This window comes from Micromonospora sp. WMMD956 (assembly GCF_029626125.1).
Classification (GTDB): Bacteria; Actinomycetota; Actinomycetes; order Mycobacteriales; family Micromonosporaceae; genus Micromonospora; species Micromonospora carbonacea.
In genome coordinates this window covers 2,532,850-2,589,482 of sequence record NZ_JARUBI010000005.1, presented here as the reverse complement: position 1 = coordinate 2,589,482, position 56,633 = coordinate 2,532,850, and the positions used below count along the sequence as shown (strand labels likewise).

General features: G+C 74.5%; 53 protein-coding genes (2 of these 53 only partly in view). 25 read left to right on the top strand and 28 right to left on the bottom strand.

Annotated elements, in window-relative coordinates; all coding sequences use genetic code 11:
- The 3 genes from O7628_RS11945 to O7628_RS11935 form a co-directional block, all read left to right on the top strand.
- Positions 1-572: the final stretch of a hypothetical protein gene (locus tag O7628_RS11945; protein WP_278130370.1), read on the top strand. 619 nt of this gene lie to the left of the window's left edge; 572 of the gene's 1,191 nt are visible here — the last part of the coding sequence; the start codon falls outside the window, past its left edge; the stop codon is at positions 570-572.
- A gap of 73 nt (positions 573-645) precedes the next feature.
- On the top strand, positions 646-2,757 hold the full coding sequence (locus O7628_RS11940) for a tetratricopeptide repeat protein (RefSeq protein ID WP_278130368.1): 2,112 nt from the start codon (positions 646-648) through the stop codon (positions 2,755-2,757).
- A complete protein-coding gene (locus O7628_RS11935; protein WP_278130367.1) occupies positions 2,754-3,344 on the top strand; it encodes a flavin reductase family protein in 591 nt (196 codons plus the stop codon). Before O7628_RS11940 ends, O7628_RS11935 begins: the two co-directional genes overlap by 4 nt.
- Here the strand turns inward: O7628_RS11935 and O7628_RS11930 are convergent.
- On the bottom strand, positions 3,331-6,243 hold the full coding sequence (locus O7628_RS11930; RefSeq protein ID WP_278130365.1) for an AAA family ATPase: 2,913 nt from the start codon (positions 6,241-6,243) through the stop codon (positions 3,331-3,333). The two genes, O7628_RS11935 and O7628_RS11930, sit on opposite strands and share 14 nt — an antisense overlap.
- A 223-nt stretch (positions 6,244-6,466) precedes the next feature.
- Between O7628_RS11930 and O7628_RS11925 the strand changes: the two genes are divergently transcribed.
- From O7628_RS11925 to O7628_RS11915, 3 genes are all read left to right on the top strand, one after another.
- Positions 6,467-7,066 (top strand): NTP transferase domain-containing protein, encoded by a 600-nt coding sequence (locus tag O7628_RS11925; protein WP_178066943.1) that lies wholly within the window; start codon positions 6,467-6,469, stop codon positions 7,064-7,066.
- On the top strand, positions 7,063-7,317 hold the full coding sequence (locus O7628_RS11920; RefSeq protein WP_074478143.1) for a DUF6457 domain-containing protein: 255 nt from the start codon (positions 7,063-7,065) through the stop codon (positions 7,315-7,317). The genes O7628_RS11925 and O7628_RS11920 overlap by 4 nt, the downstream gene beginning before the upstream one ends.
- A 189-nt stretch (positions 7,318-7,506) precedes the next feature.
- Positions 7,507-8,643 carry a hypothetical protein gene (locus tag O7628_RS11915; protein WP_278130362.1) on the top strand — a complete coding sequence of 379 codons (1,137 nt, stop codon included), beginning with the start codon at positions 7,507-7,509 and terminating at the stop codon, positions 8,641-8,643.
- 153 nt (positions 8,644-8,796) lie between these two features.
- On the opposite strand, the gene O7628_RS11910 is transcribed toward O7628_RS11915, so the two are convergent.
- Complete coding sequence (locus tag O7628_RS11910) at positions 8,797-9,252, bottom strand: Lrp/AsnC family transcriptional regulator (RefSeq protein ID WP_043960922.1); 456 nt, start codon at positions 9,250-9,252, stop codon at positions 8,797-8,799.
- A 59-nt stretch (positions 9,253-9,311) separates the two neighbouring features.
- Between O7628_RS11910 and ddaH the strand changes: the two genes are divergently transcribed.
- Complete coding sequence (ddaH, locus tag O7628_RS11905; protein ID WP_347405232.1) at positions 9,312-10,145, top strand: dimethylargininase; 834 nt, start codon at positions 9,312-9,314, stop codon at positions 10,143-10,145.
- Positions 10,146-10,220: 75 nt separating this feature from the next.
- Here the strand turns inward: ddaH and O7628_RS11900 are convergent, their stop codons facing one another.
- Together O7628_RS11900 and O7628_RS11895 are read right to left on the bottom strand one after the other, a co-directional pair.
- Positions 10,221-11,426: an ABC transporter substrate-binding protein gene (locus O7628_RS11900; protein ID WP_278130358.1), complete on the bottom strand. Its 1,206-nt coding sequence runs from the start codon at positions 11,424-11,426 to the stop codon at positions 10,221-10,223.
- A gap of 78 nt (positions 11,427-11,504) precedes the next feature.
- Positions 11,505-12,302 carry a prolyl oligopeptidase family serine peptidase gene (locus tag O7628_RS11895; RefSeq protein WP_278130356.1) on the bottom strand — a complete coding sequence of 266 codons (798 nt, stop codon included), beginning with the start codon at positions 12,300-12,302 and terminating at the stop codon, positions 11,505-11,507.
- Positions 12,303-12,396: 94 nt separating this feature from the next.
- Between O7628_RS11895 and O7628_RS11890 the strand changes: the two genes are divergently transcribed.
- On the top strand, positions 12,397-12,999 hold the full coding sequence (locus O7628_RS11890) for a bacterial proteasome activator family protein (RefSeq protein WP_074478295.1): 603 nt from the start codon (positions 12,397-12,399) through the stop codon (positions 12,997-12,999).
- A gap of 40 nt (positions 13,000-13,039) precedes the next feature.
- Here the strand turns inward: O7628_RS11890 and O7628_RS11885 are convergent, their stop codons facing one another.
- From O7628_RS11885 to O7628_RS11875, 3 genes are all read right to left on the bottom strand, one after another.
- Positions 13,040-13,852 (bottom strand): HAD family hydrolase, encoded by an 813-nt coding sequence (locus O7628_RS11885; protein ID WP_178066937.1) that lies wholly within the window; start codon positions 13,850-13,852, stop codon positions 13,040-13,042.
- The gene (locus tag O7628_RS11880; protein WP_178066936.1) at positions 13,852-14,673 is read right to left on the bottom strand and encodes an HAD family hydrolase; all 822 of its coding nucleotides are present in this window, start codon (positions 14,671-14,673) and stop codon (positions 13,852-13,854) included. Before O7628_RS11880 ends, O7628_RS11885 begins: the two co-directional genes overlap by 1 nt.
- A 278-nt stretch (positions 14,674-14,951) precedes the next feature.
- Complete coding sequence (locus tag O7628_RS11875; RefSeq protein ID WP_278130354.1) at positions 14,952-15,638, bottom strand: hypothetical protein; 687 nt, start codon at positions 15,636-15,638, stop codon at positions 14,952-14,954.
- A gap of 160 nt (positions 15,639-15,798) precedes the next feature.
- Between O7628_RS11875 and O7628_RS11870 the strand changes: the two genes are divergently transcribed.
- The 3 genes from O7628_RS11870 (at position 15,799) to O7628_RS11860 (ending at position 17,619) form a co-directional block, all read left to right on the top strand.
- Positions 15,799-16,230: an OsmC family protein gene (locus O7628_RS11870; protein WP_043960915.1), complete on the top strand. Its 432-nt coding sequence runs from the start codon at positions 15,799-15,801 to the stop codon at positions 16,228-16,230.
- 127 nt (positions 16,231-16,357) lie between these two features.
- Complete coding sequence (locus tag O7628_RS11865) at positions 16,358-16,699, top strand: metallopeptidase family protein (RefSeq protein ID WP_074478293.1); 342 nt, start codon at positions 16,358-16,360, stop codon at positions 16,697-16,699.
- A 197-nt stretch (positions 16,700-16,896) separates the two neighbouring features.
- Entirely contained in the window at positions 16,897-17,619 is a 723-nt protein-coding gene (locus tag O7628_RS11860; protein WP_074478126.1) for an AIM24 family protein, read from the top strand.
- A 102-nt stretch (positions 17,620-17,721) separates the two neighbouring features.
- Here O7628_RS11860 and pheA read toward each other — a convergent pair whose 3' ends face one another.
- The 5 genes from pheA to O7628_RS11835 all read right to left on the bottom strand — a co-directional run bounded on the left by pheA (position 17,722) and on the right by O7628_RS11835 (position 21,343).
- The gene (gene pheA, locus O7628_RS11855) at positions 17,722-18,678 is read right to left on the bottom strand and encodes a prephenate dehydratase (RefSeq protein WP_178066933.1); all 957 of its coding nucleotides are present in this window, start codon (positions 18,676-18,678) and stop codon (positions 17,722-17,724) included.
- Between the two features lie 9 nt (positions 18,679-18,687).
- Positions 18,688-19,215, bottom strand: coding sequence for a hypothetical protein (locus O7628_RS11850; RefSeq protein WP_278136290.1), 528 nt, complete (start codon positions 19,213-19,215; stop codon positions 18,688-18,690).
- A 257-nt stretch (positions 19,216-19,472) separates the two neighbouring features.
- The gene (locus O7628_RS11845; protein WP_278130349.1) at positions 19,473-19,856 is read right to left on the bottom strand and encodes an ACT domain-containing protein; all 384 of its coding nucleotides are present in this window, start codon (positions 19,854-19,856) and stop codon (positions 19,473-19,475) included.
- Positions 19,857-19,968: 112 nt separating this feature from the next.
- Positions 19,969-20,427, bottom strand: a complete 459-nt coding sequence (locus tag O7628_RS11840) for a hypothetical protein (RefSeq protein ID WP_278130347.1) — start codon at positions 20,425-20,427, stop codon at positions 19,969-19,971.
- Positions 20,428-20,602: 175 nt separating this feature from the next.
- The gene (locus O7628_RS11835) at positions 20,603-21,343 is read right to left on the bottom strand and encodes a hypothetical protein (protein ID WP_043960910.1); all 741 of its coding nucleotides are present in this window, start codon (positions 21,341-21,343) and stop codon (positions 20,603-20,605) included.
- A 164-nt stretch (positions 21,344-21,507) separates the two neighbouring features.
- Here O7628_RS11835 and O7628_RS11830 point away from each other — a divergent pair, with 164 nt between their 5' ends.
- Positions 21,508-22,704 (top strand): arginine deiminase, encoded by a 1,197-nt coding sequence (locus tag O7628_RS11830; RefSeq protein WP_074478116.1) that lies wholly within the window; start codon positions 21,508-21,510, stop codon positions 22,702-22,704.
- A 79-nt stretch (positions 22,705-22,783) separates the two neighbouring features.
- Here O7628_RS11830 and O7628_RS11825 read toward each other — a convergent pair whose 3' ends face one another.
- The 13 genes from O7628_RS11825 to O7628_RS11765 form a co-directional block, all read right to left on the bottom strand.
- Positions 22,784-23,674 carry a DUF5926 family protein gene (locus tag O7628_RS11825; RefSeq protein WP_278130343.1) on the bottom strand — a complete coding sequence of 297 codons (891 nt, stop codon included), beginning with the start codon at positions 23,672-23,674 and terminating at the stop codon, positions 22,784-22,786.
- A gap of 72 nt (positions 23,675-23,746) precedes the next feature.
- Positions 23,747-24,163 (bottom strand): ATP-binding protein, encoded by a 417-nt coding sequence (locus O7628_RS11820; protein ID WP_278136289.1) that lies wholly within the window; start codon positions 24,161-24,163, stop codon positions 23,747-23,749.
- An 83-nt stretch (positions 24,164-24,246) separates the two neighbouring features.
- The gene (locus tag O7628_RS11815) at positions 24,247-25,701 is read right to left on the bottom strand and encodes a PAS domain-containing sensor histidine kinase (protein ID WP_278130342.1); all 1,455 of its coding nucleotides are present in this window, start codon (positions 25,699-25,701) and stop codon (positions 24,247-24,249) included.
- Between the two features lie 172 nt (positions 25,702-25,873).
- The gene (locus tag O7628_RS11810) at positions 25,874-26,665 is read right to left on the bottom strand and encodes a glycerophosphodiester phosphodiesterase family protein (protein WP_074478111.1); all 792 of its coding nucleotides are present in this window, start codon (positions 26,663-26,665) and stop codon (positions 25,874-25,876) included.
- A gap of 18 nt (positions 26,666-26,683) precedes the next feature.
- Positions 26,684-27,019, bottom strand: a complete 336-nt coding sequence (locus tag O7628_RS11805; protein ID WP_074478287.1) for a rhodanese-like domain-containing protein — start codon at positions 27,017-27,019, stop codon at positions 26,684-26,686.
- A gap of 115 nt (positions 27,020-27,134) precedes the next feature.
- Positions 27,135-28,055 carry an LCP family protein gene (locus O7628_RS11800; protein WP_278130338.1) on the bottom strand — a complete coding sequence of 307 codons (921 nt, stop codon included), beginning with the start codon at positions 28,053-28,055 and terminating at the stop codon, positions 27,135-27,137.
- 208 nt (positions 28,056-28,263) lie between these two features.
- Complete coding sequence (locus tag O7628_RS11795; protein WP_278130336.1) at positions 28,264-29,490, bottom strand: LCP family protein; 1,227 nt, start codon at positions 29,488-29,490, stop codon at positions 28,264-28,266.
- A 245-nt stretch (positions 29,491-29,735) separates the two neighbouring features.
- Positions 29,736-30,965 carry an LCP family protein gene (locus O7628_RS11790; RefSeq protein ID WP_278130334.1) on the bottom strand — a complete coding sequence of 410 codons (1,230 nt, stop codon included), beginning with the start codon at positions 30,963-30,965 and terminating at the stop codon, positions 29,736-29,738.
- Between the two features lie 77 nt (positions 30,966-31,042).
- Entirely contained in the window at positions 31,043-32,020 is a 978-nt protein-coding gene (locus O7628_RS11785) for an NAD-dependent epimerase/dehydratase family protein (RefSeq protein WP_077935279.1), read from the bottom strand.
- Positions 32,021-32,162: 142 nt separating this feature from the next.
- The gene (locus O7628_RS11780; protein ID WP_074478101.1) at positions 32,163-33,836 is read right to left on the bottom strand and encodes a cation acetate symporter; all 1,674 of its coding nucleotides are present in this window, start codon (positions 33,834-33,836) and stop codon (positions 32,163-32,165) included.
- Positions 33,814-34,212: a DUF485 domain-containing protein gene (locus O7628_RS11775; protein ID WP_278130330.1), complete on the bottom strand. Its 399-nt coding sequence runs from the start codon at positions 34,210-34,212 to the stop codon at positions 33,814-33,816. Before O7628_RS11775 ends, O7628_RS11780 begins: the two co-directional genes overlap by 23 nt.
- A gap of 160 nt (positions 34,213-34,372) precedes the next feature.
- Positions 34,373-34,903 carry a flavin reductase family protein gene (locus O7628_RS11770; protein WP_278130329.1) on the bottom strand — a complete coding sequence of 177 codons (531 nt, stop codon included), beginning with the start codon at positions 34,901-34,903 and terminating at the stop codon, positions 34,373-34,375.
- A 347-nt stretch (positions 34,904-35,250) separates the two neighbouring features.
- On the bottom strand, positions 35,251-35,745 hold the full coding sequence (locus tag O7628_RS11765; RefSeq protein WP_178066922.1) for an SRPBCC family protein: 495 nt from the start codon (positions 35,743-35,745) through the stop codon (positions 35,251-35,253).
- Positions 35,746-35,882: 137 nt separating this feature from the next.
- On the opposite strand from O7628_RS11765, the gene O7628_RS11760 reads away from it, so the two are divergent.
- Positions 35,883-36,137 carry a hypothetical protein gene (locus O7628_RS11760; protein WP_278130327.1) on the top strand — a complete coding sequence of 85 codons (255 nt, stop codon included), beginning with the start codon at positions 35,883-35,885 and terminating at the stop codon, positions 36,135-36,137.
- Positions 36,138-36,144: 7 nt separating this feature from the next.
- Here the strand turns inward: O7628_RS11760 and O7628_RS11755 are convergent, their stop codons facing one another.
- The 3 genes from O7628_RS11755 to O7628_RS11745 form a co-directional block, all read right to left on the bottom strand.
- A complete protein-coding gene (locus tag O7628_RS11755) occupies positions 36,145-37,869 on the bottom strand; it encodes an ABC transporter permease (RefSeq protein ID WP_278136288.1) in 1,725 nt (574 codons plus the stop codon).
- Positions 37,870-37,901: 32 nt separating this feature from the next.
- Complete coding sequence (locus O7628_RS11750; RefSeq protein WP_278130325.1) at positions 37,902-38,666, bottom strand: ABC transporter ATP-binding protein; 765 nt, start codon at positions 38,664-38,666, stop codon at positions 37,902-37,904.
- A 117-nt stretch (positions 38,667-38,783) separates the two neighbouring features.
- On the bottom strand, positions 38,784-39,281 hold the full coding sequence (locus O7628_RS11745) for a flavin reductase family protein (RefSeq protein ID WP_278130323.1): 498 nt from the start codon (positions 39,279-39,281) through the stop codon (positions 38,784-38,786).
- A 587-nt stretch (positions 39,282-39,868) separates the two neighbouring features.
- Between O7628_RS11745 and O7628_RS11740 the strand changes: the two genes are divergently transcribed.
- The 12 genes from O7628_RS11740 to O7628_RS11685 form a co-directional block, all read left to right on the top strand.
- Positions 39,869-41,752 carry a non-ribosomal peptide synthetase gene (locus O7628_RS11740; protein ID WP_347405156.1) on the top strand — a complete coding sequence of 628 codons (1,884 nt, stop codon included), beginning with the start codon at positions 39,869-39,871 and terminating at the stop codon, positions 41,750-41,752.
- Positions 41,753-41,865: 113 nt separating this feature from the next.
- Positions 41,866-44,865, top strand: a complete 3,000-nt coding sequence (locus tag O7628_RS11735) for a condensation domain-containing protein (protein WP_278130320.1) — start codon at positions 41,866-41,868, stop codon at positions 44,863-44,865.
- Positions 44,862-45,197: an acyl carrier protein gene (locus O7628_RS11730; protein ID WP_178066916.1), complete on the top strand. Its 336-nt coding sequence runs from the start codon at positions 44,862-44,864 to the stop codon at positions 45,195-45,197. Before O7628_RS11735 ends, O7628_RS11730 begins: the two co-directional genes overlap by 4 nt.
- The gene (locus O7628_RS11725; RefSeq protein WP_278130316.1) at positions 45,194-48,661 is read left to right on the top strand and encodes a thioester reductase domain-containing protein; all 3,468 of its coding nucleotides are present in this window, start codon (positions 45,194-45,196) and stop codon (positions 48,659-48,661) included. The genes O7628_RS11730 and O7628_RS11725 overlap by 4 nt, the downstream gene beginning before the upstream one ends.
- Positions 48,658-49,506: a 3-hydroxyacyl-CoA dehydrogenase family protein gene (locus O7628_RS11720; protein ID WP_278130314.1), complete on the top strand. Its 849-nt coding sequence runs from the start codon at positions 48,658-48,660 to the stop codon at positions 49,504-49,506. Before O7628_RS11725 ends, O7628_RS11720 begins: the two co-directional genes overlap by 4 nt.
- The gene (locus O7628_RS11715; protein ID WP_178066913.1) at positions 49,503-49,784 is read left to right on the top strand and encodes an acyl carrier protein; all 282 of its coding nucleotides are present in this window, start codon (positions 49,503-49,505) and stop codon (positions 49,782-49,784) included. The genes O7628_RS11720 and O7628_RS11715 overlap by 4 nt, the downstream gene beginning before the upstream one ends.
- The gene (locus O7628_RS11710; RefSeq protein ID WP_278130312.1) at positions 49,777-50,886 is read left to right on the top strand and encodes an acyl-CoA dehydrogenase family protein; all 1,110 of its coding nucleotides are present in this window, start codon (positions 49,777-49,779) and stop codon (positions 50,884-50,886) included. Before O7628_RS11715 ends, O7628_RS11710 begins: the two co-directional genes overlap by 8 nt.
- Positions 50,883-51,845, top strand: coding sequence for a 3-oxoacyl-[acyl-carrier-protein] synthase III C-terminal domain-containing protein (locus O7628_RS11705; protein ID WP_278130310.1), 963 nt, complete (start codon positions 50,883-50,885; stop codon positions 51,843-51,845). The genes O7628_RS11710 and O7628_RS11705 overlap by 4 nt, the downstream gene beginning before the upstream one ends.
- A 14-nt stretch (positions 51,846-51,859) precedes the next feature.
- Positions 51,860-52,975 carry an HAD-IIIC family phosphatase gene (locus O7628_RS11700; RefSeq protein WP_278130308.1) on the top strand — a complete coding sequence of 372 codons (1,116 nt, stop codon included), beginning with the start codon at positions 51,860-51,862 and terminating at the stop codon, positions 52,973-52,975.
- Complete coding sequence (locus O7628_RS11695; protein WP_278130306.1) at positions 52,972-54,531, top strand: AMP-binding protein; 1,560 nt, start codon at positions 52,972-52,974, stop codon at positions 54,529-54,531. Before O7628_RS11700 ends, O7628_RS11695 begins: the two co-directional genes overlap by 4 nt.
- Positions 54,528-55,877, top strand: coding sequence for an MFS transporter (locus tag O7628_RS11690; RefSeq protein WP_278130304.1), 1,350 nt, complete (start codon positions 54,528-54,530; stop codon positions 55,875-55,877). Before O7628_RS11695 ends, O7628_RS11690 begins: the two co-directional genes overlap by 4 nt.
- A 4-nt stretch (positions 55,878-55,881) precedes the next feature.
- Positions 55,882-56,633 carry the 5' portion of a MupA/Atu3671 family FMN-dependent luciferase-like monooxygenase gene (locus O7628_RS11685; RefSeq protein WP_278130303.1) on the top strand. It continues 301 nt past the right edge of the window, so the window shows 752 of its 1,053 coding nt (coding positions 1-752); its start codon is at positions 55,882-55,884; its stop codon lies off the right edge, out of view.

Sequence of the window (56,633 nt, the reverse complement as noted above, 5' to 3'; positions counted from 1 at the left end):
TGGCCGGGCTGCTGGCCGACGCGGTGCTCTTCGGCGCGCTGGTGCTCGTGGCCTGGGCCGGCCTGTCCGACGGCCTGTCCTGGCCGGGACGGCTCGCGCTGGCGGTGGCGTACACGGTGCTCCTGCGGATGTCCTGGCAGTGTTACGTCTTCCTGCGCACCGACCTGTACTACGTGGCGACCACGGCGCTGGGCTGCACCAACCTGGACGAGGTGAGCCGCGCCTGGCTGCGCGACCGGCTCGCCTGGCTGCCCGGGGTGCGCCGGGCGGACCTGGCCGACGACGACTGGTCCCCGCGCGACCGGCAGCTCGCCCCCTGGTTCGCGCTGATCACCTGCGGGGGAGTGGCGGCGCTGCTGATCACCGTCACGCTGTGGACCGCGCCGCTGGTGCTGGAGTTCGCCTCCCGGGTCTTCACCGCCCTGGCGCACGGCTCGCCCACCGGCCCCGGCTTCTGGGACTCGGTCGGCTCGCTGCTGCTGGTCACGTTCGAGATCGTGCTGCTGCCGCTGCTCGCCGGGCGTACCCGACGGCGGGCCGCCCCCGCCACGGAGCCGACGCCGGCCCGCTGACGGCCCCGCCCGGCCGCCTCCCCTCCGACACCCCACCGCGAACCAATGCCCCACCCAAGCGAGGAGCAACGGCATGACTGCACACCAATGGCGGATCGGGCCGGCGTCGGTCGACGGCGAGCAGGTCGATCTCGCGGTCGACTGCCACCGGGGCCTGCGTGGCCCCTACACCGGGCTCGGCAGCGTGCTGCGGCAGCTCGTGCCGCAGGCGTACGAACGTTGGCCCGACCTCGTGCAGCGGCACCTGACCGAGATCCTGTCGGCCGCCCCGGAGCTGCGTGGGACGCTCGACGCGGCCCCCGAGACGCTCACCTCGCTGGCGGTGCCCGAGGAGCGGACCCGGATCTACCCGGCCAACCGCACCCGCCGGCTGGCGCACGGCGCGACGGAGTTCCTCGCCGGCCACGCCACCCGCGCCGGCCGCCTCCCGCTGCGGCTCGCGTTCGACCGGGTGGACCAGGCGGACCCCACCGACCAGGAGTTCCTGGCCATCTTCCTGCGACGGGTGCGACCCGACGTGGTGCGGGTGCTCGTCGGCACCGACGGCGCACCGCTGGAGCCCGAGCTGACCGGCGCCCTCGACCGGTACGCCGACCGGCTGCCGGAGCTGCCCCGGGCCGCCGGCCCGGCCGGGCGCGGGCCGGAGGAGCTACTGCGGGCGTACGTCGACGCCGACGGCACCTCCACCGACCCGGCGGAGTCGGCCGCGTACCGGCGGGCCGACCCGCAGGCGCGGACGGCGCTGCACGACGCGCGCGCCGCGCTGCTGCGTGCGCGGGGCGAGTGGAGCCTGGAGCTCGGCGCGATCCCCTGGCACCTGGAGCGGGGCAACGACCCCGCCGGGGCCGGCGCGGAGGCGTTGTACGAGGCGGCACGGCACTGCGGCGCGCTGGGCTACTACCACGCGGTGATCGACTACGGGACCCGCGGCCGGGCGATCGTCGACCCGGACACGCAGATGGAGCGGTTCTGGCTGCTCAGCACGCGGGCGAGCTCGGCGATGGTGGTGCTCGGCCGCACCGTCGAGGCGGAACCGACCTACCTCGACCTGCGCAGCCGCTACGCGGACCCCGAGTTGCAGATGTCCACCGGGTACGCGCTGGCCATGCTCTACACCCGTTTTCATCCCGAGGAGCTGAAGGATCACCACCTGGCCCGGGGCTACATCAACAACTCCATCGCGATCGCCTCGCTCCTGCCCGACCCGCAGAAGCGCGCCTTCCACTCGGTGTTCCAGAACAACGGGCTGGCGCTGATCGAGATGCGGCTCGGCCGGGTGGCGGCGGCGCTGCGGCTGGTCGACGACGGGCTCGACCGGCTCGACCGGGAGCTGCCCGGGGACAAGCACCGGCTGCACCGCTCGGTGCTCGTGCACAACCGGGGCAAGGCGTACCTGGCCCTGGGCCGGCTGGAGGAGGCCCTGGTCGACCTGACCCGGGTCATCGAGCTGGACCCGAACTACGCCGACTACTACTTCGACCGGGCCGACGTGCGGCGGCGGCTCGGCGACCTCACCGGCGCGGTGGCCGACTGCGACACGGCGATCAGCCTGTCGCCGCCGTTCTTCGAGCTGTACTACAACCGGGCCGACCTCAAGGCCGAGCTGGGCGACCTGCCCGGGGCGATCGCCGACTTCGGCTACGTGGTGGAGCTGGAGCCCGACCAGCTCGACGCCCGGGTGAACCTGGTCAGCCTGCTGCTCGACGACGGGGCCGTCGACGCCGCCCGCCCGCACGTCGAGGAGGGGCTGCGGCGGCACCCCGCAGAGGCCCGGCTGCTGCACCTGCGGGGCGTGCTGGCGCTGGCCGACGGGGCGGAGGCGGACGCCCGCCGCTACCTCGACGAGGCGCTGGCGGCCGACCCGGGGCTGGTCGCCGCGCTGGCCAGCCGGGCCGCCCTCGCGTTCGACGGCGGGGACCACGGCAGGGCCGTCGCCGACCTGACGGCCGCGCTCGCGGCGGACGGCGACAATCCGGACCTGCTCTACAACCGGGGGTTCGTCCACGAGGCGGCCGGCCGGTGGGCGGAGGCGGTCGCCGACTACGACCGGGCCCTGGAGCTGCCCGGCGCGGACCGGGCGGAGCTGATCGGCCGGCGCGCCCGCTGCCAGGCGGAACTCGACGGGACCATCGCCGGCGGGCCCGGCGGGGCGGCCGGGCGGCCGGACCTGGCCGGCGCGCGATGACCACCACGGTCCCCCACCGCGCGACGACCGAACGGGACCGGGCCGTCCCCTCCGGCGGCCCGGGGCCGGACCGGGCCGCTCCGGTCGGCCCGGGGCCGGACCAGGCCGTCCCGGTCGGTGGGCCGGAGCTGCGCGAGTTCATGCGGAACTGGGCCACCGGCGTGGCGGTGGTCACCAGTCGCGCGGCCGGGCACCCCGTCGGCTGCACCGTGAACGCGTTCACGTCCGTGTCCCTGCGTCCGCCGCTGCTCCTCGTCTCGCTGGCCCGGACCAGCCGCACCCTCGCGGCGATCACCGCCGAGGGCGGTTTCGCGGTGAACCTGCTGGGCCGCCGGCAGCGCGCGCTGGCCGACCGGTTCGCCACCGGCGTCGTCGAGGACCGGTTCGCCGGGGTGGCGCACCGTGCCCTCGACGGGATGCCGCTGCTCGACGGGGCGATGGCGGCGGCCGTGTGCGCGGTGACCCAGCTGATCGCCGCCGCCGACCACGTGCTGGTGCTCGGCGCCCCGTACTGGTGCGAGGCCACGGGCGACGCCGACCCCGCCGTCTTCCTCGGCGGCCGTTACCGGACGGTCAGTCCGGCCTGACCTGCTCGCGGACCCGGGCGGCGTAGCGGCTCAGCGCCGCCCGGTTGGCCTGCTCGGTCTTGGCGATCAGGCTCGCCACGTGCTTCTCCACGGTGCGCGGCGAGATGAACAGCTCGCTGGCGATGCGCCGGTTGTCGGACCAGTCCGCCATCAGCTGGAGGACCTCGTACTCCCGCTCGGTCACGCCGATCATCCGCAGCGGCTGCGGGACCCGGCTCCCGGTGCGCCGGTGCGGCACCACCACCCCGAGGTCGCGTAGCTGGGCCCGGCAGGCGCGGGCCGGCGCCGGCACCCCCGCCAGCCGGAAGTACTCCTCCGCGCCGCGCAGCCAGTCGACCGGCTCACCCCACCGGTCGGCGTGCGCGCAGGGTGCGACGAGCCGCAGCCCGAGGTGGAGCGCGACCGGGTGGGCAGGGGCCCGGCGGAGGGCCGCCACCGTCGCGCCGGCGGCCTCCCGGTCGCCCCGACGACCCAGCAGCACCGCCCTCGCCAGCAGGGCGAACTGCCGGTTCCAGTGCAGCCGCCCGGCGGGCGTGCCACCGGCGTCGCCGCGACGCACCCCGTCGGCGTCGCCGCGCAGCACGGCCAGCAGCAGGGCCAGCCCGTGCTGGCCGGCGAGCGGATAGGGCGCGGGACAGCCGGCGTCGTACGCCGCCGCCCGGTCCAGCTCCCGGCGCGCCCGCACCGGGTCCTCCTCCAGCAGCGCGCACACCGCCCCGGCCATGCCGTACGCGAGGGCCGCCGCCTCCCCGCCGTCGCCCGGTAGGCCCGCCAGCACCGCGTCCAGCTCGTGCCGTCGCCCGCGGTGCCCCGCGCAGACGGCCCGGACGAGCGACAGCAGCGGCCCGGACTCGCCCAGCCCGAGCCGCTGCGCCTCGGCCGCGCACTCCCCGACGAGCCGCTCGGCCCCGGCGTACTCGGCCCGCAGGGCGAGGTCCCAGGCGAGCCGGACCTCGACCGCGTGGCGCAGCGCGTGGGCACCGAGCTGCCGGGCCCGTTCCGCGCCGCGGGCCAGCCCGTCGGCGTCCCCGGTCAGCAGCCACCGCTGCTCGGCGAGCAGGACGGCGGCCCGGGTGCGCCACAGCGGCAGGTGGTGCCGCTCGGCGATCCGGCGCATCCGGGCGAAGCAGGGCTGGGCCGCCTCCGGCCCGGTCCGGCGGGCCAGCACGCCCCGCGCCTGCCAGCCGAGGCAGGCGACGCCGGGCAGCCCGGCGCTCTCCGCCGCCGCGGCGGCGCGCGTGGCGAGCCGGGTGGCCCGCCCCGGGGCGTCCAGGCCCAGGTGTGCGGCGACGGCGTCGACCGGCGCGGTCTGCCGCTCCGACGCGCCGGGACCGAGCAGCGTCCGGGCGGATTCGAGCTGCGCGGCGGCGTCGGCGCGCCGCCCGGCGAGCAGGGCGAGCCTGGCGAACAGGACGTGCACGGCCGCCAGCCGCTCGGGCGGGACCGCCGGGTGGCACAGGTCGTCGAGGCTGTCGAGCAGCCGCAGCCCGCGCCCGGCCTCGCCGCTCTCCAGCAGCGCGCACAGCAGCTCGTGCAGCACGTCGGCGCGCAGTGCGACGTCGACCCCCGCCGTCGCCAGCCGCCACGCTTCGTCGAGGGTCGCGGCGGCCGACCCGAGCCGCCCGGCGTTGAGGTCCCGACGGCCTGCGAGGGCGAGCAGCCGTACGGCGCCCGGCACGTCGCCCGCCAGCCGGGTGAGCCTGGCCGTGAACCGGCACCACTCCCCGGGTAGGCCCGGGTGCAGCTCGTTCACCGCGTCCACCGCCTGATCCGCGAGAGCGGCCTGGTCGGTGGGGGTGAGCTGGCCGAGCAGGGCGACGGCGGTGGTGGTGGTTCGGAACGCGTACCAGTCGTGGTCGCCGCCCTCGGCGGTGACGAGGCCGGCCGTGACCGCCGCGCGCAGGTGCCCGAGCAGGTCGTCCTGCCCCATCTTCAGCGCCAGGCCGAGCACGGAGACCGGGAACCGCTCGCCGATCACGGCCGCGGCGGTGAGCAGGTGCCGCCCGGCGGGGCCGAGTCGTTCGGCCTGGTCGGTGACGCTGCGCCGCACGGTCGTCGGCACCTCGGTGCGTACGCCGTCGACCAGCCGGCACCCGTCGGCCTGCACCACCAGGTTGCCGCTGTCCAGCATGGCGCGGAGCAGCTCCGCAGCCAGGAACGGGTTGCCGGCGCTGTCGCGGCAGAGCCGGTCGAGGACCGGCTCCGCTATCCGCTCGGCGTCGAGGCCCAGCCGGGACGCCACCAGCAGGCGTACGGCGTGCCGGCCCAGCGGTCCGAGGCGCAGGACCGTGCCGCTGTACCGTCGGCCCAGGGCCTGCGCCAGGTCCCACGCCGGCCCCGGCTCGGCGCGGAGGGTGGCCAGCAGCAGCGTGCCCTGGTCGGCGAGGTTGTCGGCCAGGTACTCCACCACGGCCAGGGTCGCCGGGTCGGTGTCGTGCAGATCCTCCAGGGCGAGCAGGCAGCCCCGCCCGGCCCCCGTGACCGAGAGCAGCCGCAGCACCGCCTCGGCGAGCAGCACGGGCGACGGGGAACCCGCCGCATCCGCCGCCAGGTCCACGGGGATGAGCCGGCCGAGGGCGGACCGGTAGGGCCGCAGGCTCGCGTGTTCGAGGACGGGCTCGGTGCGGGACAGGGGGGCGAGCGCCTCGGTCAGGGGGCGCAGCGCCACGGCCCGGCCGGTCGAGCCGGCGCGGCCCAACAGCACCGCCATGCCGGCCTGCCGCCCGTGGTGCGTCGCCTCCAACGTCAGCCGGGACTTCCCCAGGCCGTCGCCGCCGACCAGGAAGATCGCTCCGCCGCAACCCGCGCGGGCCTGCTCCAGCGCCTCGCGCAGCAGCGCACGCTCGGAGTCCCGGCCGACCAACACGGGCAGCTCCGGGTGGTGGTCACCTGCTGACATGTGCACCTTCCGTCCACCTCGAAGAACGTCCCGCCCGGCTGAAGGAGCGGTCGTGACCGGCCGGACCCGAGGAGTGGGGCGGACATCGGAACGTAACGTTCCTGAGTCGTCACTCTAGGAAGTAAGTAACAAGATTTACAGGCCCGCCGGATCGACCTCCGGCGCTTCGCCTGTCGACTGCGCGACATGCTCCCACGGCCCCACCTGGCGGTACGGTGACCGCGTGGGGGACTGGGCGGCGGTCGTGCTGGCGGGCGGGGCCGCGCGCCGGATGGGCGGCGTGGACAAGCCCGGCGTGCCGGTGGGCGGCCGGTCGATGCGCGACCGGGTGCTCGACGCCGTCGCCGACGCCGACGTCCGGATCGTGGTGGGCCCGGCCGGACCGGTGCCGCCGGGCGTCCGGTCGACCCGGGAACGCCCCCCGGGCGGCGGACCGGTGGCCGCCGCCGCGGCGGGCGTGTCCCTGCTGCCCGCCGGCACGACGGCTGTGGCGCTGCTCGCCGCCGATCTTCCGCTGCTCACCCGGGACGCGGTACACCTGCTGCGCGAGCACCTCGCCGATCCGGCCGTGGACGGGGTGTGCCTCGTCGACGGCGACGGCCGGCGGCAGCAGCTCTGTGGGATGTGGCGGGTCGCGCCGCTGCGGGCCGCGCTCGGTCGCCTCGCCGCCGCCCGGGGCGGCTCGCTCGACGGCGCGGCGGTGCGGGCCCTGCTCGCCGGGTTGACGGTGCGCGACGTGCCCTGGTCCGGGACGGGCCCGCCGCCCTGGTTCGACTGCGACACTGACGAAGACGTACGCCGGGCGGAGGAGTGGACACGATGACGGTGCTGGAGGACTGGGTGACGGCGGCCTGCGCGGAGCTGGGCCTCGACCCCGCCGAGGTGCCGGTGGCGGTCGTGCTCGACCTGGCCCGGGACGTCGCGCACCAGGTGCTGCGGCCGGGGGCGCCGGTCTCCGCCTACCTGCTGGGGCTGGCCGTGGGGCGCGGGGCCGACCCGGCCGTGGCGGCCGACCGGCTCGGCGCGCTGGCCGGCGGCTGGCCGGTCGAGCTGGGCGACCGGCCCCCGGCCTGACAGCCGTGGTGGCCCCGGCCTGACGGCTACGCCGGGTCCGGCCGGCGGGCCGGACCCGGCCCGCCGGCCGGACCCGGCCCGCCGGTTGCGGGCCGACGGCTGCCCCGGGCAACGGTGTCCGATCCCGGTCCGGCCCGATCCGGGTTCCGGGCGGCCTGGGTAGGGTGATCGCAACGGACGGAGGCGATCATGACGGTAGGCCACCCCTCGACGCCGGCCTCGGACCCGCCCGGCGGTCCCCCGGAGCACGGCGGCCCGTCGGCGTCCGGCGGCCCGTCGGAGCACCAGCACGAGTCGATCCTGCTGGACGAGCCGACCACGGCCGACCTGCGGGCGAAGGTGACCCAGGCGTGGCGCGAGTTCGCCCGGGCCCTCGCCGAGCGGCTGCGAGAGCTGCCCGCCGGCACGCACGTCGAGCTGACCCTCGACCCCACCGCCTCCGGCACGGGCGACGCCATCTACTCCATCAGCATCGACCTCGCCGACGACGGCCGGCTCTCCGCGTGGGCCGTCGGCAACGCGACCCTCCCGCAGGGCTACCGGCTGGACCGGGCGGCCGTCGCCGACATGGTGGCGCTCGGCTGGTCGCCGCCCGGGGTGGTCGAGGGCTCCGGCGAGAACTTCGGCCTCACCGGCGACACCGCCGAGGCGACCCGGCTGGCCGCCCTGCTCTCCCGCACCCTGCGGGACGTCTACGGGGCACCGCACCCGGCGTTCCTGGTCTACCTGGTGCACGACGCCGAGGGCGGGCCCGTGCCGGTGGAGCCGCTGGGCACCGCGCGCAGCGAGTTCGGCCCGGACCAGGACGTCGAGGCGGACCTCGACGAGGCGCTGGCCGCCGCCCAGGGGCCGCGCACCGACGTGCTGGCCCTGGCCGAGCAGGTGCGGACCGTGGTCTCCGCCATGCTCAAGTCCGACTCCGACAAGTTGCAGGTCGACTCCGACGGCGACATCAACATCCGGGCCGGGTCGGCGATGGTCTTCGTCCGGGTCCGCGACAATCCACCGCTGGTCGACGTCTTCTCGCCGGTGCTCACGGAGGTCGAGCCCACCGAGCGGCTCTACGTGAAGCTGTCCGAGCTGACCAACCGGATGCCGATCGGGCGGCTCTACTGCGCCGACGACACGGTGTGGGCGTCCATCCCGGTGTTCGGCCGCGACTTCCAGGCCACCCACCTGATGCTGGCCGTGCAGGTGATGACCGGCCTCGCCGACGAGCTGGACGACCGGCTGCACGGCGAGTTCGGCGGGAAGCGGTTCTTCGGCGAGGGCGACAAGCCCGGCCGGCGGGACCAGGGCGAGCACCGCACCGGCATGTACCTCTGAGGCCGGCCGGCCGCCGGCAGCCCCGAGGCGGCGGCAGCTCTGCCGGCCGCGGAGCCACGACGACGGAAGGCGGGTGGGGCCCGGTCGGCCCGAGTGCCGGGCCCCACCCGCCGGCCCGGTGGGTCAGGTCGCCGGGAGCCAGGCGAGCGTCCCTCAGGTGGAGGGGCCGACGCCGGGGGACTCGGCGAGGCGGGAGAGCACGATGGTGCTGCGGGTGGAGGTCACGAACGACTCGGCGCGCAGCCGTTCGAGGGCCTCCTCCAGGTGCGAGATGTCCGCCGCGCGCAGGTGCACCAGCGCGTCCGCCTCCCCGGAGACCGTGTACGCCCCGACCACCTCCGGATGCCGGCGGACGGCGACCCCGATCTGGGCCGGTGTGGTCCGCCCGGCGCAGAACAGCTCGACGAACGCCTCCGTGGTCCAGCCGACGGCGGCCGGGTCGACGACGGCCGTGAATCCCCGGATCACCCCGGCGGCGCGCAGCCGGTCCACCCGGCGCTTGACGGCCGGGGCGGAGAGCGAGACCCGGCTGCCGATGTCGGCGTAGGAGGCGCGGGCGTCGGCCACGAGCAACGCAATGATTCGCTGATCCACCGCGTCTATCTGCAACGTTCCGCCCTCAGGAAGCAATGGTCGTGGCTGTTACCAAGGTTCGAGGCTACCTACTCTTGGTGTCCGTGAACCAGCACCGGATCCCTCGAAAGCGGACATATCTCATGTGTTCGCCCGAGCACTTCGCCGTCGCGTACGCGATCAATCCGTGGATGGACGTCAGCACGCCCGTCGACGCGGAGCTGGCGGTCAGGCAGTGGGACCGGCTGCGCGAGGCGCTGCTCGGCCTCGGCCACGACGTGCACCTGCTCACCCCCGAGCCCGGCCTGCCCGACATGGTGTTCGCGGCCAACGGCGCGTTCGTCGTCGACGGGACGGTCTACGGCGCCCGGTTCAAGCACGAGCAGCGGGCCGCCGAGGCCGCCGCGCACCGCGCCTTCTACGAGGAGCGGGGCTGGCACTTCATCGCCCCGAACGAGACCAACGAGGGCGAGGGCGACTTCGCCTACCTGCCGGACGCCCACGGCGGGCTGGTCCTCGCCGGCCACGGCTTCCGCACCGAGCTGCCGGCGCACGCCGAGGCGCAGGAGGCGCTCGGCCGGCCGGTGGTGTCGCTGCACCTGGTCGATCCGCGCTTCTACCACCTCGACGTGGCGCTGGCCTCGATCGACGACGGCAACGTCGTCTACTACCCGGGTGCCTTCTCGGCGGCCAGCCAGCGGGTCCTCGCCCAGCTCTTCCCCGATGCGATCGTCGCGGACGACATCGACGCCCTGGCGTTCGGCCTGAACCTGGTCAGCGACGGCGCGAACGTGGTCCTGAACAGCGAGGCGTCCCGGCTCGCCGGCAAGCTGAAGGCGGCCGGCTACACCCCCGTGCCGGTCGAGCTGACCGAGGTGCGCAAGGGCGGCGGCAGCGTGAAGTGCTGCATCGCGGAGCTGCGCGCCTGACCGGGGCGGCCCGCCCGCGCACGGGCCGGTCCCGCCTGGGGGAGGCCGGCCCGCGCGGTGTGGTCGGGCGGGCGTTCAGCCCAGCGTGGCCAGCTCGTTGATCAGGACGTTGGAGAGCACCTGGCCGTCGCGTTGCACCTTGCGCAGGTACCACTTCTGCTGGGGTGTTCGCGGCTGGTTGAACTGCCACGCCCCGCGCGGGCTGTCGATCTGGCCGATCTTGCCCAGCGCCAGGTTGACCTGCTGCGGGGTCGGGTCGCCCCCGGCCAGCCGGATCGCCTTGTCCAGCACCTGCGCCGCGTCGTACGACGCCATCGCGTAGGTGGTCGGGGACGCGCCGTGCGTCTTGCGGTACGCCGACGCGAAGGTGCGGTTGGCGGTGTTGTTGAGGTCGGCGGAGTAGTTGAGCGAGGTCACGATGTTGCGCGCCTCCACCTCCTGCACCTCGTCGAGCACCGTGCCCTCGGTGAGGAAGCCGGGCGCGTAGACCGGGCCCGTCCATCCCTCGCGGTAGAGCTGCTTGATGAACTGCACCGCTGCCGGCCCGGCGAAGTGGCAGAAGATCGCGTCCGGCTGGCGGGCCAACGCCGTGCGGATGTCGGCCGTGTACGCGGTGCCGCCGGGAGTGCTCGTGGCGTCGGTCCAGATCACCGGGTCGGCGATCCGGGGGTCGCTGGACCCGGCCGTGCTGAACTGGGCCTGGAGCCCCTGGATCACGTCCCGCGAGCCGAGGTTGTCGGGGGCGACGATGGCGACCCGGCTGCCGGCGGGCAGGCGCTGCGCCATGTAGGGGCCGATCGCCCGGCCCGGCTCGTCCAGCACGTAGGAGGTGCGCCAGATGTAGACGACGCTCTGGAGGCTCTTCGGTGAGGCGTTGGAGCCGATCAGCGGCACCCGGGCCTTCTCCACGGTGTCCCGGATGCCCACCATGACGGCCGAGTTGACCACGCCGGTGAGCGCCAGCACGCCCTGCTTGAGCAGGCTGTCGACGGCCGCCTGGCCGGTCTTGGCGGTCTCGCCCTCGTCGGCGGTCACCACCGTCACGGGATGCCCGCCGAGCTGCTGGCCGTTGAGGGTGAGATAGAGCTGGAAGCCGTTGACGATCTCGTCGCCGATGGCCTTGAAGCCACCGGTCTGCGGTGCGATGAGACCGATCTTGACCGGCTTGCCGGTGGGGGTCGCCGGCCCTTCGTCGCCGTCCGTGGCGCAGGCGGCGGTCAGGCCCGTGGTACCGAGGGCGGCCAACAATTGGAGTGCCCGCCTGCGGTTCATCTGGGACACCGAATTCCTTCCGGGAGCTGAGCTGGGCCGATACCGTCCCCTCGGCGTTCTACCGGTTCGGCGACGCTGCGTCAATGTTCAGTGATCAAAGTGCAAGGTTCGCAGCCCACGGGCCACCTCCGGCCAGGCGGCCGACTCGGGGTCGATGAGCCCGAAATGCTCGCATTCGGGAAGCTCCACGAGCTGCACCGGGCTGCCGGCCACCCGCGCGGCGGCGGCGTATGACCGGCTCACCCCCACCGGCACCTGCCGGTCCAGCAGGCCGTGCAGGATCACCGTCCGTGTCGGGGTGGGCACCAGCAGGCGGGGGTCGGCGGCGGCGTACCGCCGCGGGTGCTCCGCCGGCCCGCCGCCGAGCAGCGCGGCCACCGCCCCACCGTCCAGGTCCAGCCGGTGGGCCTCGGCCAGGTCCGCGACCGGGGCGAGCGCCAGCACCCCCGCCACCGTCCCCGGCGCGGTGGCGGCGGCGTACAGGGCGAGGTGGCCGCCGGCCGAGTGGCCGACCAGCAGCGGCGGCCCGGGGCGCACCCGGTCGCCCAGCACCGGCCCGGCCAGCCCGGGCAACGCCGCGACCCCCGCCAGGACGTCGGCGAGGGTGCCCGGCCAACCGCCGCCCGGCTGCCCGGTGCGCCGGTATTCCAGTTGGGCCACCGGGTAGCCGAGCGCGGCCAGCGCCGCCGCGAGCGGCCCGGTGTGGCCACGGTCGTACTCGGCCCGCCAGAAGCCGCCGTGCACCACCACGACCAGGGGCAGCGGCGGGCCGTCCCCCGCCGGGCGGCGCAGGTCGGCGACCTGGTCCGGGTGCCCGCCGTAGGCGACGGTGGCGTCCGGCGCGGGGGCGGGGCGGTCGAGCACGGAGCGGGGGTCGGCGGGCATGCCGGCGACGGTAGCGCGGCGGACGGCCCCGCCGGGGGACACCCGTCACCAGGTGCCGGTCCCGACGAGCGGGCGGCCCACCGCCTGGGTCAAGATGGAACGCATGACCGAAGCGCACTCCGCTGGACAAGACGACGAGCCGGGCCACGACGGCACCGGGCGATCCGGCACCGTGGTGGTGGTCGGCCCGGACGGCCGCCCGGTCGGCACCGTGCAGACCGACGACGCCGCAGGCGAGGACCCGACCCGGCTGGTCGAGCAACCCGCCAAGGTGATGCGGATCGGCAGCATGATCAAACAGCTGCTGGAGGAGGTCAAGGCCGCCCCGCTCGACGACGCGAGCCGACACCGGATGCGGGAGATCCACGAACGGTCGATCGTCGAGCTGAAGGAGGGCCTGGCCCCCGAGCTCCGCGACGAGCTGGAGCGGATCTCGCTGCCCTTCACCGAGGACAAGGCACCCAGCGAGGGCGAGCTGCGGATCGCCCACGCCCAGCTCGTCGGCTGGCTGGAGGGGCTGTTCCACGGCATCCAGGCGGCCCTGGTGGCGCAGCAGATGGCCGCCCGCGTCCAGCTCGAGCAGATGCGTTCCGGCCGGCAGGCGCTGCCCAGCGGGCCCGCCGGGATGATGCCGGGCATGCCGGGCATCGGTCACCCGCAGGGCGGCGAGGGGCACAGCACCGGGCAATACCTCTGACACCGTCGCGCGCCGGGTCCGCGCGGGCCCGGCGCGCGTCTCACCCCACCCCGAAGACCTTCTCCAGGTACGCGGCCACGCCGTCGGCGGAGTTCGCCGCCGTCACCTCGTCGGCGATCGCCAGGACGGCGGGGTGCGCGTTCGCCACCGCCACCCCCCGGCCGGCCCAGGTCAGCATCGGCACGTCGTTGGGCATGTCGCCGAAGGCCAGCACGTCCCGCTCGTCGATCCCGAGCCGGGCGCAATACCATGCCAGGCCCGCCGCCTTGGTCACCCCGGCCGCCGAGATCTCCACCAGCCCCGTGTACGACGAGTGGGTCGCCTCGGCCAGCCCGCGCAGCGCCCCGGCCACCACCTCCAGGAACACGTCCGGGTCCTGCTCCCTGGCGCGGGCCAGCAGCTTCACCGCCGGCACCGAGTGCAGCTCCTCCGGCGAGGTGATCGCCCGGATCGCCTCCGCGTCGGCGTCCCAGCGCAGCGGATAGCCGGCCTCGTGCCGCATCTCCCGGCTGTCCACGATCTCCACCGCGAAGCTGACCCCGGGCACCTCGGCGCGCAGCCGCCGGGCCACCTCGGCGAGCAGCTCCGGCGCGAGCGGGTCGGCCCGGAGCACCTCGTCGGCCACCGGGTCGTACACCACCGCGCCGTTGGCGCAGATCGCCGGCAGCGGCTCGGCGAGCTGCTCGTACACCAGTTGGAGCCAGCGGATCGGGCGGCCGGTGACCAGCACGACCGGCGTGCCCCGCGCGGACATCCGGGCCAGCGCGTCGCGGGTGCGGGGGCTGAGCGTCCGCTCGTCGGTGAGCAGGGTCCCGTCGATGTCCGTGGCGACCAGCCGAGGTGTCTCTCCCATCACCGGGAGAGTAGTCGGTCCAGGTAGACCGCGACTCCGTCGTCGTCGTTGCGCAGCGTCACCTCGTCGGCGGCGGCGCGGACGGTCGGGTGGGCGTTGGAGACGGCCACCCGGGACCACCCGGCCCACTCGAACATCGGCAGGTCGTTGGGCATGTCGCCGAAGACCAGCACGTCGGCCGGGTCAACCCCGAGCCGCTGCGCCACGACGTGCAGCCCGGACGCCTTGTCGACCCCGGGCGGGGAGATCTCGACGAAGCCGAGCCCGGCCTGGGTGAGCGCGGCCACCTCGGGTCCGATGATCCGGCGGGCGGTCTCCAGCAGCGCGTCGATCTGGTGGTCGGCGGTCCGGGCGAACGCCTTGATCACGTCGGTGGCGAGGCACTCGTCGCGGGTGCGCGGCTCGAACAGGTCCGGGTACGGCCAGCTCGGGTGGTAGTCGCCCCAGAGCGGGGCGCCGGCCTCGCCGGACGCCTCGACCATCACGGTGAGCGGACCGACCTCGGCCTCCAGCTCGGCGAGCAGCCGCGCCAGCACCTCCCGGGGGAGCCGCTCCTCGCGCAGCACCTCCGGCCCGGCCGGGTCGCTCTGGTCGACCACCCAGCCCCCGCCGGCCAGCACCAGGAAGTCGGCGGCCCGGATGTCGTTGCGGGTGAGCTCGGTGAGCCGCGGCCCCCGGCCGGTCGCCCCGACCACCGGAATGCCGGCGGCCCGCACCCGGTCGAGCACCTCGTGGGTGTACGCGGAGACGGTCTCGTCGCTGCGGACCAGCGTCCCGTCGAGGTCGGTGGCGATCAGCTTGGGCAGCCCCGGGCGGGTCATGGCTCCTCCTTCGCCCGCCGCCGTCGCGCCGGCCCTGTCTCTGGGTCGTCGGTGCCTCGACCGGCAGTGACGGCGGGCAGCCACCGTACCTCGCGCAACCGGGCGCGACCATGGCTTCCCGACGAACCGGGCGGCAACTCGACACCACGCCCAGGTTGCGCGGCTCCTGGCCGGGGCGGCCCCCCGGGTCCGGCGCCGGCCGGGGCCGGACCTCCGGGTGAGCAGGGGACCCTTCTCGACCGTGGGCGTTAACAGGGGGCCCTTCCTTGCGCCGGGCGCTACTCCGGGCGGGCGAAGGGGGCCGTCGGCTGCACGGTGAGGTCGACCGGCCCGGGGAGCGCGTCGGTCTCCTCGGCGGGCGGGTGCTCCACGCGCGGCGAGCCCTCGGCCGGCGGCCCGGCGTCGGCCCGGCCGGCGAGGTAGAGCGCCGCCGCCAGCAGCACGCAGGCCGCGAAGGCCGCCACCAGCCCCCGGCCGTACTCCACCTGGAAGCCGTCCTCGGAGGAGTAGAGGGCCTGCCGGCCCGAGTCGTCCAGCGACAACGAGGCGGCGACCAGGACGCCGATCAGGGCCGTCGACAGGGCGAGGCCGGCCACCCGCGCGTCGTGCCGCACGGCGGCGCTGCCCCGCAGGGCCAGGGCGGCGGCCGTGACCAGCGCGAACAGGCCCACCAGGTAACCCAGGCCGAAGCCACCCACGTCGGACACCCCGCCGGGCACCCGCAGCGTGTCGCCCTCGGGGCCCCCGGTCGGCACGGTCATCACCAGCCACTCCCCGACCAGCGAGGCGAACGCGGCCACCGCGCCGAGGCCGGCCGCCACCAGCGGGATCCGCCGGTCCCGCCCGAGCCGGGACAGCGGGCGACCCACCCGCCCCGGCGGGTCGGGCTCGGACCCACCCCACTCCAGGACGGTGGCGTCGCCGGACCGGCTGTCCTGCCGGGGGATGGGAAGCTCCTCGGACATCGGCCACCTCTCCGCGTTCGCGGGCCTGGACCCCGTGGGCCTGAGCCGAATCATGACACAGCAGACACGGCGTGGCCGGGAACGCGACCCGCCGCGATCGGCGTGGACGGATCCCGGGCAGCGGGTCGCCCGCCGCCCGGCTTTCGGTTAGCGTCGGCTCATGCCTATCCGTACCGCTTCCGCACGTTGGCAGGGTGACCTCACCGAGGGCTCCGGCACGGTCCGCACCGGCAAGGGCGGGCTCCAGGGAAACTACTCCTTCAAGTCGCGGTTCGAGGAGGGTGAGGGCACCAACCCCGAGGAACTCATCGGGGCGGCCCACGCCGCCTGCTTCTCGATGGCGTTCTCCAAGCAGCTCGCCGACGCCGGCGCGACCGGCACGTCGGTGGAGACCACCGCGAAGGTGCACTTCGACAAGACCGACGCGGGGATGACCGTGACCCGGATCGACCTGGAGACGGTCGGCCAGGCCCCGGGGCTGGACGAGGCCCAGTTCGCCAAGCTGGCCGAGACCGCCAAGGAGAACTGCCCGATCTCGCGTCTGCTCTCCCCGGGAGCGCAGATCAGCCTCACGGCCCGGCTCGCCTCCTGAGGCCCTCCGCGCCCACCTGACACGGAACGGTCCTCATCCGCACCGGATGGGGACTTTTCCGTGCAAGCAGGATCTTGGGCACCGGGCGTCGGGCCGGCTCTGGGACAATGGGTGCGTGGCGGTCCAGATGAGCCGGGAGCGCTTCGAGGAGCTGGTCGGGGACGCCCTCGACGAGGTTCCCGAGGAGCTGCTGGGGCTGATGAGCAACGTGGTGATCCTGGTCGAGGACGACCCGCCCCCCGGCGACGGTGACCTGCTCGGCCTCTACGAGGGCCACGCCCTCACCGAGCGGGGCTGGGACTATGCGGGCGTCCTGCCGGACCGCATCTTCATCTACCGCCACCCCATCCTGCGCATCTGCGACAGCGAGGAGGACGTCGTCGACGAGGTGGCGGTGACGGTGGTGCACGAGATCGCCCACCACTTCGGCATCGACGACGACCGGCTGCACGACCTCGGCTGGGGCTGACGGGCGGCGTTACCGCCCCCTCCGTCCGGTCCGCGCCGGCGTCCTCGTGTCCCCGTCCGTCCCGTCCGCGCCGGCGTTCCTGGCCTATCCGTCCGGTCCGCGCCGCGCGACGACGGGCCGGCCCCGCTCGGCCGATGTCACCGCTTGCGCTGGTCACCTACCCTCCGGGCAGACACCCCGAGTCAGGAGGCTTTTCCATGCGCAGCGCGCTGTTCTCCGCCGAGAACCTGGAGAAGGAGTCCGCCCAGCCCGGCATGCGGCTGCAGAACTCCAAGATGTTGAAGATCGAGCTGAACGGCGAGGCGATGGCCCGGGTCGGGTCGATGGTCGCCTACCAGGGCCAGGTCCAGTTCCAGGCGCTCGGCTCCGGCGGCCTGGGCAAGTTCCTCAAGCAGAAGCTCACCGGCGAGGGTGTCCCGCTGATGAAGCTCAGCGGCCGGGGCGACGTCTTCCTCGCCGAGCTGGCCAAGGACGTGCACATCATCGACCTGGAGCCCGGCGACGCGCTGTCGATCAACGGATCCAGCGTGCTGGCCTTCGACTCCACCCTGCAATACGACATCCGCATGGTCGGCGGCGCCGGGATGGCGTCCTCGTCCGGCCTGTTCAACTGCGTCTTCACCGGCCACGGCCGGATCGCGATCACCACGAAGGGCACCCCGGTGGTGCTCAACGTCGACGCGCCGACCTACGTCGACCCGCAGGCCGCCGTGTGCTGGTCGGCCAACCTCCAGACCGGCTACCACCGGGCCGAGCAGCTCGGCCTGGGCACGCTGCTGGGGCGCAGCACCGGCGAGGCGTTCACGATGAGCTTCGCCGGGCAGGGCTTCGTGGTGGTGCAGCCCTCCGAGGAGCCGCCGATCGCGGGCAGCGGCGCCCAGGAGCAGCAGGGCGGCCTGCTCGGCGGCCTGCTGAGCTGACCCGTCGCCGCGCAGGCGACGAACTGGCCCGGGCGGGGGCGCCCCGACACGGGGCGCCCCGGTGTCAGCCCGCCGACGCGGGCCGGGCCGGCGAGGCCGCGCTCAGCTCAGCTCGCCGGCACGCAACCGGGCCAGCCAGGCCGACGCGTCGGCGTAGTCGGCGTCCGACAGCCCGGCCGGCGCGGGCACGGGCCGGTCGCCCGCCGGCTGCGCCCACCGGTGCCGGGGGTACGACCCGAGGAACCGCACCTGGGCGCAGACCCGCCGCAACCCCTGCAACGCCTCCCCGAGCCGTGGCTCGGCGACGTGGCCGGTGCAGTCGAGGAAGAAGACGTACCGACCCAGCGCCTCGCCCGTCGGGCGGGACTCGATGCGGGTCAGGTTCACCCCGCGCACGGCCAGCTCCATCAGCACCGACAGCAGCGCGCCGACCCGGTCGTGGGCGATGTAGACGGCCAGCGACGTGAGGTCGTCCCCGGTGGGGGGCGAGGGCGGGCCCGGGCGGGACAGCAGGGCGAACCGGGTCACCGCGTCGGGATGGTCGGCGATCTTGTCGGCGAGCACCGCCAGCCGGTGCCGGGCGGCCCCGATCGGGGCGCAGATCGCCGCGTCGAACTCGCCCGTCGCCGCGCCGGCCGCGGCGGCCCCGTTGGAGAGCACGTCCACCACGACGGCGTCCGGCAGGTGGGTGCGCAGCCAGCCCCGGCACTGGGTGGACGCCTGGGGATGGGCGGCCACCGAGCGGATCTCCTCCGGCGACGTCCCCTGACGGGCGCCGAGCACGAACTCGACCGGCAGGATCACCTCCCGGGTGATCACCAGCGGGTCGCCCTCGGCCAGCTCGTCCAGGGTCACCCCGACCGCGCCGCCGATCGAGTTCTCCAGCGGCACCAGGGCCGCGTCGGCCTCCCCGGCGCGGACGGCCTCCAGCGCCTCGCCGACGCTGCGGGCGGGCGTGCGGGTGCCGCGCTCGGCGGCCGGCACGGTGCGCAGGGCCTGCTCGGCGAAGGTGCCCTCGGGGCCGAGGTAGACGAAACGGGTGGGCGGTGTTCCCGGCATGCCGCCAGCCTACGCACCCGGCACGGTGCCCGGGACGGCGTCGCAGGCGAGTGCCCGGATGCCGGGCGGCCCGGCGACGCGTACCTCGATGGTGCAGACGTCGGTGCCGGCGGTGACCAGCTCCAGGTCGCCCGGCCGGCCCCGGGTCACCACCTGCAACTCCTCGTGCCCGGTCACCCGCAGCACCGTGTACTGCCAGTCCCCGGCGCAGAACGGGCCGTCGCCCGCCCGCACCGAGACCGAGCCGGACAGCACCCCGGCCGGGCCGCGCAGCAGCGCGACGACCCGGTCCACCGACGGGCCGTCGCGGCAGGGGCCGGCGACCAGGTCGGAACCCGGGGTGGTCGGCGGCACCGCCGCGGGCGGGGTGACCGGCGCCGTCGGGCCGGTGGGCGTGGCGGCGGCCGACGCGGCGGGACCGGGTGGGCCGGTCGGGCCGGTGCTGGGCAGGGCGGCGGGCTGGCGCAGCTCCGGCGGCGTGCCGCAGCCGGCGAGCGTGACGGCGAGGAGGGCGAGCAGCCCGATCGCGCCGGGCAGGCGGGCGGAGCGGCCGGGCAGCCGGATGGAGCGGCCGGGCAGCCGGGCGGGACCGGAGCGACCGGGCGCGCGGGACGGGCCGGAGGCGCCGGGCGCGCGGGACACCGGTCGGTGCGGTGCGGATGGCGGCACGGGCCGATCCTTGCATCGGAGAACGTCGTTGCGGCCGGGATGGCCGAGCTCATCGTAGGAGCCATCGGCGCGGCCGTGAAGGCCCACCGGGCCGGTCTCGCGGGGGCGACCGTCCAGGGCGGCCGTCAGTCGAGGACGCGGTGGCCGGCGCGGCGCAGCGCGGCGGTCGCCTCGCCCAGCCGCACGGCGGGCACGAGCACGTGGTCGGTGTCGTACGTGGAGAAGGCGACCGGATCGACCCGCGCCTCGGTCAACGGGCCGATCAGCGCGGCCAGGGTGCCGGTCACCGCCTGCCCGAGCGGGCCGACGATCCGCAGGCACCGCCAGTCGGTCTCCACCTCGCCCGGCGCGCGGGGGGCCGGGCAGATCACGGAGACCCCGTCGGCGGCCCAGCTCACGCTGACCACCTCGGCGTCGCCCAGTTCGCCCCAGAGGGCGGGCCCGAGGACGGCACCGGCGGCCAGCCGGCACACCGCGTACTCCCCCGGCAGCAGAGCGACATCGACCATGAGGGCACCCTACGGCCTGGCGGGTGCCCGCCACAGCTCCCCGAGGGTGCGGCGGACGCCACATCTGCCCAGGTCAGGGCGGTGCTGCGCGGACCGGACGGTGGGAGGTGGATCAGACCTCGGAGAAGAAGGTCAGCGACCCGGTGACCTGCCCGTCGGTCAGCACCGGCGTCGAGATGGCGTCGACCGTCGGGTCCGTCCGGCCTGCCGTCGCGGCCTGCACCCGCAGCAGCCCCCGGGCGAGCCGCCCGGAGTGCAGGGCGAGCAGCGGCGGGATCTTGTCGGTCTCCTGCTCGGTCAACTCGCCCCGGTGGGCGGTGAAGTCGAGCAGCCGCAGACAGCCGTCGAGCAGCGGCAGGCCGATCACGTCGTCGGGGCGGCCGAGGCAGAGCAGCTCGCAGCCGGCCGCGGACACCGCGACGACCCGGGTGTCGGTGTCGATCAGGAGGCAGGGCTCGTCGGCCCGGGCCACGGTGGCGGACCACTGCCCGAAGTTGTCGGACCCCTGCTCCAGCGGTGTCCGGGCGGTGGGCGCGAACACTTCCGAGAGCGAGAGTTCGACGTGGGCCACCGCGCCTCCTATGTACACCGACGGTCTGTCCACGCTAACCGGTCGTCTGGGCATCGCCGACCGCGCTGGGGCCGCCGGGCCGCCGGGGTCGGTTGCCCTCACCCGGGCGTCCGGCGCCGGCGCGGCCGGTGGTTGCTCCGGGTACGGGCCGGACCGCGTGGCGTCGCGGGAGACGTTACCGGCGGTTGGCCGGCTTGTCAGCCGCCGTTCGGCCGCCGTCGTACCACCGGTAGTCGCCGGCGGGACGGTAGGTGCCGTTCATCCAGGTCCCCGGGTGCTGCGCCACACGGGCGAGTTTCTCGGCCGTGGCCGGGGTGATCCGGTTGCCGCCCGCCACGAGCAGGCGGTCCAGCTCGCGGTGGGTGGCCATGAGGCAGTCCTTCGGCAGGCCGTACACGCTGATGACGCCCGAGCCGACGAAGGTCAGCACCGGCGTCACCGGGATGGGCAGCCCCACCGCCTGGGACAGCACCTTGCTCGCGCGCTTGGCGTCGCGGCGGGCCTCGGCCACGTAGGGCGGGCGCTTGCCGTTGATCTGCACCACGTCGCCGGCCACCAGCACCCGGGCGCGGCCGTGGTCGGCGATGGTCACCGCGAACAGGCCGCCCGGCCCGATGGCGAGGAACCCGGCCCGGTCGTCCTGGGCGGGGTCGAGGAGGAGGTCCGTGGTGTCCGTGCGGGGCCACTCGACGACGTGCCACCCCGGCCCGAGGTGGTCGAGCCGGCCCAGGGCGCGGGCCCCGGCCGCTTCCAACCGGCGGGCCCCCCGCTCGGCGCGCCGCCGCCGGGCCCACTCCAGGGGGCTCGGACGGGTCGGGTCGAGCACCCCGGGGGCATCCGCCCTGGGGTGTGGCACCGAGACGGGCGGCAGTGCCCGTGCGGTGGGTGCGGCTCGACGTGCGGGAAAGACAGTCATCGCGACCTCCGGCAAAAGGTCCCTCGAAGTTATGTCCTCACTACCCTACGTTGACATACCGGGTACCCGGCAAGTCGGAGCGCCGGAGTGAGTGTGGATGAATGCCATATTCATCCACAGACGTTTTACCGGATGCCGCCAAACCCTGCCCTACCCTTGGCCGGGTGACCCACTACGTGGACAGTGAAGTCGGCCGCCTCGGCACCGTGCTGCTGCACCGGCCGGGCCCCGAACTGGCCCGACTCACCCCCCGGAACAACGACTCGTTGCTGTTCGACGCTATCCCATGGGTCGGACGGGCACAGGAGGAGCACGACGCGTTCGCCGCCGAGCTGCGCGCCCGCGGGGTGGAGGTGCTCTACCTCGCCACCCTCCTCGCCGAGACCCTCGCCGTCGCCGAGGCCCGCGCCGAGCTGACCGAGCAGGTGCTCAGCTCGCCCCGGCTGGGCGACACCCTGCGCCGCCGGGTGGCCGACCACCTCGCCTACCTCGACCCCGCCGCCCTCGCCGACGTGCTCGTCGCCGGGCTCGCCCACGAGGAGCTGCGGATCAGCAGGGAACGGCCCGGTGGGCTCGTCTACTCCCTGATGGACCGGCACGACTTCGTCATCGACCCCCTGCCCAACCTGCTGTTCACCCGGGACTCGTCACTGTGGATCGGCGACCGGGTCGGGGTCACCAGCCTGGCGATGCCCGCCCGCCGAAGAGAGACGAGCATCACCGACGCCATTTACCGGCACCACCCGCGCTTCGTCGGCACCGAGTTCGTCTACCACCCCGGGCTGGAGCACCTGGAGGGCGGCGACGTGCTGCTGCTCGCCCCGGGGGTGCTCGCGGTCGGGGTCGGTGAGCGGACCACCCCGGCCGGGGCGGAACGGCTCGCCCGGCAGGTCTTCGCCGCCGGGCTGGCGCACACCATCCTGGTGGTGCCGATCGCCCAGGAGCGCGCCACCATGCACCTGGACACCATCTGCACGATGGTCGACGTCGACGCCGTGCTGATGTACGCGAACGTGGCGAGCACCCTCGCCGCGTACACGGTGGTCGCCGGCCCCGACGGCGAACCGCAGGTGGACGGGCCCGCGCCGTTCCTGCGGGCCGCCGCCGACGCGATGGACCTCGACCAGCTCCGGGTGATCGACACCGGCCTCGACCCGGTCACCGCCGAGCGGGAGCAGTGGGACGACGGCAACAACACCCTCGCCATCGCCCCCCGGCTCTGCGTCGGCTACGAGCGCAACACCGGCACCAACGCGCAGCTGGAGCGGGCCGGCATCGAGGTGATCCCGATCGCGGGCTCCGAGCTGGGCTCCGGCCGGGGCGGCCCGCGATGCATGTCCTGCCCCCTGGTCCGGGAGTAAGGAAGGGCCCCTTGTTAACGCAAAACGGTGTAGAGGGGGCCCTTCCTAACCACCGCGCCGCCGCATCCGGCCGCGCGGCTCAGCGCAGGGTGAGCTGCCGGCCGAGCAGGCCGTGCCGGGCGCGGCGGCCCGCCGCGTCCAGCGGCTCCTTCTCGGCGAGGGCCCCGGCGTAGCGCCCGGCGAACTCCCGCACCGGCTCCTCCCAGTCGGCCGCCGGGACGTCCTCGGGCAGGTCCCAGACCGGCACGAGACGCCCGTGCGCGCGGAACATGCCGGCGAACTTCGTGCCCCCGGCGAGGGGCAGCGTGCCGGCGGCGCTCAGCCGCGCCAGGGCGTCCAGCGCGGCGTCCTCGTCGTCCGGGAGCACCCAGCGGACGTGTGCCTTCTCCGGCACCCGGCACCAGTACGCCGCCCGCGCCGCCGCCAGCCGCACGGTCGGGTAGATGGCCGCGTTGGCCCGCTCCAGCGACGCCTGGACGGTCGGGTCGTCGGCCGCCCCCGGGTCGAGCCAGAACTCGAAGCCCTCGTGCATGGTGATCTCCAGCGGCCCGTCGACCAGGATGTCCTGGAGGCGGGGGCCGGGGCCGGGCAGCGGCGGCACCGTGACCGTCCGGCCCGGCTCGGTGCGCAGCGCGCAGAGCAGCGCCTCGGCCAGGTCCCGGGAGACGTCGCCCGACTGCTGGTGGCGCTGGAGCCCGACGAAGACGCGACCGTCGGCCTTGGTCATCGCCGGCGCCGCCATGGGCAGCACGGTGGCCAGGGTGACCGGCCGGTCGCCGTGCTCCTCGACCAGCTCGGGGACGAGCCGCAGCGGCGCGGAGGCGGCGGGGACCAGCTCGCGCAGGGCGATCCACTCCGGCTCGTCGGCCAGTCCCTCGAACGGTCGGGGCACGAAGACGTCCCGCACCTTCTCCCGCTTCCCGGTGACGGCGACGTCGGCGGCCCGCTGGATCCTTCTACGCTTGCTCACGGCGAGACAGCCTAGAGCCCGTTGCCGGCCGGGGTGGGCAGGACCCGCCCCGCACGGATGGTCCGGCGCGGCTCAGCCGGCGGCGACGAGATCGGTGCGGGGCGTGGCGGCGGGCTCGAACTCGGCCCACACGCTCTGCCCGAGGCCGTCCCGGTCGACGCCCCACCGGCTGGCCAGGCCCGCGACGATGTGCAGGCCACGGCCGTCGACCGCGTCGGGGCCGGCGACCCGGACCAGCGGCCCGGCGGCCGCCCCGCCATCGGTGACCCGGAGTTGGACGAACGGCCCGTCGGGGGTCCGGCGCAGCCGCCAGGCCACCCGCACCACCCCGCCGGGAAGCGCGTCGGCGTGCCGGACGGCGTTGCCGACCAGCTCGGCCAGGACCGCCACCAGGTCGGCCAGGAGCACCGGCGGCACGACGTCGGCCAGCTCGTCGGCGAGCCGGTGCCGGGCCAGGCGCGCGCCGGTCGGGTTGTGCGGCACCACCACGCACCACGACCGCTCGACCGGCTCTCCCGCCACCGCCGCCCTCTCTCGCCCCACGACGCCCCGGCCCGACCCGCCGACCGGGCTCACCCGCGGGGCAGCCGGACCTCTGCGACCGTACCGCCGCCCGACCTCGGCCGGAGCGACACCCAGCCATTCTGCTGTTCAACGATCCGGCGGACGAGATAGAGGCCGAGCCCGGCACCCGGGTATCCCCGGCGGTCGCCGGACTCGCCCTGCCAGAACCGGTCGAACGCCCGCTCGACGTGCTCCGGCCGGATGCCGATGCCCCGGTCGGCGACCCGGAACGAGACGGTCCGCTCGTTGCTCTCGGCGGTGATCTCGATCGGGGTGTCGGGCGGGGAGTACTTGTCGGCGTTGGTCCCCAGCTCGGTCAGCACCGTCGTCAGCGACTGCCGGGTGCCGAGCGCCCGGGGCAGGCCCCCGGGCACGTCGAGGACGACCCGGCGGCGCAGGTCGGTGGGCAGGTCGGCGACGGCGGCCCGGAGCGCCTCGCCCAGGTCGAAGGGGACGGACGGCTCGCCGGGCCGCCCCTCGGTGGCCGAGGTGAGCAGCCGGTCGACCAGCCGGGCCAGTTCGTTGGCGCGCTGCCCGATGACCCGGGCGGCCTGCCGCCGGTCGGTGTCGGTCAGGGAGTCCCAGTGCTCGGTGAGGGTGTCCGCGTACCCCTTGATGACGGTGACCGGCGTGCGCAGCTCGTGGCTGGTCACCGCGACGAAGAGGTCCCGGTCCTGGTCGCGGAGCTGCTGGTCGGTGATGTCCCGGAAGGTGACCACGCGCAGCGCCCCGGGGCCCGGCAGCTCGCCTGAGGTGATCTTGATCCAGCGGCCGTCGGGCAGCCGGTGGTCGAGGACCTGCCCGGACGGGGGGAGGGGGAACGGCAGCGCCCGGTTCAGCGACTCCGCGACCGTCCGGCCGGTCACCTGGGCGGCGGCCGGGTTCCAGAGCCGGACGCGCCCCTCCCGGTCGACCACGGCGAGCCCGTCGGCCAGCGCCGCGACCACCGGGCCGTCGCCGTGCACCGGCAGGCCGCTCTGGTCGCTGTACATGTGGGCGATGCAGGAGGCGATGTACGCCACCACCTCGTGCTGCCCGGCGGCCGTCGACGCGTCGTCGTCCGGATAGAACGCGTGCAGGCTGCCGACGGTCAGCCCGCCGATCTCGGCGCGGGCGGCCACCATCCGGCGCAGCCCCCGGTCGACCAGCTCGGCACCGATCGGGCCGGGGATGCGGTCCACCCGGATGTCGCGGACCCGCGGTCCGGAGAGCAGGCAGACGGTGGCCGGGTCGGTGGGCGACACGGGCCGGCCGACGGCCCACTCGGCGCCCCCGGTCGCGGCGATCACCCGGCCGCCGGTGGGCGCGAACTCCACGAAGGCGGTGCTGGCCGCCCCGATCGCCGGCTGGACCACCTGGAGCAGCTGGGCGAGGACGGGCAGTCCGACTTCACCAGAGTTGATCATCTCGATAACCCTGCCATGGCCGGTTATCAGGGCGGCGAGGTCGGTACGCTCCGGCATGTCCCGAGTGTGCCGCGCCGACCCGCTCCCCGGCACCCCCGCGCGGGCGGCCCCGGCATCCGCGCCGCCCGGCGAACCCGGCCTGACCAGCCAGCGGACCACGCCGCCCCGGCGGTTCACCGGCCCCGTCCGGTGTGGCGGCGGCCCCGGCGGACGACGCCGCCCGACCCGTTCACCGGCCCAGCCGGGCCAGCGCGTGCGCCGGCCGGTCGGTGATGATCCCGTCCACCCCAACGTCGAGCACCAGGTCCAGCTCGGCGGGCTCGTTGACGGTCCAGACGTACACCTGGTGGCCGGCGGACCGCAGCGCGGGAACCAGGCGCGGCCGGGCCCGGACCAGCTCGACCCCCGGCCCGGCGATGCGGGTGCCGAACGGCAGGCGGCCGAGCCGCAGCCAGCGCGGCAGCACCTCCAGCAGGAGCACCGTGGGCAGCCCGGGGGCGAGGTCGCGGACGCGCCGCACGGCCAGCGGCGAGAAGGACATCACCGTGACCTGGACGGGGGCGTCGGGGCGCGGTTCGGCCAGGCCGTAGCGGCGCAGCAGGGCCACCAGCCGGCGCTCCACGTGCCCGCCGTACCGCGAGGGGTGTTTCGTCTCGATCAGCAGCCGCACCGGGCGGCCGGCGGCCAGCACCGCGTCGAGCAGCCGCGCCAGGGTGAGCAGCCGGGTGCGCGACTCGTCCGGCAGCTCGTCGCCGTCGGAGGGCCCGCAGCCCGGGTGCCAGGAGCCGAAGTCCAGCGCCTCCAGCTCCGCCAGCGTGCGGACGCTGACCAGACCGGTGCCGTTGCTGGTGCGCTCCAGCCGCCGGTCGTGGACGCAGACCAGGTGCCCGTCGCGGGTCAGCCGGACGTCGCACTCCAGCCCGTCGACGCCCTCGTCGAGGGCCCGCAGGTAGGCGGCGAGGGTGTGCTCCGGCAGGTCCGCCGAGGAGCCGCGGTGCGCGAAGACCAGGGGATCACCCATGCCCGTCGCCCGTCGCTCTCAGATGACCTGGCCCGGCCCGCCGTCCCCGGTCACCACGGGTCGGCCGACGGCCGCCCACTGGCGCATGCCGCCGTCGGCGTTGCGCACCTGGTCCCAGCCGTTGTTCCGCAGGTAGGCCACCACCTGCGCCGAGCGCCCGCCGGAGCGGCAGATGACCGCCACGTCCCGGTCGGTGGGCACCTCGGCCATCCGGGCGGGCAGCTCCATCATCGGCAGGTGGTGGGCGCCGGGGGCGTGCCCGGCGGCCCACTCGTCGTCCTCGCGGACGTCGAGCAGGTAGGTGTCGTCGGCGATCTCGGTCACGGGCACGGTGGGAACCTGGGGTCCGAACACGGTCACCAAGCCTAGAGCCTCGCCCGGCGGCCCCGTCGGGGGTGTGCGAATCCGGGCGGGTCGGGACGAATGCGCAGGTCAGCGGCGGGCGGGCGCGGTGGGGTGGGTGCGGGGCTCAGAGGTGGGTCACCCAGCGCGGGTTGGCCTGCGCCCAGGCGGGCATGCGGGCGCCCCGGACCGCGTCGAAGAGGGCGTTCCCCCCGGCGTCGAGCACGACGTACGAGATGCCGTCGATGGTCTGCGGGTGGGAGGGCACCTGGATGCCCGTCAGCGCGTCCGGGGGGAGGTCCCGGAGGGTGAGCAGCAGGTCCTCCAGGGGCACCCCGTTGGTGTCGACGGTCAGCGACGCGCCGACCGCCCGGATGAGCCGGTCGAGCCGCACCGGGTCGCGGCGCAGGTTCGTCGCGCCGGCCCGGTCCAGCATCGCCCGCAGGAGCTGCTGCTGGTGGCGCTGCCGGTCGTAGTCGCCGCCGGGCAGGTCGTAGCGCTGCCGGACGTAGTCCAGCGCCCGCGCGCCGTCCATCTGCTGGCAGCCGGGGCTGAACAGGGTCCCCGTGTGGATCGAGCGGACCTCGGTGTCGACGCACATGCGCACCCCGCCGAGGAGGTCGATCACCTGCCGCAGCCCGGCGAAGTCGATCAGGGCGGCCCCGTCGAAGCGCAGCCCGGTGAGCCGGGTGAGGGTGGCCGAGAGGAGCTGGACGCCGGCCTCGCCGCCGCCGCCGTGCTCGTAGGCCGCGTTGAGCTTGTCGCTGCCGCCGCCGTAGCCGTTCGGGCCGGGCGGGACGGCGACCAGCAGGTCGCGGGGGAACGAGACCAGGTAGGCGCTCTTCGTGTCGGCCGGCACGTGCACCACCAGGATGGTGTCGGAGCGCTGGTCGTCGCCGGCCGCGCCGGGCCGCCGGTCCGAGCCGACGAGGAGGTAGTTGAGCGCCCCGTCCAGGTCCGTCCGGTCGCGCCGGGCGTCGGTGTCGAGCAGGTCCTCCCGCGTCACCGTGCGCTCGTAGCGGTGGCCGAGGGCCCGGAGCCCGACCATGGCGCCGGCGGCCAGCAGCGCCAGGGCGAGGCCGACCCCGAGCAGGATCCGGCTCCACCGGGGTACGCGTCGACGGGCCGGTCCCCGCCGCCCCCGTCCGGTTTCCCCCCACCTGGCCGTGACGCCCCCCGCCGCCGTACGTGAATGTTTCTCACGTCAGGCTACGGGGGGCGTCGGTTCGCCGGGCGGGTTTCCCCTGATCAGAGTGCTACTTGCGGGTCGACAGCACGTTCGGGTTGGCGTAGACGAACTCGGCCAGCTTGTCGTTCTTGACCGCCTGGAACATCTCCATGGTCTGCGGGCTCAGCGACTCCTTGGTCCCGCTGGCGTTCGCGTGGAAGGTGCCGCCGTTGGTCCGCAGCGTGGTCAGGTCGTTGCCGGTGACCCCGCGCATCGTGTAGATGAAGTCGATGATCGGCACCCCGCCGGTGTCCAGCACGAACGCCTTGCCGGCCGCCTTGATCAGCCCGTTGAGCTTCACCGGGTTGGTCAGCGTGCCGTTCTCGGTCGCCTTCTTCGCCATCGCCTTGATGAGCTGCTGCTGGTTCTGCTGGCGGTCGTAGTCGCTGTTCGGCAGGCCGTAGCGCTGCCGGGCGTAGTCGAGGGCGGCCCAGCCCTTCATGTCCCGGCAGCCCTTCTTGTGCACCACCGGGGTCATCGGCTTGCCGGTCTTCTTCGCGTCGGCGTTCCACATCGGCTTGCCGTCGACGTACGACATGTGGTGCGACTTGACCTCGTGGCTGACGCAGATCCGCACGGTGCCGAGGGCGTCGATGACGCCCTTGAAGCCGCCGAAGTTGATGATGGCCGCGCCGTCGAAGCTGATCCCCGTCATCCGCTTGATCGTCTGCGCCATGAGCTGCGCGCCGCCCTCCCAGCCGCCGCCGTTGCGGGCGCCCGCCTGGAAGGCCGCGTTGATCTTGTCGGTGCCGCCCCCGTAGCCGCTCTTCTTGAACGCCGGGATCTGCGCCTCGGTGTCCCGCGGAATGGAGATCAGGTACGCCTGGTCGTGCGAGGCGGGGATGTGCAGCACGATGATCGTGTCGGCGCGGACGTCGTCGGCGGCCCAGCGCTCGCGGGCGTCGACGCCCAGCAGCAGCATGTCGATCGGGCCGTCCAGGCTCGCCCCGCCCTCGGCGTCGGACTTGCCGGCGTCGCCGAGCAGGTTGCGCTGGGCGATGTTGCCGGTGGCCTGGCTGATGAACGCCTTGCTGCCGACGATGGCGATCCCGCTCGTCAGCATCAGGATCGCGCCGAAGACGACGGTGAGGCGGGCCCACAGGGGGTCCTTACGGCGCTTCTTCCGCTTGCGGGCGGGGACGTCGATGGGCGGTCGGCCGCCGCTGCGGGGCTGCGACGGGATGGCCGACGGAACCCGTGCGACCGCGCCGACGGGCTCCTGCGACGGAGGGCGACGGCTGGTATGAACCGGCATGCGTGCTCCAGCTCGCGTGATCGGGGGGCGGGACCACTGTACGTACCGCTTCCCGTCAAGGCGAGTTCGTCCGCCGGCTATTCGCAGTTATCTTCGTAGTTGCCTGCGGAATTCACCCGAACGGTCAATGGAGTGCGGCCGGTCGGCGGTAAGGCCCCCGGTGGAACGGGGTCCGACCGCCGACCGGCGCTGACGTGTGTCGAAGTAACGACCATCCGGGATCCGTCTCCGTTACCGGAAACCCGTCACCCCGAGCTGCCCTCCGGCGGGTTGGCCTTCACCCAGTCGGCCATCTTGTCCGCCGTCATCGCCTGGTACATGGCCAACGCCTTCTCCCGGTCCGAGACCACCACCGACTCGCCGTTGATCGTGTCGCTGCCCGAGTTCGGACTGGTGACGAAGATCAGGTTCTCCCCACGCAGGCTGCGGAACTGCAGCGCCATGTCGACCAGCGAGAAGCCCTGGTCCACGGTCACCGCGTCCGTCACCGACTGGAGGAACGCGTTGAGCTTCTTCGGGTTGGTCAGGGTGCCCGTGCTGGCCGCCTTGTCCATCAGGGCCTTGAGGAACTCCTGCTGGTGGCGCATGCGGGCGAAGTCGCCGTCGGGGAACTGCTTGCGCTGCCGGATCCAGTCCAGCGCCTCCGCGCCGTTCATGTGCATGGTGCCCTTGGTGAACTTGCGGAACGGCTTGTGGATCGAGGTGATCGACCGCTCCACCTTCAGGTCCACCCCGCCGAGCGCGTCGGTGACCTGCTTGAACCCGGCGAAGTCGATCGCCATCACGTTGTCGATGCGGACGTCGGTGAAGCACTCCACCGTCTTCACGGCCAGCGGCAGGCCGCCGAACGCGAACGCGGCGTTGATCTTCGCCCGCTGCCCCGAGCCGCAGTCGGCCTGGGCGTTCTCCGGGATCGGCACGTAGAGGTCGCGGGGGATGGAGACCAGGTAGGCGGACTTGTGGTCGGCCGGGATGTGCATGACGATGATCGTGTCGGCCCGCCACTGGCTCTGCTGGTCCACCGGTGCGTCCGGGTCCCGCGAGTCGCTCCCGACCAGCAGGATGTTCAGCGCCCCGTCGACCGCCTTCGGCGGCCGGCCGCCGGTCAGCTCCGAGAACGGGTCGGTGCGGGCCAGGTCCTGATTGAGGTTGCGGGTGTAGAGCCACGCGCCGACGCCGCCGAGCAGCGCGAGGACGAGCACCGCCACGCCGGCCACCAGGCCGATCCGGCCCCACCTCGGGCGCGGCCCGCGCCCGCCGGACCGCCGGGGGGCGCCGGGGCCGCCGGGTCCACCCGGGCCGTCCGACCCGCCGAAGCCGCCGCTGCGGGGCCGGTCGTCGTGGGTGGGATACCACTGGGCCCCGGGCACGCTGGCGCGCCCCGAGCCGCCCTGGCCGGGGCCGGGCACCGGGGCACGCCCCGCGCTGCGACGCAGGGGCGGGACCGGAACGCCGGCGGAAGCGGTCGCTGACATGTACCCGAGGGTACGTAGCCCGGTCGAGTGCCGCCCTCAATCGCAGGCCGGCCGGCGGGCCGCGTCGCGCGGACCGGCTACCCTAGCCGCTCGCGGAAGTGCTCGATCGTGCGGCGGAGGCCGTCTTCGGGCGCCACCGCCGGCTCGTATCCGAGCAGTTCACGGGCGAGGGTCAGGTCGGGGCGGCGCATCTCCGGGTCGTCTGCCGCCCGGGTGACGTACGTCACCTCGGACGTGCTGCCGGAGAGTGACACGATCAACTCGGCCAGTTGCCGCATGGTCAGCTCGTGCTCGGTGCCGCAGTTGACCGGGCCGGTCTCCGTCGAGTCGAGCAGCAGCAGGATGCCGCGCACCAGGTCCTCGACGTAGCAGATCGACCGGGTCTGGTTGCCGGTGCCGTGCACGGTGATCGGCTCGCCGCGCAGCGCCTGCGAGATGAACGTCGGGATCGCCCGGCCGTCGTCCGGCCGCATCCGCGGGCCGTACGTGTTGAAGATCCGCACGATCGCGGCGTCCAGCCCCCGGTACCGGTGGTAGGCCATCGTGGCCGCCTCGGAGAACCGCTTCGCCTCGTCGTAGACGCTGCGTACGCCGATCGGGTTGACGTTGCCCCAGTAGGTCTCGCGCTGCGGGTGCTCCTTCGGGTCCCCGTACGCCTCGGAGGTGGAGGCCATCAGGAACCGGGCGCCGTCGGCGACCGCGCGGTCCAGCAGGTGCAGGGTCGCCACCGACCCGACCCGGAGGATCTCCACCGGCAGGGTGGCGAAGTCGGTGGGGCTGGCCGGGGACGCCATGTGCATGATCGCGTCGAACCGCTCGGCCAGCGCCGGGTGGTGGGTCGGCAGCCCGTCGGAGATGTCCGCCTCGACCAGCGTGAAGTTCGGCTTGTCGTGCAGGTGGGCCACGTTGTCCTTGGAGCCGGTGACGAAGTTGTCCAGCGCCACCACCGTGCAGCCACGGGCGACGAGTGTGTCGACCAGGTGCGACGGCACGAAGCCGGCGCCGCCGGTGACGAGGACGCGGTGACCGGGACCGAAGCGCGGGGCAACCTTCATACCGACCAGCCTATACAGGTACGAGAGGGAAGGAAGGGCCCCCTGTTAACGCGAAACGTTGTACAGGGGGCCCCTTTTAACCAGCTCGGCCGGTGCGGGGCCGAGCGGGATCGGTACGCACCCGGGCCGGTGCGTACCGGCCTCAGTGCGCGCCCGCGCCGGTGAGGGAACGCACCTCCAGCTCGGCGTACTTGTCCTCGTCGCTCTCCTTGGAGATCATCGTGCCGATCCACCCGCACAGGAAGCCGAACGGGATGGAGAGGATGCCCGGGTTGGACAGCGGGAACCAGTGCCAGTCGTGGTCCGGGAACATCGACGTCGGCGCCCCGGAGACCACCGGCGAGAAGAACACCAGCAGCACGGCGGCGAGCAGGCCGCCGTAGATCGCCCAGACCGCGCCGGAGGTGTTGAACCGCTTCCAGAACAGGCTGTAGAGGATCGCCGGCAGGTTGCCCGAGGCGGCCACCGCGAACGCGAGCGCCACCAGGAAGGCCACGTTCAGGCTCTGCGCGTAGATCGACAGGGCGATCGAGACCGCGCCGATGACCAGCGCCGAGACCCGGGCCACCCGGACCTCCTGGCGTTCCGACGCCTGCCCGTTCTTGATGACGTTGGCGTAGAAGTCGTGCGCCAGGCTGGACGACGAGGCCAGGGTGAGCCCGGCGACCACGGCCAGGATGGTGGCGAAGGCCACCGCCGCGATGATCGCCAGCATGGTCGCGCCGCCGAGGTCGCCGCCGAGGAAGTCGAGGCCCAGCCTCTCGGCGAGCTGCGGCGCGGCGGTGTTGCCGGCCTTGTCCTGGGCGGTGATCGCCGGGCCGCCCACCAGCGCCGCCGCGCCGAAGCCGAGGGCCAGGGTGAGCAGGTAGAACGAGCCGATGATGCCGATCGCCCAGAGCACGCTCTTGCGGGCCGCCTTGGCGGTCGGCACGGTGTAGAAGCGGATCAGGATGTGCGGCAGGCCCGCCGTGCCGAGCACCAGCGCGATGCCGAGCGAGAGCAGGTCGACCTTGTTGTAGAAGGTCTGCGTCGCGTTGCCGGCCACCTCGACGCCGTAGCGCAGGCCGGGTTCGAGGAAGGCGCTGCCCTTGCCCGAGCGGGCGGCGGCGTCGCCGAGCAGCGACGACAGGTTGAACTTGTACTTCGCCAGGACCAGCAGGGTCATCACCAGCGCGCCGGTCATCAGCAGGAACGCCTTGACGATCTGGACGTACGTGGTGCCCTTCATGCCGCCCACGGTGACGTAGATGATCATCAGGGCGCCGACCATGATGATCGTGGCGACCTTCGCGGTGTCGGCGTCCATGCCGAGGAACGTGGTGCCCGGCTTGATGCCCAGCAGCAGCGCCACCAGCGCGCCCGCGCCGACCATCTGGGCCAGCAGATAGAAGATCGACACGGTGATGGTGGAGACCGCCGCCGCCGTGCGCACCGGCCGCTGGCGCATCCGGAACGCCAGCACGTCCGCCATCGTGTACCGGCCCGAGTTGCGCAGCAGCTCGGCGACGAGCAGCAGCGCCACCAGCCAGGCGACCAGGAAGCCGATCGAGTAGAGGAAGCCGTCGTAGCCGTAGAGGGCGATGATGCCGGCGATGCCGAGGAAGGACGCGGCCGACATGTAGTCGCCGCCGATCGCCATGCCGTTCTGGAAGCCGGAGAAGGACCGGCCGCCCGCGTAGAAGTCGGTGGCGGTCTTGGTCTGCCGGCTGGCCCAGATGGTGATGGCCAGGGTCACCGCCACGAACACCAGGAACAGCGTGATGGTCAGGTTGCGGGCGGTGCCGCTGCCCGCCTCAGCCGCGAGGACCGTCTCCATGGGTCACCTCCCCCATCTCGGCGCGGATGCGGTCGGCGATCGGGTCGATCTTCCGGTCGGCGAACCGGGAGTAGAGCCAGGCGATCAGGAACGTCGAGACGAACTGGAGCAGGCCGAAGATCAGGGCGATGTTGATGTTGCTGCCGAACAGCCGCGTGCCCATGAAGTCCCGCGCGTACGCGGAGAGGATCACGTAGAGCGCGTACCAGAGGAAGAACGCGACGGTCATCGGGAAGATGAAGCCGCGCAGAGCGCGACGCAACCCGGCGAACTCGTCCGATCGCTGTACGGCGAGGTACCGGTCCGCCGTGGACGCGGCCGGGGCCGGCGTCTCCGGCTCGGTCGGTGCGTCCGGCGGGGGTGTGTCCGTGGACATCTGTGGATCACCACCTTCACAGGCGTGGGGGTTTCGCGCACGGTAGGAACCGCACGCCCCGCCCGGGAAGACGTGGATCGACGGCGGTCACCACCTGCGCCGAGCGGTCGCCTGCCTGCGCCGAGTGACTCAGGTCACTCCGGTGACCGGTAGCTGCTGGTCAGCTCAACTCGTGGTAGCGACCCCGGTAGTGCAGCAGCGGGTCGCCCTCCCGCGGCAGGTCGATGCGCTCGATGGTGGCCTCGACGAGCAGCGCCCAGCCGTACTCGCGGGCGGTGTCGAGCCGGCACCCCGCCCAGCCGGCGGCGTCGGCGGGCACCGGGCCGTACTCGGTCTCGGTCCAGGTGTCGGTGGCGAAGAGGCCGCCCGGCGACGGGAACAGGCCGGCGAACCGGTCGGCGAGCTGCCGGTGCGGCGGGCCCAGCGGCGCGACGGCGAACCGCCCCGTCGCCTCGACCGCCGCCCACAGGTCCGACTCCGCGTCGATCAGGCCCAGCAGCCGGTCCGGCTCCCCCTCGGCGACCAGCGTGGACGACACGGTCAGGCCGGCGGGGCCCGGCGCGGTCCACAGCGTCACCGGCGCGGCGAGTCGGCCCCGCAGCCGCCGGGCCGGGGACCGCTGTCCCGCCGGTACGGCGAACGGGTCGACGTGGTGGATCTCGGCGCCCGGCTCTGGATTCACGTGAAACATTGTGACCCCACCCGGCCCCCGCCAACCGCCGGTCGGGCCCTTCCGCCGGGGCCTGCGCTCACGCCCGCCCGCGGCCGGACCGCGACGGTCGCAGCCCTCCCGCTCTCTCCGGCACCGCGACCCCCGTGTATCCCCTTTGCTCTGCACCCGGATACGCATCGCTCACCAAGCGTGAGCCGTCCCTGCAGTCCCGCTTTCGTCGGCCCCCGAACTCTCGCAGCTCACGAGGGTGTTGCGCGGGTGGGTGCAGAGCAAAGGGAGGCGCAGGCGTGGAGGGTCGGGAAGGGATGACCACGGAGAGCGACGGAACGCGGTGGCCCGTCGGCGCGGCGCACGGGGCCCTGCGGTCACTCGTCGGAGCGCAGGGTGCGGCGGGCGGCGGCCAGCACCTCCGGGTCGGTGCAGCCGGCGGCGTACCCGGTGATCCGGCGACGGATGTCCCGGCCGAGCAGCCACCTGCCGACCCGGTGCGCGACGGGGCGCAGGAACGCCGGCCGGCAGCGGAAGTGGTACCGCCAGGTGGCGACCGACGTGCCGGGATCCGGGCCGGGGGCGAACCGCCACCCGCCCGCGAACATCTCGAAGAACCACGGGCCCCGGACCATCTTCATCCCGACGTGGCTCGGCGGGGCGAAGGAGACGTACTCGCTGACCATCGTCAGGCCGTGCCGGGAACGGGTGAAGGTGCGCACGCCCTTGCCCGGGCGCGTGGCCCCGTCGGTGAAGTGCTGCTCGCGGACGAACGGGTCCCAGCGGTAGCGCACCGGCGCGACGGTCTGCGACACCGCGAAGGCCAGCTCGGGCGGCACCGGGACGGTGATCACCGACTCGACGACAGGCATCGCCCCATTGTGCCGCCCGCCGACCAGGCCGGCCCCGCGCCGGCACGCCCCGCCCCGGCCCGGGCGAGGCCGGCGCAGGCCCGGGCCGGCGCAGGCGCGGGCCGGTGCGGGTGCGGGGGGCTCCTATCGTGCCGGGCATGAGTCCCGTGACGCCGCAGCAGCTCGCCCAGGCCCGCGTCGTGGCCGCCGACGCCGTGCTCCGCAACGAGGTGGACTTCCGGGGTTATCCCCACCGGCACCTCGCCGTCGCCGCCCGTCCGCGACTCAGCACCAGCGGCGTCACCCAGCTCCTGGAGGCCGTCGAATACCTCAGCCACTACGGGTGGGAACTGGTCAACGTCAGCTCCTCCAGCAACAGCGCGCTGTTCTACGCGTTCCTGCGCCGCCGCTGAACCGGGCTCAGCGGCGCGGGGTCACGGCCGTCAGCAGTTCGGAGGCCCGCCGGTCCAGCACGTCACCGGCCAGGTACGCGCCCAGCAGCGCCGCGCCCAGCCCGTACGCCAGCCCCACCGGCGGGGCCAGCCAGAGCCAGGCGTCGCCGAGCAGCGCCGCGGCGACCACCATCGGGACGCTCGCCACCGCCGTGCCGAGCATCGACAGCAGGGTGAGGAAGCTCTTCGCGACGCCCGCCCCGCTGTTCATCGCGAACGGGTTGCTCGTCTCCGGCAGCGAGTACGCCCCCAGCACCGAGACGAACGCGCTGATCGCCAGCCCCGCCCCGTAGGTGGCGAGGAGGCTGCCCGCCATCACGCCCAGCCACGCCGGCCGACCCAGCAGCACCCCCAGGACCACCGTGACGACGGCGAGCATCGGCAGGACGTACACCGAGAAGGCGGCCATCCGGGCCCGCAGCTCCAGCCGGCCGGGAACGCCCGCGACCACGTTCGCCGCGTACGCGCTGCCGTCGAAGCCGAACTGGTTGGCCAGGGTCACCGAGGCGAGCAGGCCGACGAACACCATCGAGATGCTGACCAGCACGGGGGACGAGTCGGGGGTGGCGAACTCCACGCCCTCCCCGGTGGAGAAGCTCGCCCCGCCGAAGTTGACCATCACCGGCACGAAGATGCCGACCACGGCGATCGTGATCAGGTTGGCCCGCCGGCGGGCGTCCCGCCACCAGTAGCGGCACTCCCGGGCCACCAGCGCGCCGAACCGGTCCCGGCGCGCCCAGCCGACCGCCCACGGAAAGAGCTGCCCGACCGCACCGGCTCCGGCCCCCGCCGGACCGTCGCCGGTCTTCGCCGCGCCGCCGCGCGCCCCGGTCCGGCCGCCGCTGGCCGTGCCGACCATCGCCGACTCCAGCGACCGGGACCACCACCACAGCAGCGCGCCGATCGTCAGCGCGGTGATCAGCAGCTTCACCGGCACGGCCCAGGCCCGTCCCTCGGCCACGTCGACGCCGACCGTCCACGGCGCGCCGAACGGGGTCCAACCGACGATCCGGGCCACCCCGGCCAGCCGGTCCCAGTCGGCCTGCTGCACGGCGGCGAGCACCACGATCTGCAACGGGCCGAGCAGCGCGGCGAGCACCGCCAGCAGCACGGCCGCCAGGTCGCGTACCCGACGGGACCGCAACATCGTCGCGAACGCGCTGGTCATCGCCCGGCTGGCGGCGACGCAGAGCAGCAGCCCGGCGACCACCCCGACGGCCGCGACGAGCGCCGCGACCGCGCCGCCGAGCAGGCCGGAGGTGAGCACCAGCCCGCCGGCCGCGATCAGCGCCGCCGCGGCCGGGACGCTGACCAGCGCGGCGGCGAACAGCCCGGTGACCAGGGTGCGCCGGGACAGCGGCAGCAGGGCGAACCGGGCCGGGTCGAGCGTCTCGTCCACCCCGAAGAAGACCAGCGGCAGCAGCAGCCAGCCGAGCACCAGCAGGCCGCCGCCGAACGCGGCGGCCATCATCGCGTACGTCGGCTCGTCGGCCAGCCCCGGCGCGGCCAGCAGGAAGAAGCCGGTGGTGGCGAACCAGAGCCCGGCGACCACCCCGCCCACGAACATGGCGATCCGCCAGCCCTGGCCCCGGAAGTTGTTGCCCATCACCCGCAGCTTCAGCCGGACGAAGTGCCGGGCGGAGACGGGCCGGGCCCACCCGGCCGGCTGACCCGCCGGCCCGGTCACCGCCATGGCCGGGCCCGCCTCCCGCTGCTGCGGACCGGTCACCGGGACAGCCACGCCAGCTCCTCGCCGGTCGCCGTGCGCCCGCCGACCACCTCGACGAACACGTCCTCCAGCGAGCGGTCGCCGCGCACCTCGTCGAGCGTGCCGACCCGCTTGATCGTCCCCTCGGCGAGGATCGCCACGTGCGAGCAGAGCCGCTCGACGACCTCCATGACGTGACTGGAGAAGATGACCGTCCCGCCGCCGACGACGTACCGGTGCAGGATGTCCCGGATCAGGGCCGCCGACACGGGGTCGACCGCCTCGAACGGCTCGTCGAGCACCAGCAGCCGGGGCCCGTGCAGCAGCGCGCAGGCCAGGCCGATCTTCTTCTTCATGCCGGCCGAGTAGTCCACGACCAGCGTCCGGCCGGCGTCGCCGAGGGCGAGCACGTCGAGCAGTTCCGCCGCGCGCTGGTCGACCACCGCCGGGTCCATGCCGCGCAACAGACCGTGGTACGCCAGCAACTCCGCCCCGCTGAGCCGGTCGAACAGGCGCACCCCGTCGGGCATCACGCCGAGGAGCTGCTTCGCCCGGACCGGGTCGGCCCACACGTCGTGCCCGAGCACCCAGGCGCCCCCCGCGTCGGGGCGCAGCAGCCCGACCGCCATGGACAGGGTGGTGGTCTTGCCGGCCCCGTTCGGGCCGAGCAGCCCGTAGAACGAGCCGGCTGGCACGTCGAGGTCGACACCGGCCACCGCCACCTTGCCGTCGAACCGCTTGGCGAGGCCACGCAGCGCGAGCGCGGGGTGCTGATCAGTCATGTACCGACCGTATCCGGCGCCGGCCAGCGGCCGCTCCCGCCCAGGGACGACCTGCGCCTCCTCCCCGGGCAGGAGGCGGCCGGGCCTCCGCCGCCCGGGGTGCGCGCGCCGTCGCGCTCAGTGGGCGAAGCGGCCGTACCGGCCGCCGAGGAACAGCAGGGGCTGCCCGTCCGGCTGGCCGTGCAGGTGGTGCACCCGCAGCACCACGATGACGTGGTCGCCGGCGTCGTGTTCGGCCTCCACCGCGCCCTCCACCCAGGCCACCACGCCGGCCAGCACCGGAGCGCCGCCGGGGGACAGCTCCCAGTCGAGGCCCTGGAACCGGTCGACCCGGGGGGCGGCCATGCGTTCGCAGACGGCCCGCTGCTCGACGCCGAGGATGTTCACGCAGAGCCGGTCGGCGGTGCGCATGACCGGCCAGCTCCCGCTGTCCCGGCTGACGCAGAAGGAGACCAGCGGCGGGCGCAACGAGACGGACGCGAACGAGTTCACGGTGAGGCCGACCGGCCGGCGGGACGCGGGGTCGAGGGCCGTCACCGTCGTGACACCGGTGGCGAAATGCCCCAGTACGTAGCGGAAGTGGGCTGTATCGATCGTTGACGTGGATGGGTTCACGAGCCTGTCCTCCCGTTCCGGTCGCCGCCGGCCCGCGCGATCACCTGAGGCGGGCACGGGGAGATCGACCCGTTGGCCGACGTGAATGTGACACGTCAGCGCAAGGCCGGGTTTGGCCAGCATTAATGCAGGTGGCGCGACGAACCATTCGAGGATGGTCCGGAATTGCCGGTGTCGGGGTGCGCTCCACGATTGAAGTGTCCGCGATGATAACGGACTCCGGCCAGTCCCGAAGGCCGGTTACCCTCCGTAATGTGGCTCGGCGGCGTGTTCCGAGGTGCCCGGGCGGGGCGGTGGCGGTGGCGGGAAATTGCTGGTCATAGCTGTTCTGAGGTGGCGTTGTGGCGCGGCGGGCCGGCGGTCGGAACGATGCGTAGCGGCTTCAGCTATTCACGTTGGGTCACCGGATCCGGTGCGATTCGGTCCATTTTCACCCCGGGCGGCCCGCTCGCGCCGGGCGAGCTGCTGTGAGGTGGATCACTATTGCCCTCCGTGGCATCTTGGTAACGTGACGCGGGACTGCCGCGGGAAGCCATTGTCATCCATGATGTTCCCGCTCGTTGTCGCTAGCGCATTCAGGGGGGAATGTGTTGCCAGCAGATTGTTCGCGGTCGGTTCCGTCACTCGTGGAGCGCTGGGTCCAGAGTCGACCGGACAGCCCGGCCATTATCGATCCGACCTGCGAAGAAGCGACGAGCTACGCGCAATTGTGGCGGTCCTCCGGCGCGCTGGCCGCGTACCTGCGCCGGCTGGGCGTCGGCCGGGGCGAGGTGGTGGCCCTTTCCCTGCCACGCGGCCGGTCGCTGATCGTGGCGATGCTCGCGGTGGCGCGTGCCGGCGCGGCGTACCTGCCGGTCGACCCGGCGGCACCGGTGGACCGGGTGCGCCGGACGCTGGACACCGCAGGCGTCTCCGTGGTGATCGCCGACCGGGACGAGCCGTGGCTCGGCACCGCCCGGCGCGTCGACCCGGCCGTGGCCGGCGACCCGACCGCGTCCGGCCCGGACCCGATCGGCCCGGCCGCACCCGGCGCCGACCCGGACCCGGTGGTCGACGCGGACGATCCGGTCTACGTGATGTTCACGTCCGGCTCGACCGGCGAGCCGAAGGGGGTCGTGGTCCCGCACCGGGCGGTGGCCCGACTGGTGGTCGAGCCGCTGTTCTGCACCGTCGCGCCCGGCGACCGCGTCGCCCACACCTCGAATCCGGCGTTCGACGCCAGCACCTTCGAGGTCTGGGGCGCGCTCGCCGCCGGTGGCTGCGTGGTGCCCCTGCCCGCGGTGACCGACCTGCCCCTCGACGAGTGGACGGCGCACCTGGCCGGCCTGTCGATCGACGTGCTGTTCCTGACCACCTCGTTGTTCCACATGATCGCCCGGGAACGGCCGGCCGCGCTGCGGACCGTCGGCACCGTCCTCGTCGGCGGCGAGCAGCTCGACCTGTCCGCCGCGCGCCGGGTGCTCGCCGGCTCGCCGCCCGCGCGGCTGGTCAACGGGTACGGCCCGACCGAGACCACCACCTTCGCCGCGTACCACGACTGCACCCTGGAGAGCCTGGCGGGCCGGGAACGGGTGCCGGTGGGCCGCCCCCTCCAGCGCACCAGCCTGTACGTGCTCGGCCCGGACCTCGCCGAGGTCCCCGCGGGCGAGGTCGGCGAGCTGTGCATCGGGGGGCCCGGCGTCGCCCTGGGCTACCTGGGCCGTCCCGACCTGACCGCCGAGCGGTTCGTCACCCGGCCGGGCGACGACGGGCGGCTCTACCGCTCCGGCGACCTGGCCCGCCGGCTTCCCGACGGTCTCGTCGAGGTGCTGGGCCGGCGGGACCGGCAGGTGAAGGTGCGGGGCTTCCGCATCGAGCTGGACGAGATCGAGCTGGCGATCACCGCCACCGGCCTGGCCGACGCGGCGTTCGCCGAGAAGCTCGGCGACGGGCCGCAGGCGCTGCTCGCCGTCGCCGTCGTGCCGGCGGCCGGGCGGTGGGACCGCACCGAGCTGGCCCGCCGGCTGGCGGAGCGGGTCCCCGACTACATGGTGCCGTCGCGGTGGGTGCCGCTCGACCGGCCGCCGACCGGGCCGACCGGCAAGGTCGACCGGGCCGCGATCGCCCGGCTGCTGGCGGAGTCCGGCCCGGAGGCCGCAGCCCCCGACCCGGCCGCGCCGGGGGCCGACACCGACACCGCCGCCACCACCGGTGCCGGCGCGGCCGCCGTGGCCGGCACCGCCGACGGCGGCGTTGAGGCCGATCCGGTGACCGCCGCTCTCCGGGGGATCTGGCGGGACGTGGTCGGCAGCGAGCCCACCGCGACCCGCAACTTCCTGGAGATGGGCGGCAACTCGATCATGGCCGTCCAGCTCGCCGGGCGGGTCCAGGACCGCCTCGGCGTCCGGTCCGAGCCGCACGACGTGCTGCTGGCCGAGTCGTTCGCCCACCTGGCCGACCAGATCAGGGTCGCGCTCGACCGCACGCACTGAGCGACTACACGCACTGATCGACCGCACGCACTGAGCGACCGTCCGGAGCACGCCGACGCGTGAAGCGGTCGCCGGGTCGACCCCGGCGAGCGCAGCCAACGGAAGGAACCCGAATGGACACCCGAGCGCCCGGGTCGGCGCGGGAGACCGATATCCCACGCGCGGACTTCCCACAGAACGGCCACCCGGCGGCCGACAGCCCGGAGTGCGCCCCGCTGTCCCTCGCGCAGGAACGACTGTGGCTGATCGACGCGGCCGCCCCCGGCGCGGCCACCTACCTCGTCCCCGTGCTGCTGCGCTGGCAGGGCCGGGTCGACCCGGCGGTGCTCGGCGTCGCGCTGACCGCGGTGGTGGCCCGGCACGAGCCCCTGCGCACCGGCTACCGGCTGCGCGGCGACGAGCCGGAGCAGTTCGTCGGCCCGGCGGCCGACGTCCCGGTCCGGGTGGTCCGGGCCCCCGGCGGCTCCTGGGCCGACGTCGAGGACGAGGTACGCCGGCTCTGCGCCGAGCCCCTCGACCTCGCCACCGGCCAGGTGCTGCGCTGCGTCGCGTTCACCGGCCTCACCGGCGGGGACGCGGTGCTGCTCGTCCTGCACCACATCGCCTTCGACGGCTGGTCGATGGGGCGGCTCTGCGCCGACCTCGCCACGGCCTACGCGGCCGGCGTCGACGGCCGGCCGCCCCGGCTGCCCGCCGTCGGGGTCCGCTTCGCCGAGCTGGCCCGGCGCGACCGGGAGGCGGGCAGCCGACCCGACACGCGCGCCGCGGTGACGGAGCGGGCGGCGGAACTCCTCGCCGCCGGGCCCGGGCTCACCCTCGCCGGGGCGCTGCCCGCCGCCCCCGGCCGCGCGGTGGAGCGGGCGGGCGGCGAGGTCGTCACCGCCCTCCCCGCCGGGCTCTGGGACCGCGCCACCGCACTGGCCGCCGAACACCGCGTCACGCCGTTCGTGCTGTTCGGCACCGCGTTCCAGGTGCTGCTGAGCCTCTGGTCCGGGCGGGACACCTTCCGCTACGGGGTGATCGCCGCCAACCGGCCCGGCCCCGAGGCCGACGACGTCGTCGGCTTCTTCGTCAACACCGTGCCGTTGCGGGCGGCGCTGGGCGGCGCGGACGACTTCGCGCAGTTGTGCGCCCAGGCCCGGGGCGAGGCGTTCCGCACCCTGCTCTACCAGCGCCTGCCGTACCACCGGCTCACCGCCGCGGCCCGGGCCGAGCTGGTCGAGGTCGCCTTCGCGTTGCAGAACTTCCCCGTGCCCGGCCCCGAGGTGCCGGTGCGCTGGGCGCTGCCCGAGGTGCTGCCCAACGGCACCGCCAAGTTCGACCTGATGCTCACCGTCGAGGAGCGGGCCGACGGCTGGTACGCGCGCTGGGAGCACGACCTGGCCCGCTACCCCCGGCCGGTGGTGACGGCGCTGGCCGAGGCGTACCTCGGGCTGCTCGGGGCCGTGACGGAACGGTACGCCGTGCCCCTGGCGGAGCTGGCCCGGTTCGGGCCGGACCCGGCGTGGGCGACGGCGGCCGCGCCGGACGCGACGCCCGCCACGGCCGGGGCGGCCCCGGTGCCCGAGGGCGCGCTGCGCCGCGCCGCCGAGTGCTTCGCCGTGGCGCTGGCCGACCTCGTCGACGAGCCGCCGGAGGCGGTCGCCGCCGGGCTGACCCCGGCGGCCGACTTCTTCGCCCTCGGCGGCCACTCCCTGCTGGTCGTCACGATGCTGCGCCGCATCGAACGCCAGGACGGCACCGTCCTGTCGGCGCGGGACTTCCTGGCCGACCCGACGGTGGCCGGGCTGGCCCGGCTCCTCGCGGCCCCGCCCCGGGTGGCGGCCGCGCCGCCGACGGGAAGCGACGGCCGGCAGGCCACCAGCCCCGCGCAGCAACGCTTCTGGTCCGTCGACCGCCTGCCGTGGCTGCGGCAGGCGTACCTGGTGCCCACGGTGGTGGACCTCGCCGGTGGCGTCGACGTCGAGCGGCTGCGCGCCGCCGTCGGGACCGTGCTCGCCCGGCACCCGGCGCTGCGGGCCCGCTTCGAGCTCGACCGCCGGCAGCGCCGGGTCTACCACCGCACGGACGGCCCGGCCGGTGACGTCACCGTGGTGGACGCCGCCGACTGGACCGACGAGCAGGCGCGCGAGGCCGTCGCGGAGTGGAGCTGGACCGGCTTCGACCTGGCCCGCGCCGCCCCCGCCCGGGCGCACCTGCTGGACCGGGGCGGGCGGGGCGTCACCCTCGTCGTCGTCGTCCACCACATCGTCTTCGACGGCTGGTCGCGGCAACTGCTGCTGCGCCAGATCGCGGCGGCCTACCGGGGCGAGGACCTGCCCGAGCCGGTGCCCGGGACGGGCCACACCGACCCCGACGACGCCGCGCAGGCCGACACCCGCGCGGTCGTGGAGGCGCTCACCGGCGCGCCGGTCGACGTGGCCCTGCCGTACGACAGGGGCCGCGGCGACACCCAGGAGACCCGGGCGGGCCGGCTGGCGTACGACCTCGACCCGACCCGCGCCGACCTGCTGCGCAAGGTCGCGGCGGACGCCGGCTGCACGATGTTCATGGTCTCGGCCGCGCTGCTGGCGGTGGCGCTGGCCCGGGTCGGCGGCCAGCGCGACTTCCTGTTCGCCTTCCCGTGGTCGCAGCGGACGGGGGCGCGCAGCGCCGACGCGGTGGGCCTGTTCATCGACACGCTCGTGCTGCGCGCCGACACCAGCGGCGAGCCGACCTGGCAGGAGCTGCTGGCCCGGGTGCGGGACGCGGCGAACCTCAGCTTCCGGCACTCCGCGGCACCGTTCGACGCGGTCGCCGCCGCGTTGCATCCCGACCGTGACCTCGGTCGCCCCCCGGTGACGCCGGTCTACCTCAGCGCCGCCGACGGCGAACTGGCACCTCCCGACCTCGGGCCGGACGTCACCGCCACGGTCCGCCCGCTCGACCCGCTGCACCTCAAGTACGAGCTCGAACTCACCGTCGTCGACCGGCGGCAGGACCTGCGGTGGGAGCTGCTGTACTCCGCCGCCCTCTTCGACCCCGCCACCGCGCACGCCGTCCTGCACGCGGTCACCGCCGCGGCGGACGACCTCATCCGGCAGCCCACCGCTCGACCACTGGAGGGACATTGACCACCCTGACGGAGGACCAACTGTTCGATCGGGTCCGGGCCGCCTGGGCCGAGGTGCTCGACGTCGACGATCCCGGCAGCCTCGACCCGGACCAGAACTTCCTGGAGGCCGGCGGCAGCTCGCTGCTGCTCATCATGCTCTGGGAGGACCTGCACGAGCTCACCGAGCGGTCGCTGCGGGTGGCCGACCTGTTCCAGCACGCCACGATCCGGGCGCAGGCCAGGCTGCTGGCCGGCGGCGGCGAGGAGCCCCGGCAGCAGGTGACCGGGGCCAGCCAGCGCCGCGCCCTGCTCGGCCGGGCCCGCACGGCGGAGGTGCCCCGACCGTCATGACCGAGATCTCCGACACCGACATCGCCGTCGTCGGGACGGCCTGCCGCTTCCCCGACGCGTGGAACCCCGAGCAGTACTGGCGCAACATCGACACCGGCGTCGTCTCGATGCGGGAGCTGACCGACGAGCAACTGCGCGCGGCCGGCCACACCGAGGAGGAGACGCGCCAGCCGGGCTTCGTCCGGGTCGGCGCGACCCTGCCGGGGGTGGCCGACTTCGCCGCCGACTTCTTCGGCTACACCCCCCGCGAGGTCGACGCCATCGACCCGCAGCAGCGCATCTTCCTGGAGTCCTGCTGGGAGGCGCTGGAGTCGGCGGGCCTGGCGCCCGGCGCGGACCGCCTGGTGACCGGCGTGTTCGCCAGCAGCGCCGCCGGCAACTACTCGGCGGCCGTCTTCGCCGCCAAGGTCCGCGACCACGGGCTCGCCGCCGCGATCGGCGACCTCGACCTGACCGTCGGCGGGCAGGCCGACTTCATGACCTCGCGGACGGCCTACAAGCTCGGCCTGCGCGGGCCGTCCGTCAGCGTCCAGACGGGCTGCTCCTCGTCGCTGTACGCGGTGCACTACGGCATGCTGAGCCTGCTCGCCGGGGAGTGCGACGTGGTCCTCGCCGGCGGCGCGACCGTCGTGGAGCCGCTGCTCGGCTACCAGCCGATCCCCGGGGCGTGGGTCTCCGAGGACGGCTACGTCCGCTCCTTCGACGCGAGCAGCAGCGGCACCACGTACGGCTCCGGGGTCGGGGTGGTGGCCCTGCGCCGGCTCGCCGACGCGCTCGCCGACGGCAACCCCGTGCTGGCCGTCCTGCGCGGCTCGGCGGTCGGCAACGACGGCGGCGCGCGCCTCGGCTACGCCGCCCCGAACCTCGACGGGGTGGCCGACGTGATCGCGGCGGCGCTGTCGGTCGCGGGCGTCTCCGCCGACGCGGTCCGCTACGTCGAGGCCCACGGCACCGGCACGCCGCTGGGCGACCACATCGAGCTGCTGGCCCTGACCGAGGCGTTCCGGCGCAGCACCGACGAGGTGGGCTACTGCGGCCTCGGCTCGGTGATGTCCAACATCGGGCACCTCGGCCCGGCCGCCGGCATCGCCGGGCTGATCAAGGCGATCCACGTGGCCGGCACCGGCTCGCTGCCCCCGCACCCGACGTTCGACGTGGCCCGCGACCCGGCGGAGCTGGAGAAGAGCCCGTTCTTCGTCACCACCACCCGCCGCGAGTGCCCCGAGCCGGACCGGCTGGTGCTGGTCAACTCGATGGGCGTGGGCGGCACCAACGCCACGATGGTGGTGGCCGCCCCGCCCGCGCCGGTCCGGCGGCCCGCGCCGGCTGCGCCCGTCGTCCGGCTGAACGTCTCCGCCCGCAGCCGGGTGGAGCTGGACCAGCTGTGCCGGGCGCTGGCCGACCGGATCGACAGCGACCCCGCGCAGGCGGCGGACGTCGCGTACACGCTGCGGGTCGGGCGGGCCGTCTTCGACGAGCGGCGGGTGGTGACCGCGCCGGCCGACCGGCTCGCGGCGGCGCTGCGGCTGCCCCGCCCCCCGGCCGTGCGCACCGTGCGGGCCGCCCGCCGCACCGCCGTGATCGTGGCGGGGGAGCAGGCGGAGCCCGCGAGGCTGGCCGCGCTGCGGGCAGTGCTGCCCGGCGCGGCCGTGGTCGACCGGCTCGACCTCGCCGGGGACCGGTACGCGGTGGTGCTGGGCGGGACCGGTGACGACGCCGGCCTGGCCGACTCGCGGGGCGTCCTGGTGCCCGCCGGTGACGACGGCTGGGACGAGGCGCTGAGCACCGCCTGGCTGCACGGCGTGCCGGTGGACTGGGAGGCGGCCAGCGGCGGCCGGGGGCGGCGGCTGCGCCTGCCGACGTACCCGTTCCAGCGCAAGCGGTACTGGCCGCTGGACCACCTCGACGTGTTCCGCCGGCAACCGACGCCCACGCCCGTCGGCGCGGAGCCGGCGGCGGGGGACTCCATCGAGGAGAGCGTCGCCGGCATCTGGCGGGAGCTGTTCGACCGGGGCGACGTCGGGCTGGACGACGAGTTCGGCGCGCTGGGCGGCACGTCGCTGCTGTCCGTGCAGATGGTGCTGCGGATCCAGCAGCAGTACGGCGTGCTGATCAACCTGCACCGGGCCGGCGGCAGCCGGGCCACCGTACGCCGGCTCGCCGGGATCGTCCGGGCCGGCGTCACCCCCGACCGGCAGAGCGCGGCCGACCGGGACGGCGAGCTGATCGACGCGGACCTGGCGCTGCCGATCGGGCCGCTGGCCCCACGTCGCGCCCCGGGCCGGGACGTGCTGCTCACCGGCGCGGCGGGCTACCTCGGCGCGTTCCTGCTGCACGAGTTGCAGCGCGCCGGCCGGCGCGTCCACTGCGTCGTGCGGGCGGCCGACGAGCAGGCGGGCATGCGGCGGCTGCGGGAGACCGCCGCGCGTCTGGCCCTGCCGGAGCCGGACCCCGAGCTGGTCCGCGTCGTCCCGGCGGACCTGCGGGCCTTCGCCGGCACGGACGCCGGGGACCTCGACGGCGAACTCGCCGACCAGGTCGGGCACGTGCTGCACTGCGCGGCCCGGGTGGTCTTCACCGAGCCGTACCGGACGCTGCGGGAGGACAACGTCCTGCCGATGGCGGGCCTGCTGAACTGGATGTGCCGGCACGGCATCCGCGACTTCAGCTACGTGTCGACGCTGGCCGCGACCGGCGCGGGGTCGGGCACGGCGGGCACCCGCCTGGAGACCCGCAGGCAGCCCCTGCACTCCGACCTGGGCGGCTACGGGGTCAGCAAGTGGGTCGGCGAGCGGCTGCTGGAGAAGGCCGAGGAGGCCGGCATCCGTGGCCGGGTGTTCCGGCCCGGCCTGATCATGGCGGCCCGGGACACCGGGGCCTGCAACAACAAGGACCTGGTGTGGCGGATGCTCGCCAGCGGCATCGCCATCGGCGCCCACCCCACCGACGAGCGCGCCGAGCCGGTCTCCCCGGTCGACGTGGTCGCCCGGGCGGTCGTGTCGCTGGCGCTGTCGCCGTCGTCGGTCGGCCGGGTCTACCACCTGGCCGACGAGCGTTCGATCAGCACCCGGGAGCTGTTCGACATGCTCGGCCGGGCCGGGCTCGCGACCGAGCCGATGCCGCTGCCGCAGTGGCAGCGGCGGGTGGCCGAGCGCGCGCTGGACGGGGGCAGCGAGGTCATGTCGGCCGTGGCCCTCTACGAGTTGGAGGGGCACGAGCTGGCCGAGGACGACGTGCAGGTCCGGGGCTGGCAGCCCTGGCTGCGCAAGCAGGGCCTCTCCGCGGCAGTCACCCCCGAGCAGCTGCGCCGGGGCCTGGAGTTCCTGGCCGGACGCCACGAGGAGTTCGCCGCGCTCCTGCCCGACCTGGCGGGACGGGGCGGCGGTGCCGGACCGGCCGGACGGCAGGCCGGTCCCGCCGGGCGGCGGGGCGATGACGTCAACGCGATCGAGGAGCGGGTATGAAGCAGCGACATGTCGCCGTGCTGGGCGCGGGAGTGATGGGCAGCGCCATCGCCGCCCTCGCCGTCGGCAACGGCCTGCCGGTCACCCTGGTCGACGTCGACCGGGCCGTGCTGGACCGGGCCCGGGGCGAGGTCACCCGCCACCTGCGGCTGGCCCGGCTGATGGGGGCGCAGACCGGCACGGACGTGGCCGAGCTGCGTACCACCGTGGACCTGGCCGACGTCGCCGACGCCGACGTGGTCGTCGAGGCCGTCACCGAGCTGGCCGACGTCAAGGCGAAGGTGCTCGCCGAGGTGTCCGCGATCGTCGGGCCGGAGGCGCTGGTGCTCACCAACACCTCCGCCATCCCGGTGGACGAGCTGGCCGGCTCGGTCGCGCACCCCGAGCGCACCGTCGGCGCCCACTTCATGAACCCGCCGTACCTGATCAAGACGGTGGAGGTGGTCCGGGGGCCGCGCAGCTCCGAGGCCGCGCTGGCCGTCGCCCGGGACTTCCTGACCGGCATGGGCCGGGAGGTCGTGGTGGTCGGGGACGGGCCGGGCTTCGTCATCAACCGGGTGCTGCAACGGATGATCAACGAGGCGGCCCGGATCGCGGACGAGGGGCTCGCCACGCCGGAGGAGATCGACCTGCTGTTCACCGGCTGCCTCGGGCACCGCACCGGACCGCTGGCCACCGCCGACCTGATCGGCCTGGACAACGTCGTCGACTCGCTGCGGGTGCTCCGCGACCGCACGGGCGACCAGGGTTACGAGCCATCCGCGCTGCTGCTGGCCAAGGTCGCCGACGGCGACTTCGGGCGCAAGACCGGGCGTGGCTTCTACGAGCACAGGGGGACCAAGTGAGCTCATCCACCACCGACCAGCACACCCTCAGCCCGGGATCGATCCGCGGCCAGCTCACCGCGTTCCTGGAGCGGCAGACCAAGAAGGACATCGAACCGAACCTCGACATCTTCGCCGCCGGCCTGGTCTCGTCGCTGTTCGCGCTGGAGCTGGTGGTGCACATCGAGTCGACGTTCGACGTCGTCATCGGCGGGCCCGACCTGCGGCTCGACAACTTCCGGACGGTCGACCGGATGACCGAGCTGGTCCTGCGGCTGCGCGGGGACTCCGATGGCTGAGCGGTGGTCGGAGGCGGCGGCGCTGGTCGCCGCCGCCGTCGGCGATCACGCGGAAACCTGGGACCGCGCCGGCCGGATCCCGCTGGAGACCCTGCGCGAGCTGGGCACCAAGGGGGTGCTCTGCGCGCAGATCCCCCAGGAGTACGGCGGCCTCGGACTGTCCAGCCTGGACAACGGCGAGCTGACCGCCGCCACCGGGGCCCGGTGCAGCTCGCTGCGCAGCGTCCTCACCTCGCAGGGCATGGCGGCGTGGACCATCCTGCGCCTCGGCTCGGCCGCCCAGCGGCGTGCCCACCTGGCCGCGCTGTCCAGCGGCAGCCTCGCCGGGGTCGCCTTCAGCGAGCCGGGGGCGGGCAGCGACCTGTCCGCGATGAGCACCCGGATCAGCGAGGACGGCACCGGCGTGCGGGTCGACGGGCGGAAGGTGTGGATCACCGTCGGCGCGTACGCCGACCTGCTGGTGGTCTTCGGCCGCTTCGGCGACGAGGCGGCGGCGGTGCTGGTGCCGACGGACGCGCCGGGCGTCCGCATCGAGCGGGTGGCCGACCCGCTCGGCTGCCGGGCCGCCGGCCACGCCGACGTCCACCTCGACGGGGTACGCCTGCCCAGGGACGCGGTGCTCGGCGGGGCGGCCATGCCGCTTGGCCTGATCGCCACCACGGCGCTGACGTACGGCCGGGTCTCCGTGGCCTGGGGCTGCGTGGGGATCCTGCGCAGTTGCCTGGCCGAGGCCGCCCGGCACGCCGCCGCCCGGGCCCAGGGCGGGGCCATGCTCGCGTCCCACCAGCTCGTGCGGCGGCACCTGGCGGAGCTGACGGTCGCCGAGCAGGCCGCGACCCGGCTGTGCGAGCACGCCAGCCGGGCCTGGGACGCCCGGACGTCCGACCTGGTCATGGCCGCCGTGCTGGCCAAGCACTTCGCCGCCACCCGGGCCGCCGAGGGGGCGAGCACGGCGGTGCAGGTGCTCGCGTCGGCCGGCAGCCGCGACGGGCACCCGGTGGCCCGCGCCTACCGGGACGCCAAGCTCATGGAGCTCATCGAGGGGAGCAACGAGATGTCCCAGCTCATGCTGGCCGACCACGCGCTGGCGGCCTGGTCATGACCGTCGGCATCGGGGCGATCCACTGCGTCCTGCCGGAGGGGTCCACCCCGGTCGCCGGGCTGCCCGAGGTCGACGCGCTGCGGACCGAGGAGCGCGAGTTCGTCGACACCTGCGGGATCGACCGCGTCGGCGTGTTCCCGGACGCCCCGACCACGGACTTCGCCGTCCAGGCGTGTCAGGAGCTGGGCAAGGCGACGCCGCTGGACCCGGACGTGCTGATCATGGTGGGGTCGCGCGCGCCGGACGTCCTGCTCGGCTCCGACTCGGGGCGGCTGCAACTCGACGGCGGCTTCGACCGCGCGTTCGCCTTCACCCTGGACGGTCTCGGTTGCACCGGCTCCAGCGCCGCCTGGGCGCTGGCCCGGGACCTCCTGGTCGCCGACCCGGGCCGGCAGAGCGTGCTGATCGCACACGCCAGCCGCCCCACCGGCGTGGACCGGGTGCGCTTCCCGGTGACGGTGATCGGCGACGGGGCGTACGCGATGACCATCGTCCGCGGCGGCAGCCCGGCCCTGGTGGCGCACCGGCAGGAGAGCGACGGCACGTTCCACGACCTGTTCCGGGTGGACTACAAGCAGTCCCCCTGGTACGAGTGGCGCGAGGAGTGCGAGTCGCCCGACCGCTACCGGTTCGAGCTGGCCCTGCACAGCCGGCAGCGGCTGGGCCGGATGGTCGAGACGGTCCTCGCCGACGCCGGGATCACCAAGGCCGACGTCGCCGCGACGCTCATGCAGAACGTGACCGCGAGCGCGTACGGCTTCTACCAGTCCCTGCTCGGGCTGCCCATCCACCCGGTCTGCCAGCGCCAGCTCGCCGCGTACGGCCACCTCGGCGCGATGGACGTCGTGCTCAACCTGGACCGGCTCCTCGCCGGTGGCGACGTCGGCCCCGGCGATCACGTCCTGGTCCTCAACAACAGCCCCGTGGCGGCCTGGGCGGCCACGGTCTGGCGCATCTGACGAAGGGAACGACCGTGAGCCAGTCTCCACCGACGGTGAAGTGTCTCGTCTGGGACCTGGACAACACCCTGTGGCGGGGCACGCTGCTGGAGGACGGCGAGGTGACCCTGCCCGACGAGGTGCGGGAGGTCATCGCCACCCTGGACGCCCGGGGGATCCTCCAGTCGGTCGCCAGCCGCAACGACCACGAGCACGCGTGGGCCCGGCTGGTGGAACTCGGCGTGGCCGACTACTTCGTCGTCCCGCAGATCGGCTGGGGGCGCAAGCCGGACTCGATCCGGGCGATCGCCGACGAGCTCCAGTTCGCCCTGAACACGATCGCGTTCATCGACGACCAGCCGACCGAGCTGGCCGAGATCGGCCACCAGTTGCCCGAGGTCCGGTGCTACCGGGCCGACCAGGCCGGGACGCTGACCGGCCTGCCCGAGTTCAGCCCGGCGGCCGTCACGGTGGACTCCCGCCGCCGCCGGCAGATGTACCAGGCGAAGTTCCGCCGGGACACCGCGCGGGAGGGTTTCCAGGGCCCGGACGAGGAGTTCCTGCGCAGCCTGGAGCTGGAGATGGTCATCGACCGGGCTCGGGACGAGGACATCTCCCGCCTGGAGGAGCTGACCCTGCGCACCAGCCAGATGAACGCCACCGGCGTGCACTACTCCGACGCGACGCTGCGCGGCCTGCTCGACGACCCGCGGCACGAGGTGCTGGTGGTCAGCATGACCGACCGGTTCGGCCCGCACGGCGCGGTCGGGGTGGCGCTGCTGGCCCGGCACCCGGGCGTGTGGCACCTGAAGCTGCTCGCCACCTCCTGCCGGGTGGTGTCCTTCGGCGCGGGCGCGATCATCCTGCGCTGGATCGGTGACCAGGCGGCGCGGGCCGGCGTGCACCTCGCCGCGGACTTCCGGCCGACGAACCGCAACCGGATCATGGAGGTCGCCTACCGGTTCGCCGGCTTCGCCGACGACGCGTGCGACTGCCTGGCCGACGTGGGCCCGGCGGGCGAGGAGGGGGTGCAACTGCTGCACCTGCGGCCCGAGCGCACCTGCGGGCCGACCTCGCTGCGGCTGCGCGCCCCGGCGCTCGACGACGCCGACACCGGGCTGCGGGACTGGTCGGAGGTGGTGCCGGCATGACCGGGGCGACCCTCTACGAGCTGTTCGCCGCCTCCGTCGACCGTTACCCGGACGCGATCGCGCTGGAGGTCGAGGGCGACCAGGTCTCCTACGCGGATCTGCACCGGCACGCCCTCGCGCTGGCCGGGGAGATCGTCGCCCGGCACGGCGGCGTGCCGGCCCGGGTGGCGCTGCTCGCCCAGCGCAGCGTCACCGCCTTCGCCGGCTACCTCGCCGCGCAGCGCCTCGGCGCGGCGGTGACCCCCCTCAACCCGGGCTACCCGGTGCTGCGTAACCGGCGGGTGTGCGACCTCGCCCGCGTGGACGTGCTGGTAGCCGACGAGTCCGGCGCGCCGCAACTCGCCGACGGCCTCGGCGACGCCGCCCCGACGGTGCTCGCGCTCGACGACGACCGGGTCCGCGCGCTCGCCGGCACCGGCGTCAGCCTCGCCGGCTACCGCGGCGGCCCGGACGACGTGGCCTACGTCCTGTTCACCTCCGGGTCGACCGGGCGGCCCAAGGGGGTGCCGGTCCCGCAGCGCGCGGCGGTGGCGTACGTCCGCCACAACGTCGACCGCTTCGCCGTGGGCCCGGGGGCGCGGGTGTCGCACACCTTCGACCTCACCTTCGACCCGTCGGTGTTCGACCTCTTCGTGACCTGGGCCGGCGGCGCGACCCTGGCCGTGCCCCGCCGCGCCGAGCTGCTCAACCCCGTGGACTACCTGCGGGACCGGCGGATCACGCACTGGTTCTCCGTGCCGTCGGTGGTCTCGGTCGGCGACGAGCTGGGCACCCTGCCCACCGGGCAGGTCACCGACCTGCGGTACAGCATCTTCATCGGCGAGCCGCTCACCTACCGGCAGGCCGAACGGTGGCAGGAGATCGCCCCGGGGGCCGTCGTCACCAACGTGTACGGGCCGACCGAGCTGACGGTGGCCTGCACCGAGTTCCGGCTGGACCTCGACCCGCTGCGGTGGCCGGCGACCTCCAACGACACCGTGCCGATCGGGCCGGTCTACGACTTCCTCGACCACGTGATCGTCGGCGCGGACGGCCACGCGGCCCAGGAGGGCGAGCTGTGCGTACGCGGGGTGCAGCGGTTCGTCGGATACCTGGACTCCGGCGACGATGTCGGCCGATTCTTGACGTATGGTCCCGACGGCGCCGAACCGTACGAAGGCGGCGGCCTCACCGACGAGCACTACTACCGCACCGGGGACCGGGTCCGCATCGAGGACGGCAACCTCGTCCACCTCGGCCGGTTGGACAACCAGGTGAAGGTGCGCGGGTACCGCATCGAGCTCGGTGAGATCGAGGCGGCGCTGCGTCGGCACGACGGCGTGACCCAGGCCGTCGTCGTCGCGGTCAACCGGACAGGAGAGACGGAATTGATCGGCTTCTACACGGGCGAGGAGGCGCCGCAGTTGCGGCGCTGGCTGCGCCGGCAGGTGCCGCTGCACATGGTGCCCCGGGTGCTCCACCACCTGGCCGCCATGCCGCTGAACGCCAATGGCAAGATCGACCGGGGGGTGCTGCGGGACTCCGTGGCGGAACTGGCGACGGCGGGCCCGGCGTGACGGCGACCGCCCGGCTGCGTGCCGTGACGGCCGAGCTCGTCCCGCCCGCGGGCGTGGTGCGGGTGGTGTCGCTGAGCAACCTGGCCAAGACCGCCGCGCACGGCATCATCATGTCGGTAAGCGTGCTGTACTTCACCACGTCGATCGGGATCTCGGCGACCAGGGTCGGCCTGGCGCTGACCATCGGGGCGGCGGTCGGCATGCTGGTCGCGGTGCCGGCCGGTCACGCCGCCGACATCTTCGGCCCGCGCAACGCCACCGTGCTCGCCATGCTCGCGCTCGGGCTGGTCACCTGCGGCTACGCCTTCGCCACCAGCTTCTGGTGGCTCACCGCCGTCGCCTGTCTCGTGCTGGCCGGCGAGTCCGCCACCGACGCGTCCCGGGGGGCGCTGGTCGCCGGCGTGGTGCCGCCGGAGGAACGGGTCCGGGCCTGGTCCTACTTCCGCGCCGTGGCCAACCTGGGCGTCACCCTCGGCGCGGTGATCGGCGGGATCGGGCTCTACTTCGACTCCCAGGCGGGCTACCGGGCGCTGCTGCTCCTCGCGGGTGCGCTGTTCGCGGTCGCCGGCCTGGCCTACCTGCGGGTGCCGGTCGTGCCGCCGACCCGCAACACCGAGGCGCAGCCCAGCCTCGTCGTGCTGCGGGACCGGCCGTACGCGGCGTTCGTCGTGCTCAACGCGCTGCTGGTGATGAACGGGCCGCTGCTGACGGTGGCGCTGCCCATCTGGATCGCGCAACGCACCGAGGCCCCCACCGCGATCTACCCCGTCATCCTCGTGATCAACACGATCTGCGTGGTACTGCTACAGGTACGCGTCAGCCGGGGAGCGGAACGCCTCGACGGTGGCGCGCGGGCCTGGCAGCGGGCCGGGCTGGTGCTCGCCGCGTGCTGCGTGCTCTTCGCCCTCGCCGGTGGCCTGCCCGTCTGGGCCGCGGTGGCGGCCCTGCTCGCCGGCGCCCTCGTGCACGTGCTCGGCGAGATGCTGCACAGCTCGGGGGCGTGGTCCCTGGCGTACGGGCTGGCCCCCGAGGGCAGCCACGGCCAATACCAGGGGCTGTTCGGCATGTCCACGCAGCTCGGCTCCACCATCACCCCGTTCGCCGCGACCGTGCTCATCATCGGCTTCGGCTGGTCCGGCTGGCTCGTCTTCGGCGCGGTCATGTGCGCCGCCGGCCTGCTCGCCCCCGTCGTGGTGCGCGCGGCGCGCAAGGACCCGACCCGCAGCGGCTTCTCCGCGCCGGACGAGCCGGCGAAGGTGCCCGAGACCAGGCCGGCAGCGGACGAGCCGGCGACGGTGTCCGGCGACGAGGCGGCCGGTGATCCCCTCTCGACCGACAGGAGCTGACCGGATGGACTTCAGCCTCTTCTACTTCGCCAACGACAGCCGGCTCGGCCAGCACGACCGGTACCGCGTGCTGCTGGAGGGCGCACGGTTCGCCGACGCCAACGACTTCGCCGCCGTCTGGACGCCGGAGCGCCACTTCCACCCGTTCGGCGGCCTCTACCCGAACCCGTCGGTCACCAGCGCGGCGGTCGCGGCGGTGACCAGCCGGGTGGCGATCCGCGCGGGCAGTGTCGTCGCGCCGCTGCACCACCCGCTGCGCATCGCGGAGGAGTGGGCCATGGTGGACAACCTCTCCAACGGGCGGGTCGGCGTGTCCCTCGCCTCCGGCTGGCACGCCGCCGACTTCGTGCTCCGCCCGGAGACGTACGCCGACCGCCGCGCCCTCCTGGCCGAGTACGCCGAGCAGGTCCGCGCGCTGTGGCGGGGCGAGTCGATCACCGCCACCGACGGGGTCGGGGAGACCCGGCAGGTACGCGTCTTCCCGCCGCCGGTGCAGGCGGAGCTGCCCATCTGGCTGACCAGCGGCGGCGCGGTGGAGACCTTCCGCACCGCCGGCGAGCTCGGCGCGGGCCTGCTGACCCACCTGCTCGGCCAGGACCTCGACGAGCTGGCCGCGAAGATCGCGGTCTACCGGGAGGCCGCCGCGGCCCGGCCCGGCGGCTGGCCGGGGCACGTGGCCCTCATGGTGCACACCCACCTCGGCGACGACGAGGACGAGACGCGGGACCTCGTACGCCCCGCGTTGAGCGACTACAT

Bases quoted from the DNA above. Each gene is read 5' to 3' on its own strand.
- O7628_RS11940 (WP_278130368.1), top strand. From the start codon at position 646: ATGACTGCACACCAATGGCGGATCGGGCCGGCGTCGGTCGACGGCGAG.
- O7628_RS11935 (WP_278130367.1), top strand. From the start codon at position 2,754: ATGACCACCACGGTCCCCCACCGCGCGACGACCGAACGGGACCGGGCC.
- O7628_RS11930 (WP_278130365.1), bottom strand. From the start codon at position 6,243: ATGTCAGCAGGTGACCACCACCCGGAGCTGCCCGTGTTGGTCGGCCGG.
- O7628_RS11920 (WP_074478143.1), top strand. From the start codon at position 7,063: ATGACGGTGCTGGAGGACTGGGTGACGGCGGCCTGCGCGGAGCTGGGC.
- O7628_RS11915 (WP_278130362.1), top strand. From the start codon at position 7,507: ATGACGGTAGGCCACCCCTCGACGCCGGCCTCGGACCCGCCCGGCGGT.
- O7628_RS11895 (WP_278130356.1), bottom strand. From the start codon at position 12,302: ATGCCCGCCGACCCCCGCTCCGTGCTCGACCGCCCCGCCCCCGCGCCG.
- O7628_RS11890 (WP_074478295.1), top strand. From the start codon at position 12,397: ATGGAACGCATGACCGAAGCGCACTCCGCTGGACAAGACGACGAGCCG.
- O7628_RS11885 (WP_178066937.1), bottom strand. From the start codon at position 13,852: ATGGGAGAGACACCTCGGCTGGTCGCCACGGACATCGACGGGACCCTG.
- O7628_RS11880 (WP_178066936.1), bottom strand. From the start codon at position 14,673: ATGACCCGCCCGGGGCTGCCCAAGCTGATCGCCACCGACCTCGACGGG.
- O7628_RS11875 (WP_278130354.1), bottom strand. From the start codon at position 15,638: ATGTCCGAGGAGCTTCCCATCCCCCGGCAGGACAGCCGGTCCGGCGAC.
- O7628_RS11870 (WP_043960915.1), top strand. From the start codon at position 15,799: ATGCCTATCCGTACCGCTTCCGCACGTTGGCAGGGTGACCTCACCGAG.
- O7628_RS11865 (WP_074478293.1), top strand. From the start codon at position 16,358: ATGAGCCGGGAGCGCTTCGAGGAGCTGGTCGGGGACGCCCTCGACGAG.
- O7628_RS11860 (WP_074478126.1), top strand. From the start codon at position 16,897: ATGCGCAGCGCGCTGTTCTCCGCCGAGAACCTGGAGAAGGAGTCCGCC.
- pheA (WP_178066933.1), bottom strand. From the start codon at position 18,678: ATGCCGGGAACACCGCCCACCCGTTTCGTCTACCTCGGCCCCGAGGGC.
- O7628_RS11845 (WP_278130349.1), bottom strand. From the start codon at position 19,856: ATGGTCGATGTCGCTCTGCTGCCGGGGGAGTACGCGGTGTGCCGGCTG.
- O7628_RS11835 (WP_043960910.1), bottom strand. From the start codon at position 21,343: ATGACTGTCTTTCCCGCACGTCGAGCCGCACCCACCGCACGGGCACTG.
- O7628_RS11815 (WP_278130342.1), bottom strand. From the start codon at position 25,701: ATGCCGGAGCGTACCGACCTCGCCGCCCTGATAACCGGCCATGGCAGG.
- O7628_RS11810 (WP_074478111.1), bottom strand. From the start codon at position 26,665: ATGGGTGATCCCCTGGTCTTCGCGCACCGCGGCTCCTCGGCGGACCTG.
- O7628_RS11800 (WP_278130338.1), bottom strand. From the start codon at position 28,055: ATGGTCGGGCTCCGGGCCCTCGGCCACCGCTACGAGCGCACGGTGACG.
- O7628_RS11795 (WP_278130336.1), bottom strand. From the start codon at position 29,490: ATGCCGGTTCATACCAGCCGTCGCCCTCCGTCGCAGGAGCCCGTCGGC.
- O7628_RS11790 (WP_278130334.1), bottom strand. From the start codon at position 30,965: ATGTCAGCGACCGCTTCCGCCGGCGTTCCGGTCCCGCCCCTGCGTCGC.
- O7628_RS11785 (WP_077935279.1), bottom strand. From the start codon at position 32,020: ATGAAGGTTGCCCCGCGCTTCGGTCCCGGTCACCGCGTCCTCGTCACC.
- O7628_RS11780 (WP_074478101.1), bottom strand. From the start codon at position 33,836: ATGGAGACGGTCCTCGCGGCTGAGGCGGGCAGCGGCACCGCCCGCAAC.
- O7628_RS11775 (WP_278130330.1), bottom strand. From the start codon at position 34,212: ATGTCCACGGACACACCCCCGCCGGACGCACCGACCGAGCCGGAGACG.
- O7628_RS11770 (WP_278130329.1), bottom strand. From the start codon at position 34,903: ATGTTTCACGTGAATCCAGAGCCGGGCGCCGAGATCCACCACGTCGAC.
- O7628_RS11765 (WP_178066922.1), bottom strand. From the start codon at position 35,745: ATGCCTGTCGTCGAGTCGGTGATCACCGTCCCGGTGCCGCCCGAGCTG.
- O7628_RS11760 (WP_278130327.1), top strand. From the start codon at position 35,883: ATGAGTCCCGTGACGCCGCAGCAGCTCGCCCAGGCCCGCGTCGTGGCC.
- O7628_RS11755 (WP_278136288.1), bottom strand. From the start codon at position 37,869: ATGGCGGTGACCGGGCCGGCGGGTCAGCCGGCCGGGTGGGCCCGGCCC.
- O7628_RS11750 (WP_278130325.1), bottom strand. From the start codon at position 38,666: ATGACTGATCAGCACCCCGCGCTCGCGCTGCGTGGCCTCGCCAAGCGG.
- O7628_RS11735 (WP_278130320.1), top strand. From the start codon at position 41,866: ATGGACACCCGAGCGCCCGGGTCGGCGCGGGAGACCGATATCCCACGC.
- O7628_RS11725 (WP_278130316.1), top strand. From the start codon at position 45,194: ATGACCGAGATCTCCGACACCGACATCGCCGTCGTCGGGACGGCCTGC.
- O7628_RS11720 (WP_278130314.1), top strand. From the start codon at position 48,658: ATGAAGCAGCGACATGTCGCCGTGCTGGGCGCGGGAGTGATGGGCAGC.
- O7628_RS11710 (WP_278130312.1), top strand. From the start codon at position 49,777: ATGGCTGAGCGGTGGTCGGAGGCGGCGGCGCTGGTCGCCGCCGCCGTC.
- O7628_RS11705 (WP_278130310.1), top strand. From the start codon at position 50,883: ATGACCGTCGGCATCGGGGCGATCCACTGCGTCCTGCCGGAGGGGTCC.
- O7628_RS11695 (WP_278130306.1), top strand. From the start codon at position 52,972: ATGACCGGGGCGACCCTCTACGAGCTGTTCGCCGCCTCCGTCGACCGT.